Origin of the sequence: Paraflavitalea sp. CAU 1676 (assembly GCF_029223285.1) — a bacterium.
GTDB lineage: Bacteria > Bacteroidota > Bacteroidia > Chitinophagales > Chitinophagaceae > Paraflavitalea.
Window position 1 is genome coordinate 173015 of the sequence record NZ_JARHUJ010000007.1, and the last position, 57671, is coordinate 230685.

The window sequence follows — 57671 nt, forward strand, 5'->3', positions numbered from 1 at the left end:
TTTTGCCTGATTTGGGTAATAAACAGACTACTTGCCCATTTTCCACCCAGGCATAAACAGGTTGATTGTTTACAAGCGTCATAGTACATCCTTTTCCTTCTCCGACCTCGGTTTCAGGTTTACTTGCTTGGCAAGAGTATATCTTGCCTTGCCTGCGCCATACTGTTTGAACTGTGAGATCATCCTGAACGGCAAGAGCACCACCATCCATGGGACAGCCATTAAGTGCCCAGTTCCCGGTGCCCAATTTTTGTGCATTACCAAAGGAGTTGCCACCATCTGATGATTGAACAACGTATAGATCTCTGTTGCCGTCCAACCAGTTACGGAACATGATGGAAATTGTATTGTCCTTAACAACAACGGAAGGCTTGCAGCATTCGCAAACGGTAGTATCCGGCGAGGCGTAAACCAGTATATTCTTTGACCAGGTTTTACCACCATCCGTTGAGCTAGCTCCAAAAATTTGATTGTGTTTGCTTCTCAGATCGAGCCAGACGGCGAAAAGACGATCTCCGTTGCCGTCCAGTGCCACAAGACCTTCTTTTGCGGTCGTATCCATATCATTTATCCGTATAGCTGTAGACCATTGGCCTGTATTATCCTTTAAGTATGAAAAAATATTACCGGCACCATTACAGGCAATGACAGTAGTTCCGCTTTGGGTTGTAGCAATTTGGGGACCACGGGAATGAGAAGCGGCAAGATTGGGCAATACTGCAATCAAAGAGGGCGACGATACCTGGTTATGGAAATTGTAAGGAACATACATTATACTGTCACCGATCCCATATACGACCTGAAGGCCGTCTGTAGCCTTCGACATGGCTGGCATACCGCCTCGTCCAATAACAACCTGTATATCTTTTGATTTTTGTTGGTGGCAGGCCAACACTAACGTTAACACAATAACAAAGATGAAGTATTTGCGATAGGTCATATCTTAATTATAAAATAGGTCACTAAATTAGACAATTCTTTTTTATAGAATGTCTACCAAAAATTCAATCTAAACAAAGCAAAATTTGACAATTGATCAAATAAATTGAATAATACTATTGAATTAAGAGAAGTCTTGCAATACTATGCCTTTGTAAAGGCAAGTAAAATGGCTTAAAAGTTGTCAAAACGGGTACACCTAAAAAGTGCGACATTTAATAGCTCCAAGTAATCAATTATAGGCATGTTGCTGCTTTAGCAAAGAAGCCCCTTATGACCATGACAATCCCCTTTCTGCAGAATTTTTCTTTCATAGCGCCGAAACTCTCGCTTAGATATTTCATTTGTTAGAAATACGTAGAAAAGCCAATTTGTATCCCGGTTGTTTTAGTTGGCGGGTTGCCTAAAACATCTCTCCGCCATTCGTACCGGTAATTGGCCCTTAACACGGTCTGCGCAGTAGGCCTGAAGCTGATCGCAGGCACGATGGCATAAACGTGGTCGTAAATATTGCCGCCTGTCTGCTTGAAAGTACCCACATTGAAATCTGCATATTCTCCACGTACAGCTACATTCAGGGTGGCCCTTTCCCAATCGAACATCTTTCCCTTCAGAATCGGTTGTACAATGTCTATAAAGCCACCTTGTTGCTTGCGGCCAAACTGTTGCGTATAGGTATCAGGTATATTCACCTTTATCCAGGCCCACTCCGTATTGATAGCCGTATTGGTGTGAGGCAGGCTCGTATTGAAATCCAGCGCCAGCACATCCACCCGTCGTTTTTGATCCAGCACAATACCATCTTCTTCAAACTTGTTGTACACGCCTCCCATATAAGACAGGCCCAGCTCCCCTATCTGCCGGTTCCTGATGGCGAACTTACCGGTTAGCAATGGACTTCCATTAAAGCTCTCTTCAAAACGATCCTTATTCTCCTTACTGGCCGGTAAAGAAGTTCTGTTGTCTGGGTTGGCAATGATCCTATCATCAAACCCATTGGTCAAATATACTTCATAGGCGTATACCCAATTGTCCGTATATTTTTTCCCATACAGTCCGAAACCGACATTGCTCCAGGTAGCCGGCAACAATTGAGTGGCTGATATTGGTCGGTCTACAAACTCCCATTTAGGGCCGTCGTGGTTTTGATTAAAAGCCCCTATCGGGTTCATCACAATCCCGCCCCGCAGGTTCAACAGGGGGGCAAATTCAATATCTACAGAAGCAAACTCGATATTGATCTCTTTGGTGCCGTCCTCAAACTCTATTTCTGTCAGGAATTTTATCCGCTTGTTGATAGACGAAGACAAGAAGATAGTCAGCCTTCGCATTTGGAACTGGTGGCCTTCGCTAACACCATTGTTACTGACATACTGATAGTTGCCCTCCACATAACCGCCCACAGCCACCGGCAATTTACCTACCTGCAGAAAGGGCCTGTTGTATATGGCATCCATATTAAGTTGAAAAGAATCATTCTTGACAGGCACCCTGCGCAATAGATCAGGATCTATCTGGCAAAAAGCGCTACAGGCCAGTAAGCAGTAAAGGGTTAGTAAAATAGCTTGTTTCATTGTTTTCGCAGGTCAATAAATAATTGAGAATGGTTTACCGTAACGGGAAAGGTGCGCAGGTCTCTTTCGGCAGGGCCATTGGTCACTTTTCCCTTGTTGCTGTATTCACTGCCATGGGCGGGGCATTGCAGGTAAGCACCAGCTACCTGTAGCTCTGCCCCCTGGTGGGCGCATTGCATCCAGATGGCGCTGTATTCCGTGTCACTGAACCGGTAAATGCAAACCGGAAACTTTAGTTCATCATGGCGCACCACGATATAAGAGCGGTAATCGTTGTTGTTGATCTTAAAATCGTCCTTGTCCACCAATAGACCATCCTTATTTAAGTGGCCGGTTACATATTGAGTCGACTTACAGCCACTAAGCAGGCCTGCCATTGCGGAGGCCGACAAACAGGCAGTACAACTGCTGATCAGAAAATCACGACGTTTCATAAAACAAGACCCTTTTAAAGTGATTCAAGAAATTTGATCAATGTAGCTTTATCGGGTGCAGAAAGCTGCTGGAACTTATTATTACTTTGCTGTCCTTCGCCGCCATGTAAAAGGATGGCATCCTCAATGCTCCTGGCGCGGCCATCGTGCATTAAGAAATAATTGCTTCCCTGCGAATTCCTGGAAAGTCCTAATCCCCACAGCGGCGGAGTTCTCCACTCATTGGTGTGGGCGCTGCCTTCCGTGTAGCCATCGTCAAGCTTTGGCCCCATGTCATGCAATAGCAGATCACTATAGGGAAAGAATGTTTTGTCAGACAGTGCACTGATGGACGAATAACCGGTATGCAGTTCCGGTGTATGGCATTTACCACAACCGATCGATGTAAATATCTTTTGGCCACTTACTACAGCGGGGTCCGAAGAGGTTCGCTGAATAGGAGCCTTCAAAGTTTTAAGGTAGGCCACCACGTCTATAACGGTTTGATTGCTTACTTCAGGATCTATTTCTTGACCGTTGTAGGTGTCGTGGGCTTCATAAGATGAAGCGATGCCCATATCCTGGTTGTAAGCGTTAACGGTTTGATGAAACAGGTCATAGGCGGCCGCTTTCTTGCCAAACCGGCCTATATACTTCCCATTGTTAACAATGCTATTAGTTCTTTCACTGAGGTAATCTGGTATTTTTATCCAGTTTGGCCTCCCGGATACGCCATCGCCATTTACATCCTCGGGATCTGCCAGGGCCATCAAACTGGCGTCAGTCACATTATCCAGGAATCCCAGCCCGGTATTGGCCGGCGGCGTAAACTTCGAGAAGGTGGCGCCGGCAGGGATCTGTTCTGGCTGGTAAGTATAAATGGCCCGGTCTTGTAACTGCGGGCCGCCGGCATGGAGAAATTTGTTGCCGGTGCTATCAGTTTGGCCAAACCGGGTTAAGGTGGTAAAGGGGTGCCCTTTGCCATCACGGGCATGGCAGGTACCACAGGAGGTAGCAACAAACAACGGCCCTAATCCTGTTGCGGACGTAAATACCTCATCATTGAACGCGACATCGCCTTTTAAAAACTGGGTTAATTGTTCCGGCGTAAGTCCTTCAACCGGACCATCCAGGACGGAATCGTCTGCCGGTGGCTTGGTCATTAGCTTTTCACAGGAGGCAATGCCCCCCGTAATGCTAACGATCAGTAAAAGCGCGTACCAATGCTTTTTGCCCATAAGCCAGTTTTAAGCAAATTTAGCGATATATCTAAACTAAATGTTAGAGTTACCTAATTTTATTTTTAGGACTGCTTTCTATACTTTTATGCAAAATTGGGCACATGGAATTAAGCCATTCCGAGGAAAACTACCTTAAAGCGATCTATTCGTTATCTGCCATGAGCGATACCGGCGATGCTGCAACCAATGAAATTGCTGACCGTGTGCAAACCAAGCCTCCCAGCGTTGTGGATATGTTGAAAAAACTGGCAACGAAAAAGCTGGTAACCTACGAGAAGTACAAAAGGGTTCAACTAACTAGCCAGGGCAAGAAGGTTGCTATCCAAGTGGTACGGAAGCATCGGCTGTGGGAAACATTTCTATTTGAAAAATTGCAATTTAACTGGGATGAAGTGCACGAAGTCGCAGAACAACTTGAGCACATACATTCCGAAAAACTAATAGAACGCCTTGATCAGTTCCTCGGTCACCCCGTTTATGATCCACATGGCGACCCAATCCCTTCCGCCAATGGAGAAATAAAGACCGCTAAACGATACAAATTATCGGAGATCGAAGCAGGCACCACCTGCCAGGTGGTGGGTGTAAATGATTCATCTTCTGACTTCCTGATGTACCTGCAACAATTAAGCGTAGGCATCGGCACTAAAATAAAAGTGCTGGAAAGAATAGCCTTTGATCATTCGTTGATGGTGTCTTTCAAAAAAGGTCATCAGACCGTTGTATCCAAAAAGTTTGCAGATAATGTGCTAGTTACCTAAATCGGCTTACCTCTACCCTAAACACATTGCTCAACTAAACAAATTCAAGATTGCGCTTGCCTGCTCTTTTCAATAGAGTCTTTACGAAACAACTCCGAAGCTTTGTGATCAAGCCATTCTATTGCCAGGGAATCTTTTTCAAAAGCATGGAAGAGATCTCGTTTCTCCTTTGTAATAGGATCTTGCCCAATCCAAATAACATTCCCAAATAAAGGCCAGGACTTCATCAAGTTGCTTTTGAAACCCGGGCTTGGTTTTAGTAAACAATCAGCGTCAATGATCAAGGCCGTAATGTTTTCCTCAAGAAAAGTAAAGTTTTCTGAGCAGAGGTGTTTTTGTACGGTTTGCCTAAAACCATACAGATCCAGAGGCAAATCAATCTCACTAACTTCTCTTTTGAACACATCAATTAGAATAGCACGCATAGTTCTATTTTATTTTCTAAATCGACACATAACTTTCGAGGTGTCTGACCAATACACGAAATAAACCAACATGGAGGGAGCTAAACAAACTGTTAAACGAATGATTCAGTGCGCTGATCAAATTGACTAGGAAGCCAAGTCCGAAAAAATAACGCTAAATGATTAGAGGAACGTTTCACCGTCAGCTTTACAAATATAGGCGAAATGTCAATTTAATTCGACGTTCAAAAACTCCGAGAACAGTTCATTTCTGGAAATTCCACTTGTCCAGTCAACTATGACTTAGGAACTATTCCCCCTGATTCTGCCCCTTGGGATACATTCAAACGCCAAAATCGAATTACAAGCTCCCGCTGTCTTTGAGCAGTGGCCTCACCACAACACTTTTTTTATCCCAGTACTGGGATTCCGCTCCCAAAGAACCCATTTCCAAGCTCCCATATTTGTGATAGAAATAGAAACATGACTAACACGACATCGCACCCAAATAAACCACAAAATCCAAATCGCCTTGTCACCATGGCCGATTTACAGGAATTCAAGCAAGATCTTCTCCAAAGGTTTTATGCGATAATTCATCCAAAAGCATCGGAACCTAAAAAATGGCTGAAAACCTACGAGGTTAAAAAAATGCTGGCACTTTCATCTGGAACCCTACAAACTCTAAGAAACAATGGTACGATCGCTTTCACCAAAATCGGGGGTACACTTTACTATGATGCAGCAGATATCACGAAACTCCTGGAAGGCACAAAATCCGGCAATTCACGAAAACGACTATAACCTTATGAAACCATCAGAAAAAGTAACATGGAGCAAAAACGAGGGTCCGAGGCTTTTTGAAGTCAAAATCTACTTTTCACAAAAAGAAGAATCTACAGAGAATGCTGAGACCTTTTTTAGATTTTATGAAAAGAAGCGATGGCGGAACAAAAAAGGTGAGTTATTCAAAAGATGGAAGGTGAAGGCGTTTCAATGGATTCAGAAAAATCGAAGCAAATCGCATTCATCATTGAAAACCCCAAAACGTAACACTTTCCAACCAATTAGCAAGAGTTGAACATTCCGTGATATAATTATCCCACAAGTTGTGGGACCATTTCTTAAAAAAGAAATCGACAATCTCAAATCAATCAATAAACCTATAAACTTCAATAGTTTATGTACTACATCTGCAAATTCTCCGAATCCTGGTCTCTGTACAACGCCAGCAGCCGTTCAACTCGTCCCCTTACACCTCATGAAATAACAACGGTGAAGGAGCTTTTCCCAGAACTCCTGGTTTCAAATAAGATCCTATCAGCTATCCAAATCAACAGCATCAATCCGAACAAGCTCGTAGGCCTCGAAAACGGAAGTACTTCAGCCAACGGGAAACCTAAAACGCAGCCCTAATTTTCACTTATACCTTATATATATGTACATCATCACAAAATACACTAACTGCTGGATGGTGCTAGACACTGTTACAGGGGGTACTAAAAGCCTCAACGCCACTGAAAAAGAACGAATTAAGAATGAATTTAAGCTCATTTCTAACCCGGAAGTGCACGGTATTCAGGTAGAGCAGATAAGATCCATATCAACAGTCACTGGGACCTACCCCGGAAATGAAGGAATAGAAGTTAAAAGCTAGTAACACTAAAGACACTTCCATTAATGCCGCTGATCTTACCGACAGCCTCCGGCCGAGTGTGCCGTGAACGCACACAGCAAGATGTAGTGTTGCGGGCAACACGGCTTACGCCTATTCAATAAACGAATAATATCAAATGAAAAAGGGACAAACAAAAGGAGAAAAGGGTCTAAATCATAGGGTGCATACGCGTCTTAGTAGTAAGGAACTTATTACCCTGAAGTCCATTATTCGACAAACCAAGGACGAAACAATTAGCAGTGCAGTTAGGAAAATCATAATAGGCAAACCAATCAAGGTCTTCGTTCACGACGAGACAACAGACATTCTAATTGAGTCACTAGCAGCGATCCGATCAGAAATAAATGCAATTGGCGTAAATATTAATCAGTTGACGAAAAGCTACAACACCTATCCAGAACAAGTAAGAAAGGACTATTTCGCAAAGTTAGCATTTCATCACTATTCCCGTCTGGAACCCTCCATTACTCAACTTTTAGCCATTATGTCAAAATTGAACGCTAAGTGGTTGCAAAAATAAAAATAGTAAAATCTGTCACGAAAGCTTTGAACTATAACGAAAACAAAGTTCGTGAGGGGACCGCTTCGCTCATACTTGCCTCACGGTTCGGTTGTGCCAGTGAGGACTTGGGCTTTTCTCAAAAAGTCAATCGATTTGTAAGACGGAACGCCCTATGTCAGAAAACTTCCAATAATACCCTTCACATTTTTTTGAGCTTTTCAAACCAAGATTCCCTAAACAATGAAAAACTACAATCCATCGCCTCCGATTACATGAAACGGATAGGATTTGGCGACCAACCATATTTGGTCTATCGTCATGACGACACTGCCAATCCACACGTCCACATCGTCACTACCACTATAAAAGAAAATGGAAAAGCAATCAACCTTCACATGATTGCCAAGCGAAAGTCCGAGCCGGCCCGCCTGGCAATAGAACAAACATTTAACCTAATTCCCGCCCAAACCCATAAAAGGAATCAATCCCATACAATTCTCCCCGGCAAGCCCCAAGGGACAAAATCCGACATCGCCCTGGCAATTTCGTATGCGACCAGAAACTATCGGGTAAGAAACCTCGACGAACTAAATGCTATTCTTGCTGTGAAAGGAATTTTTGCAGACCCGGGCCTTCCTGGGTCGCGCCGAGCCGCCAACAACGGACTGCTTTATTATAAGATTGACCGGGAAGGACAGAAATATTCCGTAGGTATAAAGGCAAGCTCAATCCCGGGCGAACCAACCCTGAAAAATCTACAGAAACTGTTTTTTAAGAATAAGCTTAGAGTAGCCGAGAACTCCAAGTCTCGTGAAATGTTGGGGGATGCGATTTCAAATTCACAAAACTCAAACCTTTATAATCTCTTCGCCGAGCTCAACAATCAAGGACTCCAAGTAAAATTCAAAAGTGAAGGCCAAAACCCAATGTCATCAGTCGCATTAATAAACCATGCAAGTAAAACTATTGATATTCTATACCCCCATCAAGCGACAGACCAAGCATTAATCGAAAAACTAGGAAATCTAACCCAAAAGGTTCGCCATCCCAAAAACACCCAAAAGAATACACCGCTACAATCTTCCATGAATTCTGGAAATGTACCGGTGCTTTTGGGGAATACACTTTTACCCGACAATAAGTCCGAAGGGATCGCACTTGACTATTCGGAATCCAAAAAGAAAAAACGAAAAACTCCTTAACTCTTGAAATATGGAAACTGGAGAAAATATACAAGCCCTGCGAAAAATCCTGGACTTCCTTAGATTCGGAAGCATACTTCTGTTATTGAGCCATTTCTATGCTGCCAGCTACGAAACACTATCTGAGGAAAATCTCAACATCATTTTAATCGACAAACTGATATTCAACTTTTCTGAAAAATCCTTCATGCTAAACGGAATTACCAGATCCAAATGTTTTATCCTCCTTTTACTACTCATCTCTCTTTTAGGGGTAAAGGGTAAAAAAGATGAAAAACAAACAATTCTGCCGCTTTGCATACTGACTGCCGGAGGACTTGCATTTTACTTCCTTTCGGTCTTTCTGCTTGAAATCGATGCAAACCCTGCAACAATAACAAGTTGGTATATTACCACTACCTCTTTAGGTTATGTTGCCATTCTTACCGGTCTGTCTAGAATTAGCAGGATCATTAAAGGGAAACAGAAAAAAGACATATTCAACGATTTCAACGAATCTTTCCCGCAACAAGAACAGCTCATAGTAAACCAATATTCGGTCAATATCCCCATGGAATATACATTTCAGGGAAAAATCAGAAAAGGCTGGTTAAACTGGCAAAACCCCTTCCGCGGCACAATCTGCGCCGGAACACCAGGTTCCGGCAAAAGCTTGTTTGTGATCAACACATTCATTCGCCAATTGGTCGAACGGCAATTCACATTCGGCTTATACGATTTGAAGTTTCCAGAGCAAACCACCATACTATACAATCACCTACTAAAACATGCTCATAAATATCCAGTCAAACCATCATTCCATATTATAAACTTTGACGACCTATCGAGAACTCACCGCTGCAACGTTCTCTTTCCGGATAATATGACAGACTTGACTGACGCAACGGATGCAGCCAGAACGCTTATGATGGCCCTCAACCGTCAATGGCAGAGCAAAGAAGGAGATTTCTTCGTAGAATCCCCAATCATCTTCGTTACAGCAATTTTCTGGTATCTTAAGAAATTTGCAGGAGGTAAATATTGCACGTTACCCCACGCCATCGAGCTTGCGCAAGTAGACTATTTTGATTTGTTTGAAGTACTCTCTATGGAGCGAGAAATTGAGGTTTTTATCAACCCCTTCTGCAGTGCCCTGATTCGAGGAGCGGCCGAACAACTTGAGGGGCAGATCGCGAGTGCCAAAATTTCTTTAGCGAGGTTGGTTTCCCCATCCCTTTATTATGTTCTTTCAGGAAATGACTTCTCCCTTGATATCAATAATCCCCAAAATCCTAAAGTTGTCTGCTTTGGTAACAACCCTTCAAAGGTAGCAACCTATGGTGCAGTCTTAAGCCTTTACGTCGAACGCATGCACAAACTTGTCAACAAGAAACATCAGCGTCCCTGCGCCCTAATCTACGACGAGTTCCCTACTCTTACTGCGCAAGTCGATATGCTGATCAGCACCGCCAGGTCCAACCTGATATGCGTATTACTAGGCATCCAAGATTTTTCCCAACTAGTCAGAGATTATGGAAAAGAAAAGGCCGAAGTAATCATGAATATCTGCGGAAACATCGTTTCCGGTCAAGTCCTGGGAGAAAGTTCAAAGTCCCTTAGCGAACGAATCGGCAAAATAAACCAGGAAAAAGAGTCCCTAAGCATAAATACCAACGACGTGTCGGTCAGCAAGTCAACTCAATTGGAAAGCGCCATCCCAGTTTCCCGGATCAGCAACCTCACTTCCGGGGAATTCGTCGGCGCCTTAGCCGACAGTCCACAGCAGCCAGTAAAAAACAAAGCCTTTCACTGCAAAATAACAATGGACTTTGACGCCTTGAAAAAGGAACAAGAAGCTTATAAAGAAATCCCAATTATTCGAAACGTAGACGACTCAGTCGTTATGCAGAATTTCTACCAGATCAAAGCGGACGTGCAAGAAATAATTCAAAGCGAAAAAGACCGCATCAACAATAACCCTATGGTTAAACAGCTGCGAGCTAAACAGAAAAAGTCACCTGAAACCGCCAGCAATTAGTCTCCTATTATTAAACTATAAAAATTAAAAACTATGGATCCAAGAAACTATCAAACCCTCAAAGAAGAGGTTTTACCACGAATGGGATTCGGGGGAGTCTTTGACGACCAACTGCAACCTGCCATGCAACAAGGTAAACCCGAGTTCTCCCTACAGGTCCCCGCCAGTTTTGGAACAGACAAGATGAATTATGAACTTGTCTTCCAGAAAAACAAAAAAGATACTAACGACCAAAGGTATTACCTCAATGAGGTAAAAGTCGTCCTGGAGAAACCAGAAGCCCCTAAGAAAGAGTACACATTTCAACTCTTTAACCAAACCGGCTTTAATGCCAGCCAAATGTACAATGCCATGGACGGTAGATATGTCCATTCAGAGTTTCGGGGAAAATCCAACAACCAGGTCTCGGTCTGGACGACCATTCAAGAAACACAAAAAGAGGGTAAAATCGTAACATCAGACCGACGCGTGTACGAAAACTCCTCCAATTTCAATTTAGTCAAAGCCATGAGCGCTTTGCCTCTTGCAGCCATGAGCCAGGAGCAGAAGGAAAATGCCCTGCAAAATATGCGTGATGGTCACAAGGCTTCAGTCATCATAAAAACAGACACAGGCCGAGAATCTGTTACTTTAGTTGCGCAACCCCATGTAGGAGAAATAGCAGTATTTAATTTAAAGGGGGAACGTCTTCATTTAGACAAAGCGAATGTTCAAGGTGTAGCGCCAGTATTCGAACTTCCACCCTTGACAAAATCCTTGGTCGAGGCAGCCGATAAAAAGGATAAAACTCAGGAACAGAAGCAAGGTACTAAAGTTAGATAGCGATCTTTCACGGGGAAAAGCTAGCAAGCTTTTCCCCATTAACCATTTACGTAATTCGTTTTCTCCAACATAATAAGTTGTCCGTCTCCCAATTCATGGACATTCGCTATATGTGAGATTCAATATCGAACCAGCTAAAAGGCCAAATCTAACTCTAATACTGGCACAAAGGCGTATTCACGCTCATGGAGTGCTCCTACTTAAAATCTAAGCTTCGCCCCAAAGCAATTTTTCTATTTTCTCCTATCCAAACGGCAATAAAAATTGATTACACTTCATATAGCAGAAATACAGCATTTCCTCATCAAGACAAGTGTTCCCTCCTCCGCTGCATACATCTATAACATTCTAAATCTTCCTTTTGAAGGTGGAAATACTCTAATGCCTTATCGACGGCGTAGTCCGGGAGAAAGGTAATGTCATTTTTTAGTGCAGAAATAATTTTATCATACCCGTAGAAGAGAACTGCCTCGTCCCATTCCTCATCACTTCCTCGCTCTATGACCCGAGCAATAATTGCCGGCGCATGAGCCTGCCAGTCAATGGCCTCAAAACGCCAATCCCAAAATAACCGCCTGGGAAGGTTCGGCCCTGAACTGTTTTCTATGGAAAGATCGTCGCCCATAAGTAACCAAATTTACTAAAATTATCCGGTCTGCTGGCGTTGATCGTTACTGACCAGCTAATCATAATAGCAAAAACAATCTCCTAGACCAGCTCTCAGTCATCGCCCACTGTACTTGAATCATTTCCATTTTCGCAAAAGCATTTATAAGTAATCAATGTCGTAACTCTATGCAATTACTCTTACCAATGATTTATCCTAATGGTTCTCCGACAACTTCCAGTATGTATTCTCTGATCAACTCCAAGCAACCCCCGCCATAATCGCATTGCAGCCTCAACACTCAACCTGATCGATAAAATAGCATTCCTCCTGGCAGATGAAATACCCTTCCTTATGAAGCAGTAGACCCTATAAATTCTTCCATCACATCTCCAGTTGATGAATAAAGCACATCTCCTATGTCAATTGCCTCACCAACCTTTCTTTAGTTGTCATACCCATTCACTACAAAACAGATACACTTCAACTCTCAAACTATTTCACCCAGCACTGGGACATGACTGTTAAAGATCGCCTCTAAAGCATCGCATATTTGTTGAGGAATCAAAATTGACAAACTCAAAAAATGTGTGTTATGCTTTTAATCATTCAATGGAACGCAACCATAATAATTATTGCGATTGCATTAAGCGCCTACTATTGGTGGTTACTTAAATCAAGAGTTCTACAAACAGCTAAGGCAGCCCCGGCCCCCGATCCCGAACCTGCTGTAGCGGAAGATTTAATCCCTCGCCAGGTACTCCAAGCTAAACAGCCACCTATGTTTCTGCCACCCGCCATCGAGCGGTTCCCCGATCCAGAAGAAGAAACCTTCCTCGAACTCCTTGAACAAAAGGAAGGCATCCTCCTCCGTGAAGCTGAACTGGTGGTACATCAAATTCAAAAAACCATCGACAACATTGCTTCTAATCCACCTAACCCGGAAGAAGTAACCAGTAAGATCCGGGCTATTGTCGAACCCTATCACATTTTTCATGACACCGAATACTATCATTCGATCAACACCTATATCGCGCTTGCCCTCGAAAGGGATTGTCAAATCACACTAACGCCGCAAGAGCTTCAGGCACTCTGGAACTAAACAATCTGACTTTTCTTACCACGGTGCTTTACCAAACAATTAGGTCTCAAGAAACTGGTACAACCTCTAAAATAAAACGCTCTTTTTCAATCGCTCGTTGCTCCATCCGCTTACCCCTCGGCCCAGAAGTAGTGCTACCAAATTGGGCCTTGCCATACCCAAGGTAGCCTACTTCTTCCTTTCAAACCATTCCCCCAAACCATAAAACTCAATTGAACATGTTCAAAAAGAACAGAAAAGGAAACGCATGTTTCCACAGGAAAACCTTTGCCCTAGCTGTAGCGCTCGCTTTCGCTTCCGCATCATTCGCCCAACAAGGCGACGGTGGCGCCGGCTTAACCAAAGCAAACGAAATGATTACCGGCTATTTTGAAAACGGCTCCAAACTGATGTATGCCATTGGAGCTATCGTCGGACTCATCGGAGCGGTAAAAGTCTATCAAAAATGGTCGTCCGGTGATCAGGATACCAGCAAAGTAGCTGCAGCATGGTTCTCTGCCTGCATCTTCTTGGTAGTAGTAGCTACAGTCATCAAATCCTTCTTTGGAATTTAATCCCAAGACCATGTACCAGATCAACAAAGGAATAAACAGACCTATCGAATTTAAGGGCATCAAAGCCCAATACATCTCCTATTTCGCGGTTGGTCTGGTACTTATCCTTCTCCTGTTTATCGTACTCTACATTTCAGGAGTTTCGATATACCTCACTTTAGGTATTACCCTTCCTGTCGGCATTGCCTTTTACCTAGTGATTCAGCACTACAGCGGCAAATACGGTGAAACAGGTCTACTCAAAAGAAGTCTTCAACAGAAAAGCTATCCCAAAATAAAAACCGGATCAAGAACCCCATTTCTTCAACTAAGCCTTAATGATCATGCAGAAGATAAGACAACTGGAGCAGGTCTTTCCAATTTGGAAAATTGAAAAGAATTGTATCATATCTCGTCAAGGCGATCTCACTATCGCCTTCGAATTGAAGTTGCCGGAACTATTTACACTCTCCGAGGAAGAGTACGATGTCTTGCACTTCGCCTGGCTAAAGGCTATCCGACTTCTGCCACCTCATTCAATCCTTCACAAGCAGGACTGGTTTTTAGAAGCGAGATATCGTGCTAAACCTACGACAGAAGAAAAGCCCTTCTTGACCCAAGCCAGCGATCGACACTTCTTCGAACGCCCCTATCTCGAACATTCCTGCTACCTCTATTTAACCAAACGGGCAAACCTTCAAAAGAACCTCAACCCTTTAACCATGTTCTCAAACTTAAAATCGCCTATACCCAAAGGGATGCTCGACGCAAGGGAAACAAATCAATTCCTCGAAGTCACTACCCAGTTCGCGGCAATTCTGCAGGACACTGGTTATATAAAGGTTCGTCGTGTCAAAGATGAAGAACTTGTTAGTAGCATTGAATCCCCAGGACTTCTTGAGCAATACTGCTTCCTGATGGCCAAAGACGATCAGCCAATTATCAAAGACATACAATTTAACCCCGACTTTCAAATTGGAGAGCAGCATGTAGAATTATACAGCCTTACCGACATCAACGATCTCCCAAACACATGTGGACCTAAGACAAATTATGAGCGCTACAGCACTGATAAATCGCGATTTCCCGTTTCTTTTGCTGCGCCTCTTGGACAGTTGCTTCCCGGCAACCACATCGTCAACCAATACCTACTGATAGAAAACACCCCGGAAGTAATTAAGAAACTGGAGAGCAAGCGTCTTCGCCTTCAATCGCTATCAACCTACTCTCGGGAGAATACCTTGAGCCGTGATGCAGTAAACGCTTTCTTGAACGAAGCCATCAGCCAGCAACGCCTGCCAGTGAAGGCCCATATCAATTTAATCACCTGGACAACAGACAAAACCCAACAAAAAAACACCCGAAACGCTGTGGCTGCTGCCTTTGCCCAACTCGACGCCAAGGCCAAACAAGAAACCATTATCGCCCAACAATTGTTTTTCGCCGGCGTACCGGGTGCGGCAAGCCAACTCCCCATCTTCGAGACCTTCGAGACTTTTGCCGAACAAGCCAGCTGCTTTTTTATACAGGAAACGACTTCCCGGTCAACCCCTTCGCCAACTGGTATTCGTTTTGGCGAACGCATTACCGGCAGGCCGCTACACGTTGACATCACCCATTACTTTGTCGGAACAGGCGTAATCCAAAATCGCAATAAGTTCCTGGTAGGACCCAGCGGATCCGGTAAATCGTTCCTTACCCAGCACATACTCAGAAGCTATTATGAGCAGGGCAGCCACATTCTCATTGTAGACGTTGGCCATAGCTACAGTGGCCTTTGCGAACTCGTCAAAGGCTACTACTTCACCTATACGCCCGAAAACCCCATCAAATTCAACCCATTCTACTTAGGTGACGAACAACTTGACACCGAAAAAAAGGAATCCATCAAAACGCTATTGCTCGCGCTCTGGAAAAAAGACTCCGAAACCTATTCACGGTCAGAATACGTTTCGATCAGCAACGCGCTGCAGAACTACTTTACCAAACTGGATCAGGATAAATCTATTCGCCCCTGCTTTAACACCTTTTATGAGTTCCTGCGCGACGAATTCGTCAATACACTTAAGGACGAAGGTGTTTCCGAGCGGCATTTCGATATTCAGAATTTCCTCTACGTCCTGAAACCCTACTACTGTGGAGGCGAATACGATTATCTGCTGAACGCCACCGAGAATCTTGACCTATTGAACGAACGTTTCCTGGTATTTGAGCTTGACAACATCAAGGAACATCCCATTCTGTACACAGTAGCAACGCTGACCCTCGCACAGGCATTCATCGACAAGATGCGAAAGCTAAAAGGCGTACATAAGGTCATCCTACTAGAGGAAGCCTGGAAGGCAATTGCTAAGAATGGGATGGCAGAATATATCAAATACCTCTACAAAACTGTCCGCAAATTTCAGGGCGAAGCTATTACCGTCACCCAAGAAGTTGACGACATCATCGGAAACAGCATTGTAAAAGATGCCATCATCAATAATTCGGACTGCAAAATCCTGCTTGACCAAAGCAAGTACCTCAACAAATTCCAACACATACAGGAATTACTCGGCCTTACAGACAAAGAAAAGAACCTCGTCCTTTCCCTCAACAAGTCCAATGAACCCAACAAAAAATACAAAGAGGTCTTTATCAGTCTTGGCGGCACCATCTCTCGTGTTTACCGGACGGAAGTAAGCCTGGAAGAATACCTCGCTTATACCACCGAGGAAAAAGAGAAGATCAAGGTTCGGGAATATGCGCAGCGATATGGCTCCTTGCAAAAAGGCATAACTGCACTTGCCGCCGAAATAAGGGATGCCCAGTCTTAACCTCTTCAAATTTTTACCATGAAAAAATTCCAGCCACCAATCACCGCAATACTCCTTGGCCTTTTTATGTGCCTTCTCGCTCCCGGACGCTCTGAAGCTCAGGACCCTATTGTTGAAGCAGTAAAGGAAGCCAGTAAGAAGATCATTAAAGCCGTTGACCTGCAAATACAACGGATACAAAACGCCACGCTCGACCTTCAGAACGTCCAGAAAGAAATAGAGAACATACTCTCGAAACTAAAACTGAACGAAATAGCGGATTGGACAAACAGGCAAAAGGAGCTCTATCAACAATACTTCGATGAACTATGGCGAGTAAAAGCCGCCATTACCTACTACCGGCAGTTTAAGTCAGTCGTCAATAAGCAAAAGCAACTTTTTGAAGAATACAAACGAGCCTACCAAATTGTAGGGCAAGATCCCAACTTCTCTCCTGACGAGCGCAATTACATGTTCGGGGTCTACGCAAATATCCTGGAAGAAAGTATCGGAAGTATTGGTGGACTTGTTTCCATCATGAAATCCTTCACCATTCAAATGTCTGATGCAGGCAGGCTCGAAGCCATCAGCAAAACCAATAAAGAAATTGATAACCACCTGACTGCCTTGCGTCAATTCAACCAACGAAACCGGTCGCTTAGCTTCCAACGGGCAAGATCCGTGTCCGAAATCCAGACTCTCAAATCCCTCTATGGCATTAACTAAAATCTGCACATCATGAAACGGCTCGATTCTATTGTCAGAGAACAAGTACACTACCTAGAAAATTACGGGTACAGCGAAAAGGCGCTCGGTAACAATCTACCTCCCTACGCCCATTTCCGAGACCTCAAAGAAGCTGTTCAACATACGCTGGACGGAGACAAAACATTGTTTGACGACGAGAAGATCAAACTTAATCTCTTTGGAGTCTACAACGCCGGAAAAGACAAAGTGCATTTTGCTTTGGACTATTCTTTCAACTCTTATACGGAACAACTAAAACTCCAATCGGTCACTGCCACCTTAAACAAAACCGTCTTGGAAATTCCCGTCGAAACAGGAAGTGACCTCTGGCCATCTCAAGACATCTATTTCAGACTGAAATCCCTTAGTGAAACCATAACACTTGCCAGCCATCAGGTTCAACTTAAAAAACTAGACGATCAAATTTCAAAATTGGGCGAATGGTTGACCATCGGTGGCTATATAAGCCCCACAAACCTTTCAAAGCAAATCAAATCGCAAGTATTAAACAATGGGGTCATTCGCCCCACCACGATCAACATGGTCCTCGGCAGCACCCTCAAGCAATCCGATATGCCATCTCTTGAGATCCGATTTCACATTGCCTTCTACCCGGACGACCGCGGCCTTGATCTTAAATCTCTCCATGCCTCTGTCGGTCCAATAAAAGAGTTGTGGATACGCGCCAAACACATGAAGCTCCCCAAATACGACATGCTGAAGGAGCACATGAAAGAACTCTACACCACACAAAAGGCCATCCAACTCATAGCTGCCGAAACAACTACCTCACCATCTCTAAGCAAAAAACTATGAAAAAGTGCTTTATCATAATACTTATAAGCCCATTCGGATTATCGGCATCCGCCCAGACCTGGAACGAATGGTTTCGGCAGAAAAAAACGCAGACAAAATACACCCTGCTGCAGATCGCCAAACTCCAGTACTACCTGAAGACGCTAAAAGACGGCTACAACCTGGTCCATGACGGTCTTGATCTCATCTCGGACATCAAAAACGGGGATTTTAACCTGCATGACTTTTTCCTGTCTGAGAAATACCGCGTCAAAACCATAGTACGTGAGTCTAATGATGTTCGAATAATCCAACAAACCTACCAGGAAATTCTGGCAGAATCCAGAAGACTCGAAAAAAGGATAAAGTCACTCCAACCACCCGAACAAGAGATTATCGAAATGCAGCTTTCCTCCATGCGCTTCGAATTGCAAGATGATATGGACCAGCTCATAACACTTTTATCCTCTGGTAAACTCCAAATGGAAGACGATGAACGACTGCGACAAATCGCCTATGTATCTACCCGTGTATCGGAGAAAAAGCAATGGCTGTTAAAGATTCGCTCATCCTGCGAAAGCCTGCTATCCATTCGAAAACAGTCACTCAAAGACATTAATTCCTTACGCCAGCTAAATGTAGAAAAACCATGAAAAAGCTATTATTCCTATTCTCTATCGGCCTGACCTTATTCATCCCGCCGGCAAAAGCCCAGGAACAGGAACTCCAGCAACTCATCCTCAACCTTCAAAAGCTCAATCAGATCCGGCAGACCCTGACCAAGCTTTACGAGGGTTACCAAATATTGGCAAAGGGTTACGAGCAAATTAAATCGCTTTCAGAAGGCAACTTTTCGCTGCACAAAACTTTTCTGGATGCTCTCTACCAGGTCAGCCCTGCCGTGCAGAAATACCACCGCATAGTTGAAATCATCAACATTCAACGTGATATCCTCCAGCTGGGGAAAAAGACCATTCGTTCGGTAAATGCTAAGACAATCCTCTCCGACGCAGAACAACAGTACGTGGAAACCGTTTGCTCCGACATTCTGGAACGATCCGTGCAGAACCTCGAAGAACTACTCCTGGTGATAACAGCGAATCAGCTCCGCATGAACGATGCTGAACGGCTCGACGCGATCAACCGCATATACGAAGACATCAAAACAAAATCGCATTTCCTGAGAAACTTTAATCAAAAAGCCGCCCTGCTCTTCCAACAACGCAACCGAACCCTACAAGACCTTGACAAACTTAAATCCCTCTATTAACAAAACATACAATGAAAAAGCCAATCATCTTTGCCCTGATAGTCGCCTTTTTGCCGCTGCCAATCTTCGCTCAGGTTCAGGCCAACTTGGAGAACTTCCACGTTGTACTGGACAAAGTAAAACGGGATATGATTCCGATGGCGTCCGATCTACTCGGAATTTCCCAGACCATTGCCGCGTTTGGTGCACTCTGGTACATCGCTCTACGCATCTATAAGCACCTTGCTGCCGCAGAGCCCATCGACTTTTACCCCCTATTCCGACCCTTCGCGATTTGTATCGCCATTACACTCTACGTCCCTTTGGTCTCGCTACTCAACGATCTTTTATCCCCCACCGAAATCGCTACCAAGGCAATGGTTAGCAAGTACAATAACCATGTACAGGTTTTACTTGAACACCGGATGCATGCGATCACTGGCAACAATGAATGGAACGATATGGCAGGAGGGCTACCGCCTAGCAATGAAGAATGGCAGAAATACGAACAACAAGAGGACAATGAGGGAATGTCCTTTAGCAAAGCCTTTATGTTCTCAATCGGAATCATCAACAATACCCTTGGCTTTCTGGTAAAACTCATGCTCTCGGTCCTACTGCAAATCTTGTACTACGCGGCTGTACTCTGCATTGACGCACTGCGAACATTCAACCTGATCATACTGGCATTATTGGGGCCTTTTGTACTCTGCTTGTCGGTATACGACGGCTTTCAGAAACTATTTATCGCCTGGCTCACCCGATACATCAACGTCTTTTTGTGGCTGCCCATCGCCAATCTCTTGGGCGCTATGCTCTCTCGCATACAGGCCGAAATGCTGAAAATTGATATCGGAGATATCGGGTCAGGTAACGCTGGCGCATTCGGACAAACTGATATCGCCTATATGATCTTCCTTGTGGTTGGCATTATAGGTTATTTCTCTGTCCCTTCTATTGCCAATTATGTAGTTCAGGTAACCGGTGGCAATGCCATTGTTTCCAAAACCAATTCTCTGGTCATGACTGCCGGCAAAGCCATGATCTAACCCACAAAACTCATTACTATGTTTGAAAGCCTAAAAAACATCGATACTGCCTTTAAATACGTCCGTCTCCTAACTGGACTTACCATCGCATGCTCTTTCGCCCTTTGCATTGCCATTGCTTATTTCTACCAAAGCCAAAAATCAAAAAATGAACAAAAGGTATATGTGATCGCCAACGGAAAAATTTTCGATGCCTTTGCTGACGTTCGTGACCGCTATTATCCAATCGAAATTCAAGACCACGTAGAAGTGTTCCATCGCTACTTCTATACTATTTCACCGAGCGATAAGAACCTGGAAAAGTCCGTAAACCGCGCGCTCTTTCTTGCCGACCAATCCGCCGCCAACGAGTACAATAACCTCAGAGAGGCAGGCTACTATTCCTCAATGACTTCCGCCAATGCCTTCCAGGAAGTGGAGGCAGATAGTATTACCGTGGACCTCAATTCAAGCCCCTGGCGATTCCGGTATTTCGGCAAACTGCGCATCACGCGTCCAACATCAACGACAACAAGGTCCATTATCTCCGAGGGCGCCATCCGCAAAGTATTACCCTCCCGTGAAAATCCCCATGGTCTGCTCATCGAGCGCTGGCGGGTAACTGAAAACAATACTATTGACCAGGAAAACCGATAAACTATGATCTTTCGATCCCAACGAAAAAAGCAGACGATTCCGTCCGAGGAGCTAAGCAACAAAACCTCAGCGGCACTCGCCAAAGGCATACTACGTCTCCAACACAGTTTTGCCCGCAAAATGGGCTCTCTTGACCGAAGGCTTACACTCAAACAACGCAAATGGATATATAGCCTTGCTGCGATCTTGTTTTTGGGCTGGCACGCCTCGCAACTGGCCACCTTTTGGCAGGCCAGAAGCAAATTAACGCCCCCCGGCACTATCGTCACTACAAAGGATATCGCCCTACCTGATAGTCTTTCCAATCGAAGACCTAATACCAACTTAAAGGACATTGATTCATCCACACAAAAACCTATACAATGAAGCCTACAGCCAAAAAAATGAACAAGTTCGTTGTCCTCGCCATCCTATTCCTTGTCCCAATTCTTGTGATCCTGCTGCTTTACACACAGTTCTCTGCACCCGCTGAAAACGTCACCAGCGACAGCACCCAAGTAAGCAATTTCGACAAAACAGTTCCACAACCGAAGATTAAAAATCGCGAAAAGACCAAACTGGAACTCTACATGAAGGCTAAACAAGACTCAGCCGCAGAAAAAAAAGACACGCAGGTAGCAAAAGTCCCACAATTTTTTAACCCAGGTCCGCCGGAGCGCGATTACGCTTATCCTTCAGACAAACCTAAAAAAGCTAGTCTGGCTGACCAGGAACGACGAGTCAATGACCAACTCAATCAAATCATGCAACAACTGGAAGCCAGTGGCCAAAGTACCCCCAACAACAACCTCCCCGCTGACCGTTTAAGATCAGAAAGGTCCGCAGATATCGAACGTTTGGAGCAAATGGCACGCGCCCTTCAGGAGTCCAATGCACAACCTGATCCAGAGATGATGCGCCTAAATGAAATGCTGGATAAGATCATCCGCATCAAAGAACCGCTGGCTACAACAGACCTCCCCAACGCTCAAAATAACGACTCGTCCCTACAAGCACGGACCGTCTCAAGGACACCGGGTCCCAAAACAAACAACGAGAACGGCTTTTATGGACTTTCAGAAAGACCGATTACTATATCGCGCCAAAAAGCAGCCATCCGAGCCATAGTACACGGCGACCAAACCATCGTCAGTGGATCCACCGTTCTCTTGCGCCTTCTGGAGCCCATCTATGTCGATCAGACAGAAATTCCTGCACAAACACTCGTAGAAGGGAAATGTACTATTTCTAACGAACGCATTCTCGTATCTATCGGCCGGGTCGGAACACGCGGTACATTCTTTCCTGTAGACCTGCGCGTCTATGACATCCATGGCACTGAAGGTATTTCCGCCCCAGGCGCCATTACCCGTGATGAAGCTAAAAACGCCGCTGCCCGATCCATACAATCTATCGGAATAGGCTCCCTAGATCCCGGGCTCGCAGGCCAGGCAGTTTCAGCTGGTATCCAAGGTGCCAAATCCCTTTTCACGCGCAAGGCCACTATGGTCCGTGCCACCGCAAAAGCCGGGCACCTCGTCTACCTTCAATAACACAAGTATCATTAAACCCAAATTATCATATCATGAAACACATCATTCTTTTCTGCATCACCCTCATAGTCGCTAAACTGAACGCGCAAACCATTACCCAAACTGGTACTTTATACCAGGTCTCTCCCTACAAAATTGTGGTATCGGACAAAGCCACCACAGTCGTTATTTTTCCTCACGCCATCCTCGATGCTGACAGAGGAAACGATAAACTGCTGGGCATAAAAATTGAATGGGCCGAAAACGTCCTTAAACTCAAAGCCTCCAGTCCACAAATGGATACTACCACCCTTCATGTATTCACCCGGGATGGTCGTTATCATATTTTCGAAGTGGCCTACAAGGAACGCCCCTTCGTCCCAGCTTACGATCTGCGGCTGCAGCCCATTCCCAATGCACCATATGCTTCAACACCGCTCCTTCTTACTCCTGAAAAAGCAAATATTGAAACCATGGAAAACCTTGCAAACCTTGTCAGGGTATCGGGTAACACCCTTTTTACACGAATAAGAGCCTACAAAGCTGCACTTTCACTGCAAGGTGTTTTCTATCACGAGAATGTTCTTTTTCTGAAATTCAATATTCATAATAAGGCCACGTTACCGCTAAGGGTAAACTGGATGCGGCTCGTGCTTAAGGACGACAAGAAAAGCCGAAGGACATCCCTTCAGGAAATATCGATACCCCCATTGTATCAAGATTCGTTGCCCCAACTCTCCGGTAAAACCAAAGCAACCTGGATTGTTGCCATCCCCCTCACCAGCCTTCCACCCAATAAACACCTGGTACTGGAACTGGAGGAAAGAGATGGTACCCGACCACTTAACATCCCCATCAGAAATAGGCATTTCCTGAAAGCACAAAAGCTTTAACATGCAACAAAACTCCGCCAACCGAATCCTCGATGCCCTACTCACGCATGCGCAGCAGGAAATCCAATACCTGCTTCAAAATCCTTATAAGGCCAAAGACGTTCGGGCGGCGGAGTTAACCCAACAATACTATCGGGACGTCCTTAAAACCTTCCGGAAAAAACTCACGCCCCAGGAAAGGCAAACCAAAACCTACGTACGCCACCAAATTCGTATACTCAACCGCCAAACACGCCCTGGCATAATAACGAGCCTTCTCTATGGAAGGCTCCCTCTTTTTCTTCGGAAAATCTTTCGTGCTGTAGTCATACGTAATCAACATTTACTGTTCAGAGAATCCGTCAAAGCAACAACCCGGCAATCAAACATCAATTTCCTTAGTGACGAACTCAAAAGAATGGGTTTCGTACATGCGATTGACGGTCCCCTTAATAAAATGATGGCACAGGACCTGCCTCGCTTCCATGTTCGATATTGCGATGTCCGAAATCCAAACACCGATTTTATTCTGCATTTCAGTAAAATACATGGCACCGATCAATACAAAATCGACAACTTCGAGGCCAGCAGTAAAAAGGCATCCACTTTTACCCGCAGCTCTGCAGAATGGGTTTCTTTCGATCAAAACCGGTCAGCCTCAGAAGCAGCCAGGCTAATCAACGGGCAGGCAATTCCTGTTGCTGATATCCCCAATCAATGGCTACTACTGGACCGCATCACAAAAACCCTTATCCCCTACCAATTCTATCTTGAATCCGCCCTGAGAAATCTATCATTTCTGAATCTGAATGAACAGGAAATAAAATCCATACAAGAAATTCTTAAAGCCACCGGAGAAAAAGAAATAACCGCAGAGATAAATGGATATGCCGAAAAAATAAGATTAGTTCCAGATCCTTACACACAATCGATTCTTGCTTATAATACCAACCACCAACTAATAGATCCTGCCTTACTACGCGACACTGCAACTCAGCTTCGCCAGGCGCAAAACATTGTAGAGATGGAACAGGCACAAATTCTAAAGCCTGTTTTTTCCCAATCCCTCCGTTAACATTTCTCCTTATATCGATTTAAGGCGGCCCTTCGGGCCGCTTTCCTTTTACAGATCACTCCCCAAACGGGGCAATGATTGGTGAATGTCGCGCCTCCGCCGGCATGCCCAAGGACAAACACGAACAGGGTGCCGCGCAGGAGGGCTCCGCTACGCTCCGCCCTCAGCGGCCCCCTGTTCCGCCTCGCTCAGGGCCATCATTTGGTCCTTGGGGCATGACGTCGGGGACGGCGCGGTGTAGTGACCAATCATTGCCCCTTGTGGGGAGTGACTTACAACATTACTCATCAACATAACTACCATGAACTTTTCTCCAAACTACCTATGGGTTAAGCCCATTTGCCCTTTTACGGGCGAACTCCTAAATCCCAAAAGAATAACCAACATCAACTTCCTAGACAAAAGGGGGCACAATAATGCTATTTCGGACAACAACGTCGATGCCTTCCTCTTTTGTGCTACCCTATTCAACCCAACTGTCTTTCCCGACTTTCCCGAATTCGGCATATATGCCATAGATGGCCCACCTCTCTACGAAATCGGTGAATGCTTTATCGGAGAAATTATATATCAGCAAAGTATTGTCTACCGCCACGACAACATCCGAAACCAAATACTATCAACCAATCCAAATTAAAGATTATGCAGATTCCCATTTTATCGATCCAACAGATGTACGAAACTCCTAACGAACATCTCACCATCGGACCTGCGCCTTATAACGAAGACCCGGAAAAGAAAGGCGGACGGCAGACTATAGCATTACTCGAATGCGATACCTACGCCCATCAACTCGTACGCAAGTACGGGCCACCACCTTCAGGAGCCTACTTCTTTATTGCTTCTTCGCCTCACAGCTCTGGTACTTCACATGAACTTGCCATTTTCTACAAATACGAAGATTACGACGCCTGCTCTTACGCGCGAAGGGTTAGGCAGGGAGCAGCCTACTGGGACCAGGATGCAGTGATCGCCCTTGCAAAACAGAACCATCCAATCTTTCATCATTAAATCCTACAAATATGAACATCGAACACTTCTTAGAAATCGCTCGGAAAGAATTTACAGCGTTGCCAAATAATCTTCCCGAACATTTAGTCCATCATTATGCAGCCGAAGAACTCAACCTTACGGAAACTGAGCTAACGGACTTTTTGCGCATGGCAACCGACTTGAATTCTGACTACGGATCTGTGGAACAAGTAAACAGGTTTTACATTTGGTATTATCTTAACTATGGCAGACCCATTGTTCAGGACGACACCGAACTCACCATCATTGGATTTCCACACAACACGCTCATTCAATCATTCTCTACGCAACCGGAAAGTGAGCAAATGGAAGGCTCAACCTCAACTTACCTCCCTTGCGAACCACAATTTGCAGATAGGTGGCAACTAGTCGCTATTGATTGGGAAGAAAAACGATACCCAGTCTTGACCTGCAGAGATGAATTGATTGTCTTAAAGCTAAAAAAGATGTTTGTCTTCCTTCTTAAACAGCGTTAGTCAAAACTTCGCTAGTGCATATTTTCTCCCAAAAATGAGTTTATGAAAAAGCAATCGCTATCGGTTAGCTCCCCTCAACTATTTGAGGTAGCCGAGCAATTATCGGAGTATCCTAAAGAGCCATCCAAACGACAACACGATGGCTTTGTATTCACATTCATGGACGTACTGACAGCACCTATCATCACACACTGCATCCATTGGGCCGACAGTATCCCGCAACGCCTACGTGGTATCATTTGCTCCGCACGCATGATGACCCTAATGACTCATGAGGAACTAGCCAGCTATCCAGAAGTCGTCGCTTTTATGATAACTGCCGCTCTGGAGGCACCTATGAGCCATGACTGGACAGAAATCTACATTCATGTGGGTTGTACTGTCGCCCAACAATGGTTTAATGAAGATCACTGGGACGAACTAAAAGCACCACGGCAGTTAAACGAATCACAAAACAGGAAACTGATCGACCTGCGCCGGTTCATTTATAACAAGCGACGCCAGTACGTCAAAGACAGGATAAAGGCAGAGCAAAAAGAAGAAACGACTACCCAAACACTCACACCTACCCCACACAAACCAACTTCTCAACAAACCACTTTTTCTTTTTACGATTAAATTTTCTATCAATGGAAACAACAAGCATTCCGGTTTATGAAACCAAAATGATTCCAGTGGATCAAATCGAACGTGATCCTAACCAGCCACGCAAAGAATTCAACGAACAAAAGTTTGATGAATTGAAGGCTTCTATTCAACAGAATAGCCTCCTGCAGCCTATTTCGGTTCGACCCCTGCCGGACGGCAAAGGTTACCAGCTCATTTATGGAGAACGTCGAACTCGTGCCTTTCAGGCGCTGGGATTAAAAGAAATACCCGCCTATGTTCGCGATGTCAATGACGAAACTGTCCTCTGCATGCAGATCGTTGAAAATATGGAGCGCGAAAACCTCCATCCCATGGAACAAGCAGAGGCATTTCAGAAATACATCAACCTGGCCAAATCCAATGAAAATGAACTGGCCCTCCATTACGGAAAGACACCCCAGTTCATCCGCCAGCAACTAAGCCTAAACAACCTGGTTGATAAATGGAAGATTGTCTTTCGAAAAAATGCAATCCCGCTATCGTTGGCATTACGTATCTGTACACTGTCAGAGGATTCACAGGAAGATTATTACGAGAATGAAGTCGATACTCCGCCAGACAAGGTTACACCCAACCAACCCCTTTCCATTAACACAAATGGTTTAAGCATCTACAAGGGTCTACTTTCCCACGCAATCTTTGATCTTGCAGATCCCAATCTGTGTCCAAAGGCAGGCGCTTGTACTAAATGCCCATTCAATTCCGGGATCTATTCACTTTTCAGCGAAGACGAAAAATCGCCTCGCTGCAACAATCCGAAATGTTTCAAAGAAAAAACTGCCACCTACTATAGTATAGAACTGGCTAAAGCAAAAGCCGACCCCACTATCTTGCTAGTCTTTGCAGCCCACTATGGGATACCCAATAGCGTAGAGGCCCTAAAAAAGGATGGGCACAGCGTCAAACACATAGACCACGATGTTTCAGAAATAAAAAAACCCCAACCGCCCAACCTTGAGGAAATCAAATCCGATTGTAAAAAACGTAAATCAAATGTTGATAAAGCACTTAAGTCAGCGAACGAAATCTATTCGTTCCAATCGGAATCTTTTGAAAAACAGCTCAAAGCCGGTATCTATAAAAAAGCCTTTGTTGTCGAATCCCCCGGCAGCCGCCCGGCAGGTTCGTACATCTTTGTCAAAGACATTACAAAAGAAACCAAGACTCCAACAAAGGTCATTCAAGACAAAATCAAATCCGACGCTGCCAGCATCGAAGAAATCCAATCCGAAATAAATCGTATAGAAATCAATGAGATTCGAGCTAAACAACTCGATGCCGAAAAAGTACAAAAACGAATCTCCGAAGCTATAGTTCAGTCACCTGAAGCCAACACGGTACCTAAACGATACCTTCCGGCCTTCGACGCTTTACTAACCTATGTCCTCATTGAAACTCTCTCTACAAGAAGTCGATCAGTAATTGAAAAGGCTGCCAGGTTACCCGTTTTGAAATCCGGAACCAATCGTAAGGAATACTTTCAAAACCTCGCCAAAACAACCAAAGAATTCCGGGCACTATTGGTATTCCAAATCATTATGGACCGGTATCACGACAATTTACCAAACGATTTAGGAGGTTTCATGCTTCGAACACTGGCAGAACAGTTTTCCTCAATCCCCATCGCCACCTTTGAAAAAGACCAACAAACTAAGGCTAAACAACGTCAAGACAATGTCAATAAGCGACTCACGGAGATAAAGTCCCATATACCCAAACCGAAAAATAACACCCGCACCAATCGGGCAAATTCGAAGCGAAAAACCACCCGGAAGGCATTGCAACGCTGATTTCTGCCTTCCAAAAGCGAAGCCCTGGGACATTGTCCTGGGGCTTTTGCATTTCTAACACTTTTATTCATCACAATAACACCACAGCTATGACACCTTCCCAATTACACGATTATCTAGTATTCGCCATCCACAACAATTTCCCCGTCTTAATCACCGGTGCACCCGGGATCGGCAAATCTGATATCGTCGAACAAGCAGCAAATTCCGTCAACCATCATCTCATTTTATCCCATCCCGTCGTATCTGACCCTACCGATTACAAGGGCCTTCCCTTCCCCACCGATAGCGGTATTGCGGAATTTCTGCCTTACGGAGATTTACATGCATTACTAATAGCCGAGAAACCGACCGCCTTCTTTTTGGATGACCTTGGTCAAGCTACCCCAGCTGTGCAGGCAGCTTGTATGCAACTTCTACTCGCCCGCCAGATCAATGGTCACAAAATAAGTGAACACGTAAAGTTTATAGCTGCCACCAACAGACGGCAAGATAAAGCAGGCGTTTCCGGTATGTTGGAACCAGTTAAATCGCGCTTCAAATCAATCGTAGAACTAAAAGTCAATGTGGATGATTGGGTACAATGGGCATTGCGAAACAACATGCCCCCTGAACTTATTGCTTTTGTCAAATTCCGTCCGCATCACCTGGAGGCATTTGTCGCCAGCAAGGACTTCACCAACTCACCTTCTCCCCGTACGATTGCAGCAATCGGCGTTCAACAAAATGCAAACCTTGACAAAGAACTAGAAGCCGAGGTATTCACAGGGGCTGCCGGAGAAGCATTTGCTGCCGAATACATCTCTTTCCTCAAGCATTTCCGGGAACTACCCTCCGTAGAAGATGTGATCTCAAATCCGAAAACTACGACTATTCCCAACTCTCCAAGCGCTCAGTTCGCCATCGCTACAGCTCTATCCAGAAAGATATCCGATGTTACCATCACCCCTATTATCGATTACATCGGTCGTTTGGCACCGGAAATATCCATCGCCTGCCTTGTCGAAGCGTCCCAACGCAATAAAGCAATTAGCAACAATACTGCCTTCATTCAATGGGCCAGCAAGAATACCGCATTGTTCGCTTAAATACACTCACAATGACAACTTCAGAAAGAATACATAAGGCTAAGATCTCCCTTATTCTCACTCAACCCTTTTTTGCATCGATCGCACTTCAACTATCCTACAATGAATCAAGTGCAATTGAAACCACAAACGTCGATGGATTGACAATCAACTACAATGCCGCCTTCATTGATAGATACAATGACGCAGAAATAGTCGGAATACTAGCACACCTAGTCCTTCATGTAGTGTCCTTTCACCACTTACGTAGGGCTGGCCGTGAGGAAAGCCGTTGGAACCAGGCCACCGACTATGCTATCAACCCCATTCTCCTGAATGCGGGCTTTAAGCTCCCTCCTGATTACTTATATGAAGAAAAATATGTAAAAAAAACAGCAGAACAAATTTACCGGGAACTACCTACGGACGATAACAGGGCATCTTCAAGCGCACCCAGGATCGGAGATGTCAACGATCTTCCTCAGCAAAATAATGCAGCAGCTCATGAGCTCTTACTAAAACAAGAAATCATCCGTGCTGCTCAAACTGAGAGAACTAAAGCCGCCGGAAAAGTTCCGGGGTTTGTGGAACTCTTAATTTCGAAAGCGCTTGAACCGAAGGTCAACTGGAAAGCAGAACTCAACCGCTTTTTAACCCAATGCTCGCCCACAGACTATACCTGGAAAACATGCAACCGTCGCTACCTCTCTCGCGGCCTTTACCTCCCATCACTGTCCCAGCCCTCCATTAGAAACTTAATAACTGTCTTGGATACTTCCGGTAGCATTCGTGAAGAGCAGCTCAATGCCTTTTCCGCTGAACTCAGGGACATATCACAAGAAGTAAAGTCAACCGTTCTCACCATCTATGTTGACACCAAAATTCAACGCATCCAAGAGCTCGATCCCGACGACAACTGGAGCCTCCAACCCATTGGCGGAGGTGGCACAGACTTCCGACCGGCATTCCAGTTTATCGAAGAAAGCGGAGACACTCCTGCAGCCTTGCTTTATCTCACAGACGGTATCTGCTACAACTTTCCAGAAACCGAGCCAGACTATCCAGTACTCTGGGTAAAGTTTGGTGACTATGATTTCGAACCGCCATTCGGCGAAGTAATACAAATTGATTAATTCATCATTTAAAAACAAAAACAATGAAATCATTACAAGAAAAAGCCATGTTGGTCAACATCACCATCCGTCAATGGACTGGAAAAAAGTTAGACCGAAAAGTATCCCGGGAAATTGAAGCTGAACACTCCGCTCACAATGCCGGCAATTACAACAAGAATTTGCTGGGCGATACCGAGCTGCGTACCATTCAGTCCATCGCCAATGAAATCCGAAATTTCCTACGCGAACAAACCCTTCCCTGGAGCGACACTGGCGACCGTCTGCTTCCTGCTACCAACTACTTTAAGTTCATTGAAGGATTCCGGCCTTTAGAGGAACGTTACAGCCAGGCAACCAGCGATTTCATCAAGGTCTACCCTGAACTTAAGATCAAGGCAAGAATGCGCCTGAATGATCTTTACAATGAAAACGATTATCCGAAAGTATCGCAGCTGGTAGAAAAATTCACAGTTTCACTCCATGTCACGCCTATTGCCGACCAGAACGACTTCCGCGTAGAAATGAATGCCAGCGAGATCAATAGCCTCAAAGAAAAAATCTATCAGGATTTCAATGCCCGGATAGACAACGCTTCCCAAGAAATCTGGCAGCGCATCTACCAGGCCGTTTCCCTCATAGTCGAAAGGCTTTCAGCTGACAAAGCCAAAATCTTCGATTCTCTAATGAACAACCTTAAAGACCTAACAGAACTCCTTCCCCGTCTAAATTTCACTGGAAACAAAGACGTAAATAATGTCATCAGGGATATGAAACACCTCTTTGAGAATCCGGAAAACCTTCGCGCAAGTGCCACCATCCGAAACGAAAAGGCCACAGAAGCGAAGGAACTCCTTGACAGGTACGCCAGCTACTTCCAGGTTGACAATGCCCCATCTGAAGTCTACGCCTAATTCTCATCTAAAAAATAATAAAAATGGATGACAATGAGATTTTGGATTTTCCATCCTTTCAAAAGCTCAAATCTCCACTCCAATATGTGGAGTGCCTGAAAGATGACTTATGGAGGGATATCCTACAAACATATTCCGACGAAGATGTTCAGTGCATCTATATCTACACGGATTGGTGTTTCATTGTAGAAATACTTCAAGAAGGAAAAACAAAATGGATGGTCCCTTTCCAGCATATGACTGCATTCTGCGAAAGCTATGAAGGTGCAGAGGAAGCACTATACGAGATGTATGAAGAAGGGCCCTATTGGTAAGGCCCATACCTGATTGTCCACATCCTTGGCAACTCTCCCTCCTTTTCCGCTACCCTTCTTCCACAAAAGACTTTTCGAACACAAATCAAAAATAAGACACGATGGACAATCAGTTCACCGTTTCCCTTAAAGGAATGGATCCCACAATTGCTTATTACTTTAACTGGGCCGCAAACGCTTTGGTCCCATTTTTTCCGGGCGGAGCAGACCAGTATCTCCGTCTCCACAAGCCAACAATCCATTCCGTCGCCCAAAATTTACTGGCGAAAATTAAATATCGGCCTACCCTATTGTACCGAGGTGTCATACTACGTGAACCTGTTACCATGATCAGCCCCAATCCAGGTCTTCAATATTTATCCTTCTCCACCGATCGGTCGGTGGCTGCACATTTTGCGAACATCAATGGCTTCGGGAGCGAAATAATTGACATTACAAAACAACTGGGAAATTATGGTTACATCATACAGTATCAACCTGCATTACATGAAATCCTCTTTCATTATGCCTTTTTGGACTTCTTACCATTTACTGAAGCATTCAACTACATCGGTTTGGACGGCGCAGGACAAGTAGAAGCCCTAAAAAAGCAAAAGGAGGTTATGATCCTCCAACCTACAGCTCCTTTCGAAGCCATTCAACCACAGTTTTAGCCACCATACGGGTCCCTCCGATATTTTATCGCCAAACAAATTCTATAAAACATGAATGGAAATTTGCTATTTAATGCCGGTTGCGCGTACCTGGATCGTGGGTACTCCATAGTTGTCGTCAACTCCGGAAAAGAGCCTATTCACAAGTGGTCCAAATACCAAACTAGAAGAATGTCCAAGTCTACTCTAAAGCGGCTTCTTAACCGCCCTTCAGCCTACGGAATAGCTATTGTATGCGGCTTAGTAAGTAATGGGATTGAAGTCCTGGATATTGATCAGAAAAACGACCCTCAAAGCACACTGTTTACCCGATATTGGGGCAAGCTTTGTTTAGAATCCCCTGTCGATGCCCGAACCCTTACGCTTATCACCACTCCCAATAATGGCTACCATATCCCTTACCTCCTTTCTTATGACTACGAATCCGTAATCCTGGCTCAGACTTCCGCGCTTCCTTCAGAAACTCCTTTGCATCTCCCCGATGAAAAACGAGTATTGATTGAAACCCGCGGCAGAAATGCCTATTTTATAGCTCCACCCACACCCGGATATAGACTTATTCAAGGAAGCTTTCCCGATGTTCCCAAAATTGAAATATCCGAAAGAACGCTGCTTCATAATACCGCCAAGAGCTTTGGCGCTCCCCTAATAGATCAACAGCCTTTCAATCTACAACCTCGAAACACTTATGTAGGCAGCCCTTTTGACGACTTTGACAATTCAGGCGATGCAATTGAACTTCTTCTATCCCACGGCTGGAGCATTGTTCGACAAACTGGCCCTCGTATTTATGTTAGCCGACCCGGCACTCCCAACCATATCACATCTGGGAATTACCACACAACCCTTAAACTCCTGACTGTTTTTAGCCCTCACACCCCCTTTAAACCTCGAAAAGCATACCGTCCGTATGCCATATTCTGTTTCCTGGAATGTCAAGGAGATTTTTCAATTGCAGCTAAAAAGCTGCTCAAACTTGGGTATGGAGTCCCCTATTATAATGCTCAATAAATTCAAAATCAGATATGAATTACAAGGAAATAAGATTTGAACCTATCATATATGTAATAGTTCAATGGCCTTGGGTGCAGACATTAATTAGTGAACCCTGGTTTAACAAAGAATGCAACATCATCACTTCAGAATCACTCTTGCAGATTTATGACTCGTGTTCCTATTTTGTTCCGCTACATAGAATTTCAGAACATCCCACTGTAACTCTGATCGATTCTTAGGCACTTCTCAACCAACTATGACAATTCGACTCCATATTCTTGCAATTCAAATTCCCGCAACCAAAGAACCTTACAGGTCACCCGGGGGGGGCAGTCCGGGCTTCGCCCGGACTGGGTAGGGTTCGATCAATTACCAAATACTATGCTAAATATTTTGTCATTTGAACCTAATTTCTTTAGCTTTACGTTATGGATCGAGACCCTAGATATTTAATGGTGAAACAGCTGGTAGAGTCAAGGATTATCAATAGCTATGCTGCTATTTATAATTCGTTTCCGAAAAGCCTTGTATCTATGTATCTCGGTACAAATAATCATCGGATGACTCGGCTGATCCGTAATCCCAAGCAAATGACATTGGAGGAAATAGAGCGAATCGCCTCGTATTTTGACATTGCTCCAGGAGACCTGGTTGCTCTGATCTATCAAAAGTGACAAATCATCACTTTATTAGTTCTATCCCATACTTTGCCTTGTAGGGGACTTTGTCGTTATTTGCCGTGTGAGAAATAATAACAACATTGAAGCCTTAATTAGGAGAGGTAAAATCAGGTACTTCAAGGATATCTTCGGCAAAGGATTGAATCAAATCTCTGCTATGAAAGTTGCGGAATTATTGGAAATTTCCCCTCGAAAGTTTCATTACTTGATGCATCATGCAGAACAGATCGGATGCAGCAACCAACTTAGGATAGACCATTTCCTTGGCCTAAAAGAAGATACAACTTTTGACCTAATTGCTGCTCAAACTCAATATTACATGGATACATATAGTTTAAAGTGGTGCCTGCATTTTAGTTCATTTGGCTATCTCTATACAAAACAAAAAAGGAGACGCTAGAAATTACAGCAATAGGTAAGCCTTGCGTCACCTAAATCTCATTGCCTTCGCCTACCGATCATATCCAATGAGCAGTCCCCGCAATGTCTTATTAACATTGTTTAGCTCTGCTACCAGCGCAAATAATTCCGCCACTGGTATTGGTTCAGTCTTGGCCACATATGCGCGATAAATTATCTGGTGAATTCGTTGCTGGCGCCCATGATGATGTGGCAATATAGTGGACGCCTCGGGAAGGAAAGCAGCCGCGAACCGGTGAAGTTCATTAATATTGTGAACGGAGGCCCGGTACCCGGTAACCATCAAATTCAATCCCGCCATGAAATACTCCATACACTGATGTAGTGAAAGAGCCGCCACCCGATACGATTTTGCCTTCAAATGAGCTTGGGCATTCTTCAGAAAGTCAAGTCCCATATAGTAATACATCTCTATATCCTCCCGCATTCTTACCAGCCAGTTATCCTTAACGCAAAATTTTGCGCTTTCAGGCCACCCTCTCGCCTTATCTTTTACGTCGTAAAGCACGCACGCTTCCTTATACCGCAATGTTAATGTTTCATCATCCTTCAATACCATTTTGAATTGATGAACCGTGAATATGTTAAAATTCAACGGAGTCGCCGCCTTGTACTTTTCTCTAATATTAGCGTGAATATCTTCAAATCGACGATTTGTTCCTTTAACAAGTACCACAATATTGAAAGCGTAGGCCCCCCACATGTTTCTAACATGAAGCGGCCAGCCATCCTTTTCGTATGTGGTACTGTAAAGGAGACAGATTTTTTCAGGTTGTACCTCTTTAAGGATGATATCGACAATGTGCTCTAATGGAGAAAGTCGGAATGAATCCTGCGGCGGATCGATCGTTTTGTTATTAGATTTTTTCATTTTTGTGGTTTTATGTTTGCAACAGCTGGACTTTTCCTGTTTTTGTCCCTCATTTCAATTGAATGGTATAAACTGCTGTCCCGCTAAGCACATACAGACGAAACTATACCACGTACCGATATATGCGATTTATACAGTCGGGCACGGTAATCCGTTCCGTCCGCAAGGCTGACAGCTTGCAACAGGCAAAACCAACCTTTTTCTGAGACAGCGTACTTGCCGTGGAGCAGGACAGGAAATGCCGTCTGAAATATTGGGACGAAGCGGTCCGCTAAAAAGCGGTAGCCAGCGAGCTTCGCAAAATGGCAACTAAATAAAAGTAGTTGGATGAAAACTCGGCATCTAGGGTGCCCGACCCCTTATCGGCATTTTACATTGCATAGTCATAGTGGTCTACTTTTACCCAGGAAATCAGTTTGCATAAGCCCATTGTCGGCGAAAGAGAACCATGCATCTTTTGAGAAAATCAGGTGATCCACCACTTCGATACCCATTAGCCGGCCGGAAAGGGCTAAAGACCTGGTTGCATTAAAATCTTCACGGGAAGGCTTTACATTGCCGCTTGTATTGTTGTTACCCAAAATTATTTTCCCTGCCCCGGATAGTAAGGCTGCTGAAAAAATGAACTTCGGGTCGAAAAGCGCCTTGTCCATACAACCGGTAGCAACTTCCGAAATCCCTAAGACCTTGTTGGCGTTGGTTAAAAGGAGAATCTTGAGCTGTTTCACCAGCTCGATCTTGTTCCAGTCCCATTGCACGAGAAATATTTCGAAGGCATCCAGAGAGTTGCCGACAGTAGGGCGCTTTGAGCGGTCTGCATCCGCTTTGTATATTAACTCTAATAGGGGCACATGAAGATCTTGTACCTTTTCGAGTTTTGCCTTCTTTGCCTTTGCAGACAGCGGAACGGTTGGCAATATGCTTACTGGCGCTTTAATGAATTGATTTTTTCCTTTTACTGACATGACTGTTCTTATTATTGATTTTAGAATTTCGTTTAGTCTGGCTCTTTGGGACCGATTTTCGGTGGAGTAGATAAGCGGCTTCGGCCAACTTTTCGAGGTTCTCATACAGGAATATCAAGTTACTGCGATCCAAACCATCCTGGAACCAGCTTCCGTCATGGCATAAGCCAGAGCATAGCCATTCCCACAAAACCTCCCGAAGATCCTTCAGGTGATAATTCATGAAAAACTCAGTTATCACACCTTGCGGATCTTTTTGCTCTTCTTCTGAAAGCCGCCGAAGCTGGCTAGATATTTCTAATTTTTCTGGTTTCATGGCTATTGTTTATCTGATTTTCAATGGAGCGAGAGATGTGCTCCTCCCCAATAACGTCTAATATTTTTTGCACACGATCATGGTGGCCACGTTCTTTTAGATAGCGGATCGTTATCCGCATAGTAGTTCGGAACAGCCAGCCGCCTCTATATTGGAGGAAATCATCCCGGTTGCCCCAGAGTTGGAGAAATACCGATTCCGTAAGAAGGCAAAGAATGTACGGGTCTTGAATCCCTGAAAAGCGTGCTATGATCGAAAAGGTGGGATTGTAGAAGTAGTCGCAATAGCTAGCATAGGCCTTGCGGTCACCGTTCGCGATAGCGGGAAAATCAAATTGAGGGAGTGCGGACTGATCGGCTTTGTCGCCGGTTGAGTTGATAAGGTCGCACATACACAGCAATTTTTGTGGATGGATAAAATTGCAGGTAAGGGCCAAAAAAAATGACGTGGGTTGGTCCTTACTGTGTTGGAGGGTTACGACGCCCTGACTACGAATAAGAACGCCCACGTCAATAACGTGAGCGATTTACCTTACTTCCCGTAGTCTTAGAAGGTCGTAATTTCCAACACGAGAATAAAGCAAACACGCTTAAAATGTCTTTTGTGTTCGCAAAACTATAGCAAGAATTAAGAACTGTCCAACAAAATCATTTAAAAGGCTATTTTTTCCCTCTAAAGGTACAGAATGATACTTAAAATACCAAATTGATATATTACATACCTGTCGTAGGAGAGAAATGCGTGGAGTTAATTTTTTTGCGTTAGTTGCTTAAGAATAATCCTTTAGCAGACTAACATGCCGCCAAAAAGAACACGATACAATAGAATAAAACTGGTGCTTTACGAAAAAGAAAAGAGTAACGGATGGTTGGCCGAAAAGATCGGCGTAAAAGCAGTTACTGTTTCCAAATGGTGTTCAAATGTAAATCAACCAACAATCTCTACTATGTATGAAATTGCCGATGCGCTGCAGGTAAGTATTTATGAACTATTAGTGCCTAATACCTTTTCGAAAAAAGGATGAGACTTAGCCTAAACCTTGTCAGATAAGTATCATCTACTTTAACATCCACCCATTATTTGTCCTATAAAATACTACCCGTTTTCTAACAATGGTATCCTGACCATTCTTATTCCATGCTTCCTTATTGGCTATAGTCCAAAATGGCGAGAAGTCACCTCTCAAAACTGTATGATTCACATTCGCCTCGTTAATACCAGGCTTCTCATGAATACTTAAAACCTCCCCAAACCTCTGAACGCAGCTTACAAAGCGCCCCTTATAAAGGAAGCCTCGGTCACCTTGTCGACGAGGCTTCGGATCTTCCTTACGGAGAAATCCCCGACCCACATCCGTCAATTCAACATTAAATACATAAGACGAGGTAAACATCCCGGTTTTTCCAAGAGCCTGAATCGTAACGCCCTTCTGATGTTGAATCTTATAGTACTCAGGTGGCAATGAGTCATACCGATAAGCTACTATTCCATACTCAAATTCTACAAATTCTTCTTGAGGATACCTCCCAGATTCCTTAATTAAGGTCTCAGCCTTTACCGCGGTCAGATTCCCGCTCTCGCAGGCCCCAAGCAAAATTACGATGGAGAAAAACATTGATAAAACACCTCTCATATAAACACTTTTTAATAAATTAACCCAAGTAGACTCCACATACATTATACATTGAATGACTCATACCAATACTATTTTTCCTCTATCCTGTCACGGAACTCATTGAGGCTTTCGATGCACTCCTCATGAAAGGCGGTAAAAGACTTCTTACGTGCCAGAATATCCTGCATAATCCGGGAAAAGTTTCCGACTTCAATGCCGAAAAAAGACTCTAAGTGCATGAAAAGCTGTTGCAGACTAGTCCTGCCATTATTAATAGCTCCTACTGATTTTATCCCGTATACCCATTCTACAAAAGCTGCCTTTGTATGAGTCCACCGCATCAACGAATTCAAGTCATCTCCTGGTTTCGCGAGTAATTCTGGAGACTTCTGATTGGTCCGGACTGCTTCGTAATACTGAGAAAGTCGATCATTTGCTAAAATGCGGGATACAATGTAATCCTTGTCGGTTGTGAAACCTCTGTCTGTATCAATCTGTCTGTATCCAAAAAATGGATAATTCGATCCTTTACGGGTAAAATACCTTTCATCCAAATGGGAGAATCCAGCTCTAAAGTATCTATAGAACTCAATATGCTGCCTGTAGAACCTATATATATCCTCTTCATGGGAAGAAATATACTGTTCAACTGTTGATGTTTTTCCTTGGGGGCGTTCGGATTCAAAAAGGTGCACCTTGTCATAATAGATTAGAGAAGAATGAAATTGCGGCTTTACTTCACGAAAGAAATAAATTTCTTCGCAAGAATCTACAAAGGGGTACTCCCTAATTGTTGCCTTCAAGGCCTCCATCTTTAAAAAGCAAACCTCGGCGGCTTGGGAAACCATTTCTAAATGGGGCTTCTTCGACCTGCTTAATACAGCCAGTTCCTCAACTAGGGCTTCATAAAGCGACTGCCATTCACTTCTATATTCCATAAAAGTGGGTTTTGTTAGTTAACGTATATGGTTTAGTATCGGTTTTCGACAGGCTTGAGTTATACAGTGAAATTATAAAGGTTACAAATACCTGAAATTGGCAAATGCCAATAAAAACATCTTATTTTACCCATAATTCCGACTTTTCCATCAGTAAAATGTTAATGCAGGTAAAAAACTGAATAATTTATTTATCGTTTGTACTATCCGTTAGTGTTATTTACTATATTAGAGTAGGAATCGACTAACCCCACTCCATCATACCGTTTTGACAATTCTCAACCATTGTTTAACCTAAAACGGCCTCCGTTTATGGACCTGCTTATTGCCTACCTCAACTCTATATTCCCCCTTTCGGAGGAATTAAAGATACACTTGAGAAAAATCATCAAGCGAAGAACAATAGAAAGGAAAGCATACTTGCTAAAGATCGGGGACATTAGCAGCCAGGTCTGCTTCATTGAGAGCGGTCTATTAAGATGCTTTTATGAAAAAAATGGCAATGAGGTATCGTCTTGGTTTATGAAGGAGAACGATGTCGTCTTCTCGATCGATAGCTTCTATTCACAAAGCCCGAGTTACGAAGCAATTCAAGCCCTGGAACATACAACTATCTTTTTTATAACTTTTGATGAACTAGCCTATATATACAATAAGTACATTGAATTCAACTTCGTTGGTCGTGTTTTAACCATATTCTATCATAAGTTATGGGGCGAGCAACTCTATTCAATCAGAATGCGCTCAGGCGAGGAAAGGTACGAGTGGTTATTAACTAAACACCCGGAACTTACTATACGCGTGCCAGCTAAGTACCTCTCTTCTTACTTGGATATTTCAGAATTTACGTTAAGCAAGATCAAAGCAAGGCATTCGCATCCAAAGATTGACAACTAAGGCAAATTACCGTACCCAATTGAAATGGTGATTTCCTAACTCGTCAAATCATATACCATGAACCAAACTATGAAGGTGCTACTATTCGGCTTACTAATTTCAGCTTCATTTTACGCCTGTAAAAAAGAAGCACGCAAAACTGACTCACTTTCATCATTTGCGCAAGAGGCCCGCTATTTCTTCGAAAATGAAGTACAAAACTCCCTCCAATTACCCTCAACAAACCAACCTCCAATTCAAAGAAATCCGCGTACGGAGCAAAAACCAATGCCGATTTGGAAAGAGCTGACACACGTAAAATCCCCAGTTGGCAAAGGAATTGTGGTCCCCTTAAAATTTGAAAAAGATGCATACATGCATATTCCCGGCGCCGAATATGCGTATTCAATAAGTCAGACATCTAAATTGTTTATATATCGGGACACACAAAATAGTATGCAGGCAGTCCGCTTAACCTATATCCCAAACGCTGAATACACTCCCGAGTCGCAGTTTTCAGGCTTTATTTTGGCGGAAAATTGGCAGGGTGAAAAACTCGCAGTATACAAACAGGAAGCCAACGGGAAATTGCTTTTTGAAGCTCCAATCCCCAATCCAAATGCCAAATATGAGTGCATCTATTTAGAAGGGTTTAACTATTCAGAATTGGACCCTAAGGGTTACTCCTATTCTCAGTTGATTGGATGCTACTTTACACCTGAAATAGTTTCCCCTGTTGCATATGACAAACCTCTTATACCAGAAACAAGTGGTGGAGGCGGTCTTATACGCCCAGGCAATCTTACGCGAGAACCAGTTATTACCTTATTTGGAGGCAATAGTCCTATTAATAATATAAAAGGCTATTTTAACTGCTTCGACAATGTTCCAGGGGAAGAAAATCAGTACCAAATTACGGTGTGTGTAGTTCAACCTAGCCCTGGGAGAAGACACCCATGGTACCCCATAAATCCCTATATAAATGACCTAAACCCAGTTTACACGGGTCACGCGTTTTTGATCCTCAGTCAAAACAGAGCAGGAAATTCTTTCATAAGAAATGTGGGGTTTTATCCAATGGAAAGCGTAAATCCTTACTCCCCGAGGTCGGCAGGCCAATTGAACAACGATCAATACCGGGAATTCGACGTCAGACTGGCAATCAATGTTACGAGCAGCCAATTCTTTGCGGTTTTGGATCATATTTCACTAACGGCCAATGCTCAATATGACTTAAATTTAAACAATTGCACTTCCTTTGTAATTGCTTCCCTTGCAAGTGCGGGAGTCAATATTCCAGCCACTCGAGGTACCTGGATGAACGGGGGAGGTTTCAATCCGGGAGACTTAGGTCAAGATATTCGGGAAATGGAGCCAACTCAGAATATGACGCCAAGTTCCATTACGGGAAAACACGAAAATAAAGGTGTATGTAACTAAACTTAAATTATGACCAAATCCCTCTCATTGTTATTCTTATTATGTATAGGGCTAAAGAGTGTTTACTGCCAACAACTCGACAGTCTAACCGGATGGAGAATTTACAAGCTCGTAGATCGGACAGCATACCAAGCATCTGAAGATACGCTAGCCCACTTGGACAGCCGTCTCCTCCCCCATCAAGCGATCAATACTTTCGTAAGCAAAATGATTATCCTAAACACCGATAAACCGCTATCCCTAAACAGTGCGTTCTTAATGAGCTTTCTAGACGTAAATTCCAAGCCAGTAAAAGTAATAGTTAGTGGAGGTGGAGACTATATTTTTGTAAGGAGATTTCAAAAATATTATGCCATTCCGGAATCCATTCGGCAGGACTGGCTCGAGTTTCTTAATGAACAATATGGAATCTTATCTAAAAATTGATAGCGTGAATGTGAAAAATCTTCGCGAGGTGATCTACTGGAATCTGGGATTTGCATTATTGATAGTGTTACTAGCGTTCAATTACGGGCACGCAAGCAATACTTGGCCTTACATTTCCTACAATCTGATAATTCTTCGCATCCTTTTAATTGCTGCTACAATACTCATTATTCTCGCAAGATTATTTTCTAAACTTTCCAGCCAGAATCTTGCATATACATTAGTTGGCTGGTTCAATTTTACATTTGGAGCGTTTGCTTTAGCCTGTTTTTTTATTGACGACAAATGGTCCTCATGGCTGAGGGCTAACATTGTCAATTTTGGGTTAGCGTTGGTTATTTTCATAGACAAAAGAATCGCTGCCAAAACATAAAATGAACTTTAAAAGAATCGCGTATTGGCATCGCTACGCTTTTCGCTAGTTATAATGCTTATGATCTCAGCAGATATAATTGAAGATTTAGGCTGCTGTCCATTTTGCATTGCCTTATATTTCGCCGGCTTTTATCTTTTGTTTTTAATCAGAAGAGGTACAATTTATGGTTTCCCACCCCCCTCCATTTGAGCAATAATCTTATTGACTTCCGTTTCCGTAGACTTCAGTCGCTGTTGACAGAAGGTAATTAGAAAGGAGGCCCGCTTTACTTTCTCGGCAAGAACATCAACAGAGACAGTCTCATTCTCAATATCCTTGGATATCTGCTGTAGTTCTTTGTATGCAGCTTCATACGTTAAATTCACGTCCATCGTGTTTTGTTTTTTGTTTAACGGTTGATCGAAGTTTGGTGCTATCGAGAATCACCTCGATTTCTGAGCCCACGGCAATATCTTCCGCTTTGGCAGCCAATTTACCGTTGTGCAGTACCAGGGCAAATCCCCTTTTGAGGATGTTGTCAGGCGCCATTACCTTGACCATGGAAACATGGTGCCCCAAATATCCACTTTGATTGATAAGGTACTTGGCAGTGAAAGACTTCAAATTGCCAATTACCGTATCAATATCACTTTTCCAAGTATAAAGAACCACCCGCGGCCGGGCCATTAATCTCGCAGAAAGGGCTATCAGCTCATTTTTCCGGTCAAAGATCAGGGACGCAGACCTGGTGATCATCGTCCTGTTATTGTTGATTAGCGTTTGGTTATGCTCGCCAATCAGATTCCTGGCACCATGCATAATAGTGCTATTGAGGATCGCAAGACGCTGAAAGTGATCCGAAAAAAGCCGTTGAGAGTGGATCAGAATATTTTTCTGCAACAGAAGGATTGAGTCTTCGAACGACCGGTTGTGCTGGAGGATAAACTCCGCAGATTTAGTGGGGGTCTTAGTCTGTGTATGAGCCATCAAGTCAGCGACGGTCTCATTGCGCTGGTGGCCGATCCCCGTAATCACTGGAATAGGGAAGCGGGCAATAGCCTTTCCGATCCTATATTGGTCAAAAATGAGAAAATCAGTCTGGGCCCCGCCTCCCCTGGCGATTACAACAGCGTCATACGGCTGGCCGCTGTTGAAGACAGCAATAAGGCTATTCACAAGCTCTTCTTCATTCAAGTTCCCCTGAACCGAGGTGTGATAGTCATCTATCTCGAACCGGTATCCAAATTGGTTGCCTTCGAGGGTATGCCTGAAATCCTCATAGCCCGCAGATCTTTTCGAGGCAACAAAGGCAATTCGCTGGATAACCCTCGGAAGCGGCAACCGCTTATTGTAGGTTATATAATCATCTCCCCTCCTTTCGACCATACCCGGATTCTCCATTACCAACCGGCGGAGGGTCTCTTGCCGTTGCTGCTCCAGCGCCCCGAGGGTAAAGTTCGAATCAATGTCCAGTAAATTCAACTTGAGGCCATATACCTCATGGAAGTTGACTTCCACTTTGACCAGGATGCTTATGTTGCTCGTAAACCGCTGCCGGGTTATCTTTTCAAACAATTCGATTGATTGCGATCCTCGTCCGAACGCCGCCGCCTGGATTTTAGCGACCAACTTACCTGGTCCCTCAGATTCGCTTAAATCGAAATATGGTTATTCTTATTTGAATAGTAGGTATGATTAGTCACATCGGCGATAACCCAAAACTCCCCACCGGAAAATGCTTGGCTGATGGCTTCCTTTATCCGGCCACTCAATTCCGAAAGTCGTATGGGAATAATACCAAGACTGGTTATTGGTTCAGACATATTTGATCGACAGATGAATCACGTGAAACTACAAATCTGTCAATAAAAAACCTTATTGTCTCCAATAGTATTTGATTTCAGAAACACATATCGCAATACGTCCCACAAAGCCAGAGTTACTTATCTAAATGAAAGTCAGTACATTAAGTCACATCCTTAAGACTTGTCCAATATTCTGCACCCGTTTCCGATCAATCTTTTATCTCCAAATCTCCCCCGTTCCAGACTCCGTACATCTGTTACAGACTGTGCTTATCTCTCACACCTTCGTACGATTTTGTTGGGCTAGGCCTAATAGCTAACGGGCGTCTATTGGTAAATCCCGGGGCTGTTAGTCCGGGATTTCATTTATTCTGCTTAGTTTACCATATCCAAGTTTTAACCCAATGGAACATCTGAACAAAAGACTTAATGCAGCTCACAGGTATATGGCTGAAGAGCTGATCCTTGAAATGGCAACAAAGAGCCCCGAAATCAGCAACGTAGTAAACGCCATAAGTAGAGAAAGCTTTGGGATCTGGACGTATAATGAAGATTTTTCGCCAGCGTACACTCTATCATACATCAATAGTCAAGGCAAGGATTTGGTAGGAGAAGTGCTAAGCCTGAACCTGAACGAAAAGGATAACTTTGAGGTCACAATGGCATTCTGTGCACATCTTTCCCGTGAATACTCACATCTTGACACGATCGATGTGTTCAACACCTATAACCATAAGCTTCGGTCCTACCTCGAAATGCACGAAATCCGTACTGTAACGCAGGAAGAGCTTGTAGCTTGTGAAGAGGAAATTACCATTATCGCGAAAGGAAAAGCAATTTATTACATACCCATTATCGACAAGCTGAATTTTTACAGAAGCCTGTTCGGCAATCTGCATGCCCAGCCAAAACCTCGCGACGAAAATGTAGTATACCTGTTACTCGACATCCAGACCGGATTTTTCAAAATTGGGCGGAGCAGCAACCTTTACCACAGGGAAGGGACCCTCCAAGCACAAACACCGGTCATTGAAACCATAGCTTTCTGGAAGGCACCCAAAGAAGCCGAGCGGCTACTCCACCGGCAGTTTTCGGAAAAAAGGCTTCGTGGAGAATGGTTTAAATTAGATTTCAAGGACCTTCGCCAATTGAAAGAAATTATCGAAAATTATTAAGCCAATACAAACACCAATCTTCCTATAGACACCTCCTAACACTTATTAAATACTATTCGTATAGCAAAGATCAATTAAACTCAGCCGACCCCACCTTTTCAATTGTCTCATTCCGAACCAACACATTGCAGTTTTCTATATAAGGTCGATTTATCCGGCAACTTCAACTCATACTCCGCCACCATCGCCGGCGACAAACTTCTATTCATCGCATACCTTACCACGTCATGATCCCGATCCTTACAAAGCAATATCCCAATACTCGGCTTTTCATGTGGCTTCTTCACATCCCGGTCCAATGCCTCCAGGTAAAAATTTAACTGCCCCAAGTATTCGGGCTTAAACTTGTCGATTTTTAGCTCAATGGCTACTAGGCACTGCAGGTCACGGTGATAAAATAATAGGTCAATCTCAAAATCACTGTTACCGACTTGTAATCGAAACTCTTGGCCCATAAAAACAAAATCCTTTCCCAGCTCCAGTACGAAATCTTTCATTTGGATTACTAACGCCCTCTGTAGCTCGATCTCACTATGGTCGGGTGGTAGCGACAAAAACTCAAAAACATAACTATCTTTAAATGAACCATTTGCAGGCTGACTAATTTCTCTCAATACTGTTGAGAGTTTTGCATTTCCAATCAGTGAGCGCTCAAATAAGCCGGAACTAATCTGCCGATCCAGCTCCCGAACACCATATCGCTCATTTTTGCAACGCAACAGGTAAAACTCTCTTTCCTCCATAGTTTTGCACCGCGAAAATATTGCCAGGTTGTGTGACCAGCTGATTTCTCTCAACAGCGTTGAGAGTTTTGGGTGAGCCTTATAAGTTTCATAAAATTGCTTCATCCGCCACAAGTTCTTATCGCTATATCCTTTCAGATCGGGGGTGTTACTGGTTATATAAGCAGCCAACTTAACCACCACTGATTTTCCCCAGACCTGACTTTCCACTCTTTTGCTGATATATTCCCCAATGCTCCAATAGAGGTTAATCAATTCTTTATTGACTGCTTGAAAAGCGTTCACCCTGGATGCCTGGATCATTTTGATAACCTCAGTAAACTCACGCTCTTGTTTCATAGTAGGTCATTTAGATAGGTAAAGAAAAACTGTTGCGACCGAGACAGTCGAGTTTGTGGCTTTATTTTTTTTGAAGGTGTATTACACGAAGGGTATTTGTGGGCTTAAGCAAAACTGACGCGGCATCCTGGCCAGATGCAGTCTTACTTTTTAAAGTTCCACTATCAGCAAATAGCTTTTCTTTCAATTCACCCATTTCCTGGGTTACCCTCTTTTTATTACTACGCAGATAATGTTCTGTCGTGCTTTGTTTCTTATGGCCTACAACCTGTTTAATTACCGGAACACTCACCCCATTGGCATAGGCAAGCTCATTTATAAAAAAATACCGCGTCTGGTGCCCATGCATGTCTATGTTATACTTTAACTCATCCCCAATCACCTTGAGGCATCTATTCCAATGCTCATTTGTGGGCATAGGTAGTACACGCCGCTTCCTTACAAACTGAGGATGGTCTTTATATTTCTGTATAATCTCTATGGCTGGAGGCAACAGAGGTACCGGTTCATCGCTTCCGGTTTTCAATCGGGCAATATCAATCCACAATTGCCCGTCTATCTTTTTAAGATGCTCATCCGAAAGCCGGAAAAGTTCGGCATACGAAAGACCAGTATAACAAGCGAAAACATAGAGATCCCTTATAATATTCAAATGCGGTTTGTCAAAGGTGGTATCTTTTAAGCGGAGGAATTGCTCCATGGTGAGGTATTCCGCTTTGGGAGGTACATAGGAGCAAGAAAAAGGCTTGAAAAGGTTTATAGGCAGCCAGCCCAGCACTACGGCGCGGTCAATTACCTCTTTTAAATACTTTGCGTAGTTCATAGCGGTATTTTGATCAACATGATGAATCAATTGATTGTAATTGACCATATCGCCGATGAAAGCGTACTTAAGCGAGGAAAGTGGGATGTCACTTTTCCGATACCGGTATTCGAGATAAGCAATATACCTCAATCGACGCCCAAGCCATTTTTCTAGGGTAGTAAAAGCCCGGTTCTGAGTATGCACCGCTTTGAGAAAATTGAACAACAACTCATCGATTGCCATAATCAGGGTCTTTTCCCGGGTAGGATCTCCGTACATCCTGAAGGCTTCCCTATCAAGTTTATGGATTCGGATATCGAAATCTTTAATTTCCCGCTCATGTTCCGCCAATTTTATAGGAGGAACATCTTCCACCTTATTGCAATAAGTCTTCCATCGTTCACACCATTTGACATAGTCCCACATTAGGCCAACGATAGCTTCCTGGAATACCTCGTACTCGGTCTTCTGTTCGGTGATTGCCTTACCATTTATTGGAGTCAAATAGGCTGCTTTTACATCTTCTGGCGTGGCAAGACCTTTGGTAAGCCTTATCAGGTCAAAATAGCGTTGGATGTCTACCCGCGCGGCATTGATTCTGTCATTAATTGTACGGTAGTTTTCAGCAGTAGGGAATACTGATTTAGTTTTAAGGTCCCAGTCGGCATCCTTAACCCGAACCTGAAGAGACACCTCATCTGTTAGCCCGTCGATGGTGATACGTGCATACACCGGACTCCCGTCCTGGTTTTGTTTACTTCTTTTCCGGAAGAAAAGAATTTTCAGTCTTTGCTTTACCTGCATCCTGCATAATTTGGCGGTTAAAAAATGTTTAATCGCGCTCCTTTCGCATGAAAAAACTGGTGACCTTGTGACTCTTTCGGTAAATGTAGGTCACCAAAAAGGTCACCATTTTGGTCACCATTTTCTTTGATTTACTTTGTTGCAGCTTGTAGCGGAAATTCACGGCAAACGCAGGCGGGACGTGTGTTTAAAGCAAAAAAGCATGACTTACGCCATGCTTTTAGTGACCCCGTCTGGATTCAAACCAGAAACCTTTTGATCCGTAGTCAAATGCTCTATTCAATTGAGCTACGGGGCCTTACCACTTCATTTGATCAATTCGTAATCCGTTTCTCTCAAATGGGTTGCAAAAATAAAGAGATTACTCATTCCCACCAACAGAAATTGCTAGAAATCTGACCATTATCAGAAAAAAATTTTCAAGTGCCCTGCCAGACTGCATTTCAGCCACTGAAAAAATTCATACAAGTACCTGAAAAAGATTTTCAACCCCTCGTATTGTCATTATGTTCTATTTTAGGGCATTGACTGTCCAAGGTTTACATAATGAGAAATTGCTCCTGCAACGCGTAGCATCCGGTGATCAACAGGCTTTCGCAACCCTCTACAACCACTACCTGCCCAGGCTGTATCGCTATGTCATGCCCTTCGTGCGTCAATCGCACGAAGAAACCGAAGAGATACTCCAGGAGATCTTCTTTCGCATCTGGTTGAAAAAAGAAACGCTGCCCGCACTCGACCAGTTTGAGACGTATTTGCTGCGTATGACCCGCAATCGTATTATCGATCTCCACCGTCATCGCAAAGTAGAAGAAGCATTTCTGCGCGCAGAAGCCTCCGCAACCCCATCCCTCGCTCCCGACCCCGTCGCAGCACTCACCTACAAAGAATACAACCAGGCCGCCCAGCAGGCCCTGCGCGACATGACCGATAAACGCAAGCTCGTCTTCGAACTCCACACCCAGCACGACCAAACACTCGAAGAAATCGGTCGCACCGTTGGCATATCCCGCTCCGCCGCCAAGAAACACCTCCACGCCGCTACACGCCTCATCAAAGAAGCCCTCCTCAAACACGGCGATTGGATCGGCAGCCTCTGCCTCCTGCTCACCCGCAAGTCGTAACGCATCTGTCGCACGTGCACATTCACCAATCAGCAACAGCCTCCTACAGCCTCAGTTCTGCTATTATTCAGAAGGGCTAAGACAAATTCTCCTCCGTAGATCAGCCATAGATCAGGTATAGATACTAAAGGGAAGATGTATGATAGTCCCAAGAGAGTTACAAGGAAAAGGTAAGATGATGGCAAGCCAATAGTAAGAGAACAGCCCTCAAACGCCCGCTGGTGGCGGATATAATAAATGCAGACACTTTGTAGTAGACTGATATATAGATGAATAACCCATAAAAAGCGAACATCTCATTACACTACCCCGCACAAACCGAAGCCCGCCGATCCCCCAATAGCCGTTGCCGATGCTCCACTGCCGCAAAACACCATCTCAGGGCCCCGAAACCTCAATCCAAGCCATCGGCAACTGTAGCTTAGCCTCAAATTATCAATTATTTACGATATTACGGCAGTTCAAAACGCCAATCCGAAGCCCCCTTACCGCCTTCCGGAAAAACGATGAAAACAACCATCATCACTATAATCATACTCGCCCTCCTGTCGGCCATCGGCCTATGGCTTTACCGGCAGGGCCGGTCAACAGCCACCCTCCACCTGGGCAACTTGCCCGTCGACGCGGCAAGCCAGCTAAAGGTATACCTCACCTACACCCCCCGGAAACCCAAACCCCTGCTTAGCAAAAAATGGAACCTATTGGGCGGCTCGTACGTAAAACTCGAAACGATACACCCCAAACTCACGAAGCAGGATCACCGGTCCTACTCTTTTGATTTCAGACCTGCACTTTTCGGTCCCTCAGCCTACGAACTCTCAGCAATCACCATCAACTGCCAATTGCCAGGCGGCCACACCACCAGCTTCCACACCAGCATTACCGTCAACGCAAACAAGGCCAACCACGGAGGGTGGATAGAAGGACAATCCATGCAGGAAAACAACGGCATTGATCGCCTCCTCCGACTGGAGCTAAAAAATACCCGGGCCTCCTTTGCCGATCGCTCCAAAGATGAATACTACCGCTTCTTCGAAAAGGACGGCCAGGGCCAGTTGAAGCTCGACGAAGAGAATCGCCCCATCCTCCTGCAGGATTCATTGCCCGGATTGCAGGAGTACCTGAACCGGATCTTATCCGAAGACGACCAATAACCAGTCAACTCGCACAACAGCTCATCTATTCACCAGGCGACCGCACCATCAGCCTCAGTCCCCTGGTGTCGTTTTTACACCATTCTCATGTCGATTTACGGAATCGCACCCCTGCCGGAATCAATTTTGGTTATCTTTAGCCGGCACCCTAACACGAACACTATGATTAAACGAACGCTGTTGATGGCTGCTGCCTTCTGCTGCACAACAGTCTTTGCCCAATACGTTGCGGGCAAAAGAGCCGTGGATCCCGAAAATCTCCCCACCCTCATAGCCCAACTAAACACCTCCCTCCCCAACACCTCAAAAGCCACCCTCCTGCTCGACATTGGCTACGCTTACCTCTACCGCAATGGCGAATTGAAGAGCGATCTCGATAGCGGTCTCTACTACGCTGGCCAACTGGCCGCCCTGGGCAAACAAACCAACAACGTCCGCGATCAACAGGAAGCGCTCCTCCTCACCACCCTGCTCCACATGGAGCAAAAAGACTTTTTCGCAGCCGAAAGGATGATCTCCTCTCTCAACGACAGCATGCGGCTGAAGGCATACCTATCACTCACGGTTTTCAACACCAATACCGCCGAAGGCAATATGCAGGATCAGACAGCCGCCGACCGGGCTGCCCGTTATGTGCTCGAAGCCATACCCCTCTCATTAAAAACCAACTTGCTGGCAAATGAAACCGCTTACGCGTTACACTTTGTAGCACACGAATACAGGGAACGCCACCAACCTGCCCAGGCGGAAAAATATTACCTGCTCATGTTGAAGTTCGCCGGCAACTCAACAGAGGCAGCCCCCGCACGTATCTATAGCTATATCTGTTTCACGTATAGCAAAGACGGTAATTTTTACCGGGCTATGGAGTACTCTCTCAAAGCAAGAAACGCGCTTACCAACAAAAGCAGCGATAAAGATGTGGCCTATATGTATTTCACAACGGCCAATCTCTACAGCCTGCGCGATAAACCCCGGGAGGCCCTTCCCCCATATGCCTTCCTCCTCGCCGATCCGGCCAGGTACGGCGAAGGCATCAGCATGTACAGCCTGCTCACCAGCTATTGCACCAATCTGCACAAAGCAAATCGGCAGGCAGAAACAATACCCTATGTACAGCAATTTGTACAACGGTATCCGCCAAGGTCAGATGTAGACAGAAGTTATTATCATTTGATCCTCGCCAATTACTACAAGAATCTGAAGCAATTTGCCGCTGCCGAAAAGAACTTCCTCGAAGGCATCCGCTTCGCCAAAGCAGCCAATTTCAGGAACGGCAAACTGCAATCCGGTCTCGGCAGTCTCTATTACGAGAACAAGCTGTACGACAAAGCAGCCGTCATGCTAAAGGCAGCAGAAGATATACTGCCCACCGAGAACAACGTGCTCAAGACCGACAACCTGTTCAACCTCGCCCGCACCGAAGCCATACTCGGCCGCCACGAAAGCGCCTATACCTACCTGCTGAAAAGCAAGAGCATGTCCGACTCTGCCTTTACAGTCGGCAAAGCCAGGCTCACCGACGAACTCGAAGCCCAGTATGAATCAAGGAAAAAAGAAGCCGACATACTGCAGAAAGAATCCAATATCCGCGACCTCAACGCACGGCGCAAGATCAATACGCTTATCATCGTAATGATGTCGGTGATCGTCGTATTGCTTGGCTGGCTGTTCTGGACCAAGCAGAAATCGAATAAACTCATCACCCAAAAGAATATGCTGCTGCAACAATTGGTGAGGGATAAAAGCTGGCTGCTGAAAGAAATGCACCACCGCGTCAAGAACAACCTGCACACCATCGTAAGCCTGCTCGAATCACAATCGGCCTACCTGCGCGATGACGCCCTCGAAGCCATCCAGCACTCCCAGGCCCGGATCTTCTCCATGTCACTCATACACCAGAAACTCTATCAGTCCGACGATACCAAAACGATCGACATGGCCACCTATATCCCGGAGCTGGTCAATTACCTAAGGGAATGCTTTAACCGGTCCGTACACATCCATATGGACATCGACAACACAGCCTTCAATGTAGAAGAAGCAGTACCCCTTGGGTTGATCATTAATGAAGCAGTAACCAATTCAATGAAGTATGCATTTAAGGGAGATAATTTGGGGGAGATCTGGATCATACTCAAATCCACCGGCGATGATGAATACCAATTAACGCTGGCCGACAATGGCAGTGGCCTCCAACAGGATTTTGACCTCGACACCACCACTACCCTTGGGTTCCAGCTCATCAAAGGACTCAGCGAGCAGCTCAACGCCACCCTCCACATCGAAAACAACAACGGGCTAAAGATCACCCTCTCCCGCATTTCGGCATTCTGGACCCACCAGGTAAAAGTGATAGAAAATGAAATGAAAGGACAAATGGCCATGTAGGACGCTGCCCCTCGTGTCGTTTTTACACCATGCTCATGTCGATTTCCGGAATCCCTCCTTGCCCCACATAAGTTTTGGCTATCTTTAGGAGTCACCCTAACACGAATGCTATGCTTAAACTAACGTTGTTGATGGCTGTTGCCTTCTGCTGCACGACAGTTTATGCCCAACACGTCCTGGGTGAAAAATTCGTGCATCCCGATTCCCTCCCCTCCCTCAAGACACAACTAAACAATATCCACCCCAACACCCCAAAAGCTCCCCTCCTGCTCGACATCGGATACGCCTATCTCTACCGGATGGGAGAATTCAAAAATGATCTCGACAGCGGTCTCTATTATGCCCGCGAAGTGGCCACCCTTGGTAAACAAACCAACAATGCCCGCGATCAGCAGGAAGCACTCCTGCTCACTGCCCTGCTCCACATGGAGCGAAAAGATTTCCCGGCAGCCGAAAGCCTCATGCCGGCCATGCACGACACCATACGCCTTAAATTATTATTATCGCTCGTCTTTTTTAATGAAACGGCGGCTTTTGAAAATCCTTTTGACACGATACCTCTTGTGCGCGCAAGCCGCTATCTGCCCGATGCCGTGGACCTGTCATTGAAGACCAACCTGCTGCATGAAGAAGCATCAAATGCATTAGACCTGATAGCCCGCCAGTACCGGGAACACCACCAACCCGCCGTGGCAGAGAAGTATTATTTGCTGATGGAGAAATTCATGAGCCCCACCAGCCATGGCACGCAGGCGCTTATTTACGCCTTCATCTGCTTTGCCTACAGCAAAGACGGCAATTTCCACCGGGCCATGGAGTACGCGCTCAAAGCAAAGAAAGCACTGACCAACAAAAGCAGTGACGACGACGTGGCCTATGTGTACTTTGCCACAGCCAACTTACACAACCTGCGCGACAAGCCCGAAGAGGCCCTCCCGCAGTATGCCTTTCTCCTGGCCAATCCTGCCCGGTTTAATAAACGCATCAATATGTACAGTCTGCTCGCCACTTACTGCGCCAATCTGCAAAAGGCGAAACGACAACATGAAATAATACCTTATTTGCAGCAATTCGTACAGCGGTTCCCCACCAAAGCGGATATAGACAGAAGCTACTATCATTTGGCCCTTGCCAATTATTATAAGGAACAAAATCAATTTGACTTAGCCGAAAAGAACTTCCTGGCAGGTATTCGCTTCGACACAGACAACCGCATACCCAATGCACAGCTACAGGCCGGACTCGGCAGCCTCTATTTCGATCACCATATGTACGCGAAAGCGAAAGATATGCTACAAGCTGCCGAAGATAAATTGCCCAACGAAAACAATGTATTGAAGGCCCGTAACCTCTTCAATATGGCCAGAACAGAAGCCGCCCTTGGTCACCACGAAAATGCCTACACCTACCTGCTGAAAAGCAAGAGCATGTCCGATTCCGTATTTACCGTAGGCAAAGCCAGGCTCACCGACGAACTCGAGGCCCAATATGAATCCCGGAAAAAAGAGGCCGACCTACTACAAAAAGAAGCCAACATCCGCGACCTCAACGCCCGCCGCAAGATCAATTCGCTCATCACCATACTGATGACGGTGATCGTAGCTTTGCTTGGCTGGCTGTTCTGGACCAAACTGAAATCAAACAAACTGATCACCCAAAAGAATACACTGCTTCAACAACTCGTGAAGGACAAAAGCTGGCTGCTGAAAGAAATGCACCACCGGGTGAAGAACAACCTGCACACCATCGTGAGTCTGCTCGAATCACAATCAGCCTACTTGCACGACGATGCCCTCGAAGCGATCCAGCACTCCCAGGCCCGGATCTTCTCCATGTCACTCATACACCAGAAACTCTATCAGTCCGACGACACTAAAACGATCGACATGGCCACCTACATACCCGAGCTGGTCGACTACCTCAAAGAATCCTTCAACCGCTCCGTACACATCCATATGGACATTGACAATACCGCCTTCAATGTCGAGGAAGCCGTGCCGATTGGATTGATCATCAACGAAGCAGTGACCAATTCAATGAAGTATGGATTTAGGGAAGGCAATTTGGGGGAGATCTGGATTATCCTTAAGGAGACCGGCAATGATGAATACCAATTGACGCTGGCAGACAATGGTTGTGGCCTCCGGCAGGATTTCGACCTCGAAACCACCACCACCCTCGGATTCCAGCTCATTAAAGGACTCAGCGAGCAACTCAACGCCACCCTCCACATCGAAAACAACAACGGACTAAAGATCACCCTCTCCCGCATCTCGGCTTTTTGGATGCACCAGTTAAAAGTTGTAGAAAATGAAATGAAAGAACAAATGGCCATGTAGGACGCTGCCCCTCGTGTCGTTTTTATACCATTCTCGTGTCGATTCCGTGAATCTCCCTCCTTGAAGGCCAGTTTTAGCTACCTTTAGGCGCACCCTAACACGAACACTATGATTAAACTAACGCTGTTGATGGCTGCCGCCTTCTGCTGCACAACAGTCTATGCCCAATACCTCGTGGGTGAAAAATTCGTAGACCCCGAAAAGCTCCCCACCCTCAAAGCACAACTAAAAAATAATCTCACGACCAACCAAAAGGCCGCCCTCCTACTCGACCTGGGGTACGCTTATCTTTACAGCAATGGAGAACTAAAGAGCGATCTCGATAGCGGACTCTATTGTGCCCGTGAACTTGCCGCCCTTGGCAAACAAATCAACAACGCCCACGATCACCAGGAGGCACTCCTGCTCACCGCTCTGCTCCACATGGAGCAAAAAGATTTCCCGGCAGTCGAAAGCATAATCCCCTCCCTCAACGACACTATGCGGCTGAAGGCATTCCTATCGCTCACGTTTTTCAATACCAATACCGCCAACGCCAACCCGCTCGACCAGGAAGCCATCGATCGGGCAGGCCGGTACGTCCTTGAAGCCATTCCCCTCACACTAAAGACCAACCTGCTCAAAGAAGAAGCAGCCTATGCCCTCGACTTTGTAGCCCTCGAATACAGGGAACGCCACCAGCCCGCCCAGGCCGAAAAATATTATTTGCTCATGGAGAAGTTCACCGGCAGCTCGACTCAGGCCTCACCCGCGCGTATATATTGCTATATCAGTCTCAGCTACAACAAAGACGGCAATTTTTACCGGGCCATGGAATATTGCCTTAAAGCAAAGAATGCACTCAACAGCAACAGCAGCGACAAGGATGTGGCTTTTGTATATTACACAACTGCCAGCCTCTATGCCCTGCGCGACAAACCCGAAGAGGCTTTGCCGCAATACGCATTCCTCCTGGCCGATCCGCTTCGATACGAAGACGGCATCAGTATGTACAGCCTGCTCGCCAACTATTGCACCAACCTGCAAAAAGCCAAACGCCACGCAGAAGTAATTCCCTATCTGCAGAAATTTGTACAACGGTACCCGCCAAAGACAGACATAGACAGAAGTTACCAGCATTTGATCCTGGCCGACTATTACAGCGACATGGACCAGTTCGCACCAGCCGAAAAGAACTACCTCGAAGGCATCCGGTTCGCCAAGGCAGCAGACTTTAGGAACGGGAAGCTCCATTCAGGCCTTGGCAGTCTTTATTACCGGTACAAACTATACGAGAAAGCGGCCACCATGCTCAAAGCAGCAGAAGAGAAATTGCCCACCGAAAACAACGTACTCAAAGCCGACAACCTGTTCGAGATTGCAAAAACAGAGGCAGCCCTCGGCCACCACGAAAGCGCCTATACCTACTTGCTGAAAAGCAAGAGCATGTCCGACTCCGCCTTTACAGTCGGCAAAGCCAGGCTCACTGACGAACTCGAAGCCCAATATGAATCACGGAAAAAGGAAGCCAACATACTGCAGAAAGAAGCCAATATCCGCGACCTCAACGCCCGACGCAAGATCAATACACTTATCATCATATTGATGTCGGTAATCGTTGTATTGCTTGGCTGGCTGTTCTGGACCAAACAAAAATCGAACAAACTCATCACCCAAAAGAATGTCCTGTTGCAACAATTGGTGAGGGATAAAAGCTGGCTGCTGAAAGAAATGCACCACCGCGTCAAGAACAACCTGCATACCATTGTAAGCCTGCTCGAATCGCAATCCGCTTACCTGCGCGACGATGCCCTCGAAGCCATCCAGCATTCCCAGGCCAGGATCTTCTCCATGTCGCTCATACACCAGAAACTCTATCAATCCGACGATACCAAAACGATCGATATGGCTACCTACATCCCGGAGCTGGTCAATTACCTCAAAGAATGTTTCAACCGGTCCGTACACATCCACATGGACATCGACAATACCGCCTTCAATGTAGAGGAAGCAGTTCCCCTTGGGTTGATCATCAACGAAGCAGTGACCAATTCTATGAAGTATGCTTTTAAGGGAGACAATCTGGGGGAAATATGGATCAGCCTCAAAGCCACCGGCGATGATGAATACCAATTGACGTTGGCCGACAATGGCAGTGGCCTCCAACAAGATTTCGACCTCGATACCTCCACCACGCTCGGTTTCCAGCTCATCAAAGGACTCAGCGAGCAGTTAAACGCCACCCTCCACATCGAAAACAACAAGGGACTAAAGATCACCCTCTCCCGCATCTCGCCTTTCTGGATACACCAGGTAAAGATGATGGAGCATGAAATGAAAGGGCAGATGGCGATGTGAGGCGGAAGCTAAAAAAATATTTCCCACGCCAGGTGTCCACTACCCTTCTTCGCACGTGTACTATACCGAACACCTGCTTATGATCAATTCCGAACTGCTCGAAAAACTCGCTGCCGGCACCGCTACCGCGGAAGACTACCGGCAATTTACCGCTGCGTTTGAGGCCCTCTCCAACGCCGGTCAACAGCAGGTGCTCACCCAATACGAAGCCCTCATTTTGCAACAAC

At 44.9% G+C, this 57671-nt stretch carries 56 protein-coding genes, 1 tRNA gene and 1 pseudogene (2 of these 58 running past the window's edge); 41 read left to right on the forward strand and 17 right to left on the reverse strand.

The features are described 5' to 3' along the window. From P2H89_RS23090 to P2H89_RS23105, 4 genes are all read right to left on the reverse strand, one after another. On the reverse strand, positions 1–940 hold the 5' portion of the coding sequence (locus tag P2H89_RS23090) for a sialidase family protein (RefSeq protein ID WP_275831381.1). The gene continues 110 nt to the left of window position 1, outside the view; only the first 940 of its 1050 coding nucleotides appear in the window; its start codon is at positions 938–940; its stop codon lies beyond the left edge, outside the window. 346 nt (positions 941–1286) lie between these two features. Next, complete coding sequence (locus P2H89_RS23095) at positions 1287–2513, reverse strand: hypothetical protein (RefSeq protein WP_275831383.1); 1227 nt, start codon at positions 2511–2513, stop codon at positions 1287–1289. Next, positions 2510–2947, reverse strand: coding sequence for a Rieske (2Fe-2S) protein (locus P2H89_RS23100; protein WP_275831385.1), 438 nt, complete (start codon positions 2945–2947; stop codon positions 2510–2512). The genes P2H89_RS23095 and P2H89_RS23100 overlap by 4 nt, the downstream gene beginning before the upstream one ends. A 14-nt stretch (positions 2948–2961) precedes the next feature. Next, complete coding sequence (locus P2H89_RS23105; protein ID WP_275831387.1) at positions 2962–4164, reverse strand: di-heme oxidoredictase family protein; 1203 nt, start codon at positions 4162–4164, stop codon at positions 2962–2964. 104 nt (positions 4165–4268) lie between these two features. Here P2H89_RS23105 and P2H89_RS23110 point away from each other — a divergent pair, with 104 nt between their 5' ends. Continuing rightward, positions 4269–4928 carry a metal-dependent transcriptional regulator gene (locus P2H89_RS23110; protein WP_275831389.1) on the forward strand — a complete coding sequence of 220 codons (660 nt, stop codon included), beginning with the start codon at positions 4269–4271 and terminating at the stop codon, positions 4926–4928. Between the two features lie 44 nt (positions 4929–4972). Here the strand turns inward: P2H89_RS23110 and P2H89_RS23115 are convergent, their stop codons facing one another. Beyond that, complete coding sequence (locus P2H89_RS23115) at positions 4973–5353, reverse strand: hypothetical protein (protein ID WP_275831391.1); 381 nt, start codon at positions 5351–5353, stop codon at positions 4973–4975. Between the two features lie 462 nt (positions 5354–5815). On the opposite strand from P2H89_RS23115, the gene P2H89_RS23120 reads away from it, so the two are divergent. The 6 genes from P2H89_RS23120 to P2H89_RS23145 all read left to right on the forward strand — a co-directional run bounded on the left by P2H89_RS23120 (position 5816) and on the right by P2H89_RS23145 (position 11553). Further along, positions 5816–6136 carry a helix-turn-helix domain-containing protein gene (locus P2H89_RS23120; protein WP_275831393.1) on the forward strand — a complete coding sequence of 107 codons (321 nt, stop codon included), beginning with the start codon at positions 5816–5818 and terminating at the stop codon, positions 6134–6136. 634 nt (positions 6137–6770) lie between these two features. Further along, complete coding sequence (locus tag P2H89_RS23125) at positions 6771–6989, forward strand: hypothetical protein (protein WP_275831395.1); 219 nt, start codon at positions 6771–6773, stop codon at positions 6987–6989. A 136-nt stretch (positions 6990–7125) separates the two neighbouring features. Continuing rightward, a complete protein-coding gene (locus tag P2H89_RS23130; protein ID WP_275831397.1) occupies positions 7126–7530 on the forward strand; it encodes a hypothetical protein in 405 nt (134 codons plus the stop codon). Continuing rightward, on the forward strand, positions 7515–8714 hold the full coding sequence (locus P2H89_RS23135) for a relaxase/mobilization nuclease domain-containing protein (RefSeq protein ID WP_275831399.1): 1200 nt from the start codon (positions 7515–7517) through the stop codon (positions 8712–8714). Before P2H89_RS23130 ends, P2H89_RS23135 begins: the two co-directional genes overlap by 16 nt. A gap of 10 nt (positions 8715–8724) precedes the next feature. Beyond that, positions 8725–10731, forward strand: a complete 2007-nt coding sequence (mobC, locus tag P2H89_RS23140; RefSeq protein WP_275831401.1) for a conjugal transfer protein MobC — start codon at positions 8725–8727, stop codon at positions 10729–10731. A gap of 33 nt (positions 10732–10764) precedes the next feature. Then, entirely contained in the window at positions 10765–11553 is a 789-nt protein-coding gene (locus P2H89_RS23145) for a hypothetical protein (RefSeq protein WP_275831403.1), read from the forward strand. Between the two features lie 304 nt (positions 11554–11857). Here P2H89_RS23145 and P2H89_RS23150 read toward each other — a convergent pair whose 3' ends face one another. Further along, positions 11858–12178 carry a hypothetical protein gene (locus P2H89_RS23150; RefSeq protein WP_275831405.1) on the reverse strand — a complete coding sequence of 107 codons (321 nt, stop codon included), beginning with the start codon at positions 12176–12178 and terminating at the stop codon, positions 11858–11860. Between the two features lie 577 nt (positions 12179–12755). Between P2H89_RS23150 and P2H89_RS23155 the strand changes: the two genes are divergently transcribed. The 24 genes from P2H89_RS23155 (at position 12756) to P2H89_RS23270 (ending at position 33541) form a co-directional block, all read left to right on the forward strand. After that, entirely contained in the window at positions 12756–13262 is a 507-nt protein-coding gene (locus P2H89_RS23155) for a hypothetical protein (RefSeq protein ID WP_275831407.1), read from the forward strand. A 218-nt stretch (positions 13263–13480) separates the two neighbouring features. Then, a complete protein-coding gene (locus P2H89_RS23160) occupies positions 13481–13816 on the forward strand; it encodes a DUF4134 domain-containing protein (protein WP_275831409.1) in 336 nt (111 codons plus the stop codon). Between the two features lie 10 nt (positions 13817–13826). Beyond that, on the forward strand, positions 13827–14189 hold the full coding sequence (locus P2H89_RS23165) for a DUF4133 domain-containing protein (protein WP_275831411.1): 363 nt from the start codon (positions 13827–13829) through the stop codon (positions 14187–14189). Next, positions 14140–16611 carry a TraG family conjugative transposon ATPase gene (locus P2H89_RS23170; RefSeq protein WP_275831412.1) on the forward strand — a complete coding sequence of 824 codons (2472 nt, stop codon included), beginning with the start codon at positions 14140–14142 and terminating at the stop codon, positions 16609–16611. Before P2H89_RS23165 ends, P2H89_RS23170 begins: the two co-directional genes overlap by 50 nt. An 18-nt stretch (positions 16612–16629) precedes the next feature. Beyond that, entirely contained in the window at positions 16630–17316 is a 687-nt protein-coding gene (locus P2H89_RS23175) for a conjugal transfer protein TraI (RefSeq protein ID WP_275831414.1), read from the forward strand. A 12-nt stretch (positions 17317–17328) separates the two neighbouring features. Continuing rightward, positions 17329–18153 carry a hypothetical protein gene (locus P2H89_RS23180; RefSeq protein WP_275831416.1) on the forward strand — a complete coding sequence of 275 codons (825 nt, stop codon included), beginning with the start codon at positions 17329–17331 and terminating at the stop codon, positions 18151–18153. Next, positions 18150–18785, forward strand: coding sequence for a hypothetical protein (locus P2H89_RS23185; protein WP_275831418.1), 636 nt, complete (start codon positions 18150–18152; stop codon positions 18783–18785). Before P2H89_RS23180 ends, P2H89_RS23185 begins: the two co-directional genes overlap by 4 nt. After that, positions 18782–19402: a TerB family tellurite resistance protein gene (locus tag P2H89_RS23190; RefSeq protein WP_275831420.1), complete on the forward strand. Its 621-nt coding sequence runs from the start codon at positions 18782–18784 to the stop codon at positions 19400–19402. The genes P2H89_RS23185 and P2H89_RS23190 overlap by 4 nt, the downstream gene beginning before the upstream one ends. Before the next feature lie 11 nt (positions 19403–19413). After that, positions 19414–20430 (forward strand): conjugative transposon protein TraJ, encoded by a 1017-nt coding sequence (locus tag P2H89_RS23195; protein ID WP_275831422.1) that lies wholly within the window; start codon positions 19414–19416, stop codon positions 20428–20430. An 18-nt stretch (positions 20431–20448) separates the two neighbouring features. Then, positions 20449–21066 (forward strand): conjugative transposon protein TraK, encoded by a 618-nt coding sequence (gene traK, locus P2H89_RS23200; RefSeq protein ID WP_275831424.1) that lies wholly within the window; start codon positions 20449–20451, stop codon positions 21064–21066. Positions 21067–21069: 3 nt separating this feature from the next. Beyond that, positions 21070–21432 (forward strand): hypothetical protein, encoded by a 363-nt coding sequence (locus P2H89_RS23205; RefSeq protein WP_275831426.1) that lies wholly within the window; start codon positions 21070–21072, stop codon positions 21430–21432. Then, positions 21429–22598 (forward strand): conjugative transposon protein TraM, encoded by a 1170-nt coding sequence (traM, locus tag P2H89_RS23210; protein WP_275831428.1) that lies wholly within the window; start codon positions 21429–21431, stop codon positions 22596–22598. The genes P2H89_RS23205 and traM overlap by 4 nt, the downstream gene beginning before the upstream one ends. Before the next feature lie 32 nt (positions 22599–22630). Continuing rightward, complete coding sequence (locus P2H89_RS23215) at positions 22631–23470, forward strand: DUF4138 domain-containing protein (RefSeq protein ID WP_275831430.1); 840 nt, start codon at positions 22631–22633, stop codon at positions 23468–23470. Position 23471: 1 nt separating this feature from the next. Continuing rightward, entirely contained in the window at positions 23472–24524 is a 1053-nt protein-coding gene (locus tag P2H89_RS23220; RefSeq protein WP_275831432.1) for a hypothetical protein, read from the forward strand. Positions 24525–25166: 642 nt separating this feature from the next. Then, positions 25167–25535, forward strand: coding sequence for a hypothetical protein (locus P2H89_RS23225; RefSeq protein WP_275831434.1), 369 nt, complete (start codon positions 25167–25169; stop codon positions 25533–25535). 11 nt (positions 25536–25546) lie between these two features. Continuing rightward, positions 25547–26032, forward strand: a complete 486-nt coding sequence (locus tag P2H89_RS23230) for a hypothetical protein (RefSeq protein ID WP_275831436.1) — start codon at positions 25547–25549, stop codon at positions 26030–26032. 42 nt (positions 26033–26074) lie between these two features. Further along, entirely contained in the window at positions 26075–26650 is a 576-nt protein-coding gene (locus P2H89_RS23235; protein ID WP_275831438.1) for a hypothetical protein, read from the forward strand. An 11-nt stretch (positions 26651–26661) separates the two neighbouring features. Then, complete coding sequence (locus tag P2H89_RS23240) at positions 26662–28470, forward strand: ParB/RepB/Spo0J family partition protein (protein ID WP_275831441.1); 1809 nt, start codon at positions 26662–26664, stop codon at positions 28468–28470. 89 nt (positions 28471–28559) lie between these two features. Continuing rightward, positions 28560–29558: an ATP-binding protein gene (locus P2H89_RS23245; protein ID WP_275831443.1), complete on the forward strand. Its 999-nt coding sequence runs from the start codon at positions 28560–28562 to the stop codon at positions 29556–29558. Positions 29559–29569: 11 nt separating this feature from the next. Further along, on the forward strand, positions 29570–30670 hold the full coding sequence (locus P2H89_RS23250; protein ID WP_275831445.1) for a VWA-like domain-containing protein: 1101 nt from the start codon (positions 29570–29572) through the stop codon (positions 30668–30670). Positions 30671–30693: 23 nt separating this feature from the next. Beyond that, positions 30694–31563: a hypothetical protein gene (locus P2H89_RS23255; protein WP_275831447.1), complete on the forward strand. Its 870-nt coding sequence runs from the start codon at positions 30694–30696 to the stop codon at positions 31561–31563. A 23-nt stretch (positions 31564–31586) separates the two neighbouring features. Continuing rightward, a complete protein-coding gene (locus tag P2H89_RS23260; protein ID WP_275831449.1) occupies positions 31587–31877 on the forward strand; it encodes a hypothetical protein in 291 nt (96 codons plus the stop codon). A 101-nt stretch (positions 31878–31978) separates the two neighbouring features. After that, positions 31979–32530, forward strand: a complete 552-nt coding sequence (locus P2H89_RS23265; protein ID WP_275831451.1) for a hypothetical protein — start codon at positions 31979–31981, stop codon at positions 32528–32530. Positions 32531–32581: 51 nt separating this feature from the next. Continuing rightward, positions 32582–33541: a bifunctional DNA primase/polymerase gene (locus tag P2H89_RS23270; RefSeq protein ID WP_275831454.1), complete on the forward strand. Its 960-nt coding sequence runs from the start codon at positions 32582–32584 to the stop codon at positions 33539–33541. 1116 nt (positions 33542–34657) lie between these two features. Here the strand turns inward: P2H89_RS23270 and P2H89_RS23275 are convergent. The 4 genes from P2H89_RS23275 to P2H89_RS23290 all read right to left on the reverse strand — a co-directional run bounded on the left by P2H89_RS23275 (position 34658) and on the right by P2H89_RS23290 (position 37169). Next, entirely contained in the window at positions 34658–35497 is an 840-nt protein-coding gene (locus tag P2H89_RS23275) for a HEPN domain-containing protein (RefSeq protein ID WP_275831456.1), read from the reverse strand. 383 nt (positions 35498–35880) lie between these two features. Beyond that, positions 35881–36462, reverse strand: coding sequence for a JAB domain-containing protein (locus P2H89_RS23280; RefSeq protein WP_275831458.1), 582 nt, complete (start codon positions 36460–36462; stop codon positions 35881–35883). After that, on the reverse strand, positions 36431–36778 hold the full coding sequence (locus tag P2H89_RS23285; protein WP_275831460.1) for a hypothetical protein: 348 nt from the start codon (positions 36776–36778) through the stop codon (positions 36431–36433). The genes P2H89_RS23280 and P2H89_RS23285 overlap by 32 nt, the downstream gene beginning before the upstream one ends. Further along, positions 36750–37169, reverse strand: coding sequence for a hypothetical protein (locus P2H89_RS23290; RefSeq protein WP_275831462.1), 420 nt, complete (start codon positions 37167–37169; stop codon positions 36750–36752). The genes P2H89_RS23285 and P2H89_RS23290 overlap by 29 nt, the downstream gene beginning before the upstream one ends. Positions 37170–37574: 405 nt before the next feature. Here P2H89_RS23290 and P2H89_RS23295 point away from each other — a divergent pair, with 405 nt between their 5' ends. Continuing rightward, a complete protein-coding gene (locus tag P2H89_RS23295) occupies positions 37575–37802 on the forward strand; it encodes a helix-turn-helix transcriptional regulator (protein ID WP_275831464.1) in 228 nt (75 codons plus the stop codon). Between the two features lie 33 nt (positions 37803–37835). Here P2H89_RS23295 and P2H89_RS23300 read toward each other — a convergent pair whose 3' ends face one another. Further along, positions 37836–38411, reverse strand: coding sequence for a hypothetical protein (locus P2H89_RS23300; RefSeq protein ID WP_275831466.1), 576 nt, complete (start codon positions 38409–38411; stop codon positions 37836–37838). Positions 38412–38482: 71 nt separating this feature from the next. Next, the gene (locus tag P2H89_RS23305; RefSeq protein WP_275831468.1) at positions 38483–39331 is read right to left on the reverse strand and encodes an RteC domain-containing protein; all 849 of its coding nucleotides are present in this window, start codon (positions 39329–39331) and stop codon (positions 38483–38485) included. Positions 39332–39643: 312 nt separating this feature from the next. On the opposite strand from P2H89_RS23305, the gene P2H89_RS23310 reads away from it, so the two are divergent. Beyond that, entirely contained in the window at positions 39644–40228 is a 585-nt protein-coding gene (locus P2H89_RS23310) for a cyclic nucleotide-binding domain-containing protein (protein ID WP_275831470.1), read from the forward strand. Between the two features lie 57 nt (positions 40229–40285). After that, positions 40286–41647: a hypothetical protein gene (locus P2H89_RS23315; protein WP_275831473.1), complete on the forward strand. Its 1362-nt coding sequence runs from the start codon at positions 40286–40288 to the stop codon at positions 41645–41647. Positions 41648–42610: 963 nt separating this feature from the next. Here P2H89_RS23315 and xseB read toward each other — a convergent pair. After that, positions 42611–42820, reverse strand: coding sequence for an exodeoxyribonuclease VII small subunit (gene xseB, locus P2H89_RS23320; RefSeq protein ID WP_275831475.1), 210 nt, complete (start codon positions 42818–42820; stop codon positions 42611–42613). Beyond that, positions 42798–44081 (reverse strand): annotated as a pseudogene (xseA, locus tag P2H89_RS23325) (exodeoxyribonuclease VII large subunit); the annotation flags it as partial. The pseudogene xseA and the gene xseB, both read right to left, overlap by 23 nt. A gap of 556 nt (positions 44082–44637) precedes the next feature. On the opposite strand from xseA, the gene P2H89_RS23330 reads away from it, so the two are divergent. Then, the gene (locus P2H89_RS23330; RefSeq protein WP_275831477.1) at positions 44638–45408 is read left to right on the forward strand and encodes a GIY-YIG nuclease family protein; all 771 of its coding nucleotides are present in this window, start codon (positions 44638–44640) and stop codon (positions 45406–45408) included. Positions 45409–45515: 107 nt separating this feature from the next. Here P2H89_RS23330 and P2H89_RS23335 read toward each other — a convergent pair whose 3' ends face one another. The 3 genes from P2H89_RS23335 to P2H89_RS23345 form a co-directional block, all read right to left on the reverse strand. Continuing rightward, a complete protein-coding gene (locus tag P2H89_RS23335; RefSeq protein WP_275831478.1) occupies positions 45516–46490 on the reverse strand; it encodes a PDDEXK nuclease domain-containing protein in 975 nt (324 codons plus the stop codon). A 61-nt stretch (positions 46491–46551) separates the two neighbouring features. Continuing rightward, positions 46552–48099 (reverse strand): site-specific integrase, encoded by a 1548-nt coding sequence (locus tag P2H89_RS23340; protein WP_275831481.1) that lies wholly within the window; start codon positions 48097–48099, stop codon positions 46552–46554. Between the two features lie 224 nt (positions 48100–48323). Then, positions 48324–48397 (reverse strand) — tRNA-Arg (locus P2H89_RS23345). 256 nt (positions 48398–48653) lie between these two features. Here P2H89_RS23345 and P2H89_RS23350 point away from each other — a divergent pair. From P2H89_RS23350 to P2H89_RS23375, 6 genes are all read left to right on the forward strand, one after another. Continuing rightward, positions 48654–49223 carry a sigma-70 family RNA polymerase sigma factor gene (locus P2H89_RS23350; protein ID WP_275831484.1) on the forward strand — a complete coding sequence of 190 codons (570 nt, stop codon included), beginning with the start codon at positions 48654–48656 and terminating at the stop codon, positions 49221–49223. 506 nt (positions 49224–49729) lie between these two features. Continuing rightward, complete coding sequence (locus tag P2H89_RS23355; protein ID WP_275831486.1) at positions 49730–50377, forward strand: hypothetical protein; 648 nt, start codon at positions 49730–49732, stop codon at positions 50375–50377. A gap of 162 nt (positions 50378–50539) precedes the next feature. Next, positions 50540–52768: a sensor histidine kinase gene (locus tag P2H89_RS23360; protein WP_275831488.1), complete on the forward strand. Its 2229-nt coding sequence runs from the start codon at positions 50540–50542 to the stop codon at positions 52766–52768. Between the two features lie 110 nt (positions 52769–52878). Then, positions 52879–55107, forward strand: a complete 2229-nt coding sequence (locus tag P2H89_RS23365) for a histidine kinase dimerization/phosphoacceptor domain -containing protein (RefSeq protein WP_275831490.1) — start codon at positions 52879–52881, stop codon at positions 55105–55107. A gap of 108 nt (positions 55108–55215) precedes the next feature. Further along, positions 55216–57444 (forward strand): sensor histidine kinase, encoded by a 2229-nt coding sequence (locus tag P2H89_RS23370; protein ID WP_275831492.1) that lies wholly within the window; start codon positions 55216–55218, stop codon positions 57442–57444. Positions 57445–57523: 79 nt separating this feature from the next. Further along, positions 57524–57671, forward strand: partial view of a FecR family protein gene (locus tag P2H89_RS23375; protein ID WP_275831494.1) — the beginning only. Its footprint extends 1064 nt past the window's final position; 148 of the gene's 1212 nt are visible here — the first part of the coding sequence; its start codon is at positions 57524–57526; its stop codon lies off the right edge, out of view.

Bases quoted from the DNA above. Each gene is read 5' to 3' on its own strand.
- P2H89_RS23095 (WP_275831383.1), bottom strand. From the start codon at position 2,513: ATGAAACAAGCTATTTTACTAACCCTTTACTGCTTACTGGCCTGTAGC.
- P2H89_RS23100 (WP_275831385.1), bottom strand. From the start codon at position 2,947: ATGAAACGTCGTGATTTTCTGATCAGCAGTTGTACTGCCTGTTTGTCG.
- P2H89_RS23105 (WP_275831387.1), bottom strand. From the start codon at position 4,164: ATGGGCAAAAAGCATTGGTACGCGCTTTTACTGATCGTTAGCATTACG.
- P2H89_RS23110 (WP_275831389.1), top strand. From the start codon at position 4,269: ATGGAATTAAGCCATTCCGAGGAAAACTACCTTAAAGCGATCTATTCG.
- P2H89_RS23115 (WP_275831391.1), bottom strand. From the start codon at position 5,353: ATGCGTGCTATTCTAATTGATGTGTTCAAAAGAGAAGTTAGTGAGATT.
- P2H89_RS23120 (WP_275831393.1), top strand. From the start codon at position 5,816: ATGACTAACACGACATCGCACCCAAATAAACCACAAAATCCAAATCGC.
- P2H89_RS23125 (WP_275831395.1), top strand. From the start codon at position 6,771: ATGTACATCATCACAAAATACACTAACTGCTGGATGGTGCTAGACACT.
- P2H89_RS23130 (WP_275831397.1), top strand. From the start codon at position 7,126: ATGAAAAAGGGACAAACAAAAGGAGAAAAGGGTCTAAATCATAGGGTG.
- mobC (WP_275831401.1), top strand. From the start codon at position 8,725: ATGGAAACTGGAGAAAATATACAAGCCCTGCGAAAAATCCTGGACTTC.
- P2H89_RS23145 (WP_275831403.1), top strand. From the start codon at position 10,765: ATGGATCCAAGAAACTATCAAACCCTCAAAGAAGAGGTTTTACCACGA.
- P2H89_RS23150 (WP_275831405.1), bottom strand. From the start codon at position 12,178: ATGGGCGACGATCTTTCCATAGAAAACAGTTCAGGGCCGAACCTTCCC.
- P2H89_RS23155 (WP_275831407.1), top strand. From the start codon at position 12,756: ATGCTTTTAATCATTCAATGGAACGCAACCATAATAATTATTGCGATT.
- P2H89_RS23160 (WP_275831409.1), top strand. From the start codon at position 13,481: ATGTTCAAAAAGAACAGAAAAGGAAACGCATGTTTCCACAGGAAAACC.
- P2H89_RS23165 (WP_275831411.1), top strand. From the start codon at position 13,827: ATGTACCAGATCAACAAAGGAATAAACAGACCTATCGAATTTAAGGGC.
- P2H89_RS23170 (WP_275831412.1), top strand. From the start codon at position 14,140: ATGCAGAAGATAAGACAACTGGAGCAGGTCTTTCCAATTTGGAAAATT.
- P2H89_RS23175 (WP_275831414.1), top strand. From the start codon at position 16,630: ATGAAAAAATTCCAGCCACCAATCACCGCAATACTCCTTGGCCTTTTT.
- P2H89_RS23180 (WP_275831416.1), top strand. From the start codon at position 17,329: ATGAAACGGCTCGATTCTATTGTCAGAGAACAAGTACACTACCTAGAA.
- P2H89_RS23185 (WP_275831418.1), top strand. From the start codon at position 18,150: ATGAAAAAGTGCTTTATCATAATACTTATAAGCCCATTCGGATTATCG.
- P2H89_RS23190 (WP_275831420.1), top strand. From the start codon at position 18,782: ATGAAAAAGCTATTATTCCTATTCTCTATCGGCCTGACCTTATTCATC.
- P2H89_RS23195 (WP_275831422.1), top strand. From the start codon at position 19,414: ATGAAAAAGCCAATCATCTTTGCCCTGATAGTCGCCTTTTTGCCGCTG.
- traK (WP_275831424.1), top strand. From the start codon at position 20,449: ATGTTTGAAAGCCTAAAAAACATCGATACTGCCTTTAAATACGTCCGT.
- P2H89_RS23205 (WP_275831426.1), top strand. From the start codon at position 21,070: ATGATCTTTCGATCCCAACGAAAAAAGCAGACGATTCCGTCCGAGGAG.
- traM (WP_275831428.1), top strand. From the start codon at position 21,429: ATGAAGCCTACAGCCAAAAAAATGAACAAGTTCGTTGTCCTCGCCATC.
- P2H89_RS23215 (WP_275831430.1), top strand. From the start codon at position 22,631: ATGAAACACATCATTCTTTTCTGCATCACCCTCATAGTCGCTAAACTG.
- P2H89_RS23220 (WP_275831432.1), top strand. From the start codon at position 23,472: ATGCAACAAAACTCCGCCAACCGAATCCTCGATGCCCTACTCACGCAT.
- P2H89_RS23225 (WP_275831434.1), top strand. From the start codon at position 25,167: ATGCAGATTCCCATTTTATCGATCCAACAGATGTACGAAACTCCTAAC.
- P2H89_RS23230 (WP_275831436.1), top strand. From the start codon at position 25,547: ATGAACATCGAACACTTCTTAGAAATCGCTCGGAAAGAATTTACAGCG.
- P2H89_RS23235 (WP_275831438.1), top strand. From the start codon at position 26,075: ATGAAAAAGCAATCGCTATCGGTTAGCTCCCCTCAACTATTTGAGGTA.
- P2H89_RS23240 (WP_275831441.1), top strand. From the start codon at position 26,662: ATGGAAACAACAAGCATTCCGGTTTATGAAACCAAAATGATTCCAGTG.
- P2H89_RS23245 (WP_275831443.1), top strand. From the start codon at position 28,560: ATGACACCTTCCCAATTACACGATTATCTAGTATTCGCCATCCACAAC.
- P2H89_RS23250 (WP_275831445.1), top strand. From the start codon at position 29,570: ATGACAACTTCAGAAAGAATACATAAGGCTAAGATCTCCCTTATTCTC.
- P2H89_RS23255 (WP_275831447.1), top strand. From the start codon at position 30,694: ATGAAATCATTACAAGAAAAAGCCATGTTGGTCAACATCACCATCCGT.
- P2H89_RS23260 (WP_275831449.1), top strand. From the start codon at position 31,587: ATGGATGACAATGAGATTTTGGATTTTCCATCCTTTCAAAAGCTCAAA.
- P2H89_RS23265 (WP_275831451.1), top strand. From the start codon at position 31,979: ATGGACAATCAGTTCACCGTTTCCCTTAAAGGAATGGATCCCACAATT.
- P2H89_RS23270 (WP_275831454.1), top strand. From the start codon at position 32,582: ATGAATGGAAATTTGCTATTTAATGCCGGTTGCGCGTACCTGGATCGT.
- P2H89_RS23275 (WP_275831456.1), bottom strand. From the start codon at position 35,497: ATGAAAAAATCTAATAACAAAACGATCGATCCGCCGCAGGATTCATTC.
- P2H89_RS23280 (WP_275831458.1), bottom strand. From the start codon at position 36,462: ATGTCAGTAAAAGGAAAAAATCAATTCATTAAAGCGCCAGTAAGCATA.
- P2H89_RS23285 (WP_275831460.1), bottom strand. From the start codon at position 36,778: ATGAAACCAGAAAAATTAGAAATATCTAGCCAGCTTCGGCGGCTTTCA.
- P2H89_RS23290 (WP_275831462.1), bottom strand. From the start codon at position 37,169: ATGTGCGACCTTATCAACTCAACCGGCGACAAAGCCGATCAGTCCGCA.
- P2H89_RS23295 (WP_275831464.1), top strand. From the start codon at position 37,575: ATGCCGCCAAAAAGAACACGATACAATAGAATAAAACTGGTGCTTTAC.
- P2H89_RS23300 (WP_275831466.1), bottom strand. From the start codon at position 38,411: ATGAGAGGTGTTTTATCAATGTTTTTCTCCATCGTAATTTTGCTTGGG.
- P2H89_RS23305 (WP_275831468.1), bottom strand. From the start codon at position 39,331: ATGGAATATAGAAGTGAATGGCAGTCGCTTTATGAAGCCCTAGTTGAG.
- P2H89_RS23310 (WP_275831470.1), top strand. From the start codon at position 39,644: ATGGACCTGCTTATTGCCTACCTCAACTCTATATTCCCCCTTTCGGAG.
- P2H89_RS23315 (WP_275831473.1), top strand. From the start codon at position 40,286: ATGAACCAAACTATGAAGGTGCTACTATTCGGCTTACTAATTTCAGCT.
- xseB (WP_275831475.1), bottom strand. From the start codon at position 42,820: ATGGACGTGAATTTAACGTATGAAGCTGCATACAAAGAACTACAGCAG.
- P2H89_RS23330 (WP_275831477.1), top strand. From the start codon at position 44,638: ATGGAACATCTGAACAAAAGACTTAATGCAGCTCACAGGTATATGGCT.
- P2H89_RS23335 (WP_275831478.1), bottom strand. From the start codon at position 46,490: ATGAAACAAGAGCGTGAGTTTACTGAGGTTATCAAAATGATCCAGGCA.
- P2H89_RS23340 (WP_275831481.1), bottom strand. From the start codon at position 48,099: ATGCAGGTAAAGCAAAGACTGAAAATTCTTTTCTTCCGGAAAAGAAGT.
- P2H89_RS23355 (WP_275831486.1), top strand. From the start codon at position 49,730: ATGAAAACAACCATCATCACTATAATCATACTCGCCCTCCTGTCGGCC.
- P2H89_RS23360 (WP_275831488.1), top strand. From the start codon at position 50,540: ATGATTAAACGAACGCTGTTGATGGCTGCTGCCTTCTGCTGCACAACA.
- P2H89_RS23365 (WP_275831490.1), top strand. From the start codon at position 52,879: ATGCTTAAACTAACGTTGTTGATGGCTGTTGCCTTCTGCTGCACGACA.
- P2H89_RS23370 (WP_275831492.1), top strand. From the start codon at position 55,216: ATGATTAAACTAACGCTGTTGATGGCTGCCGCCTTCTGCTGCACAACA.